Source organism: Aquimarina litoralis, from assembly GCF_039523995.1.
GTDB classification, from domain to species: Bacteria; Bacteroidota; Bacteroidia; order Flavobacteriales; family Flavobacteriaceae; genus Aquimarina; species Aquimarina litoralis.
The window spans coordinates 1-57,671 of sequence record NZ_BAAAGE010000006.1 but is presented as its reverse complement, the minus strand read 5'-3'; the positions used below and the strand labels follow the sequence as shown (position 1 = coordinate 57,671).

The 57,671-nt window shown below is 31.7% G+C and carries 54 protein-coding genes and 1 tRNA gene; 30 read left to right on the top strand and 25 right to left on the bottom strand.

The window, feature by feature from the left end; all coding sequences use genetic code 11:
* Positions 1-346: 346 nt before the first annotated feature.
* Complete coding sequence (locus tag ABD077_RS22410) at positions 347-1,528, top strand: M12 family metallopeptidase (protein WP_343914442.1); 1,182 nt, start codon at positions 347-349, stop codon at positions 1,526-1,528.
* 119 nt (positions 1,529-1,647) lie between these two features.
* On the opposite strand, the gene asnB is transcribed toward ABD077_RS22410, so the two are convergent.
* On the bottom strand, positions 1,648-3,333 hold the full coding sequence (gene asnB / locus ABD077_RS22405; RefSeq protein ID WP_343914441.1) for an asparagine synthase B: 1,686 nt from the start codon (positions 3,331-3,333) through the stop codon (positions 1,648-1,650).
* Positions 3,334-3,591: 258 nt separating this feature from the next.
* Between asnB and ABD077_RS22400 the strand changes: the two genes are divergently transcribed.
* Positions 3,592-4,125, top strand: coding sequence for a DUF2911 domain-containing protein (locus ABD077_RS22400; protein ID WP_299610225.1), 534 nt, complete (start codon positions 3,592-3,594; stop codon positions 4,123-4,125).
* 1,380 nt (positions 4,126-5,505) lie between these two features.
* On the opposite strand, the gene ABD077_RS22395 is transcribed toward ABD077_RS22400, so the two are convergent.
* Positions 5,506-6,135, bottom strand: coding sequence for a 7-carboxy-7-deazaguanine synthase QueE (locus tag ABD077_RS22395; RefSeq protein ID WP_343914440.1), 630 nt, complete (start codon positions 6,133-6,135; stop codon positions 5,506-5,508).
* A 141-nt stretch (positions 6,136-6,276) separates the two neighbouring features.
* Entirely contained in the window at positions 6,277-6,732 is a 456-nt protein-coding gene (locus tag ABD077_RS22390) for a RidA family protein (protein ID WP_343914439.1), read from the bottom strand.
* A gap of 154 nt (positions 6,733-6,886) precedes the next feature.
* Between ABD077_RS22390 and ABD077_RS22385 the strand changes: the two genes are divergently transcribed.
* The 10 genes from ABD077_RS22385 (at position 6,887) to ABD077_RS22340 (ending at position 15,936) form a co-directional block, all read left to right on the top strand.
* Positions 6,887-8,422, top strand: coding sequence for a helicase HerA-like domain-containing protein (locus ABD077_RS22385; RefSeq protein WP_343914438.1), 1,536 nt, complete (start codon positions 6,887-6,889; stop codon positions 8,420-8,422).
* A gap of 45 nt (positions 8,423-8,467) precedes the next feature.
* Positions 8,468-9,034, top strand: a complete 567-nt coding sequence (locus ABD077_RS22380; protein ID WP_343914437.1) for a hypothetical protein — start codon at positions 8,468-8,470, stop codon at positions 9,032-9,034.
* Positions 9,035-9,052: 18 nt separating this feature from the next.
* Entirely contained in the window at positions 9,053-9,421 is a 369-nt protein-coding gene (locus ABD077_RS22375) for a cupin domain-containing protein (protein ID WP_343914559.1), read from the top strand.
* On the top strand, positions 9,418-10,257 hold the full coding sequence (locus ABD077_RS22370; RefSeq protein ID WP_343914436.1) for an alpha/beta hydrolase: 840 nt from the start codon (positions 9,418-9,420) through the stop codon (positions 10,255-10,257). The genes ABD077_RS22375 and ABD077_RS22370 overlap by 4 nt, the downstream gene beginning before the upstream one ends.
* 126 nt (positions 10,258-10,383) lie before the next feature.
* Entirely contained in the window at positions 10,384-11,238 is an 855-nt protein-coding gene (rluF, locus tag ABD077_RS22365) for a 23S rRNA pseudouridine(2604) synthase RluF (RefSeq protein WP_343914435.1), read from the top strand.
* 86 nt (positions 11,239-11,324) lie between these two features.
* Positions 11,325-12,281 (top strand): YybH family protein, encoded by a 957-nt coding sequence (locus tag ABD077_RS22360; protein ID WP_343914434.1) that lies wholly within the window; start codon positions 11,325-11,327, stop codon positions 12,279-12,281.
* Between the two features lie 33 nt (positions 12,282-12,314).
* Positions 12,315-12,740, top strand: a complete 426-nt coding sequence (locus tag ABD077_RS22355) for a VOC family protein (RefSeq protein WP_343914433.1) — start codon at positions 12,315-12,317, stop codon at positions 12,738-12,740.
* A 144-nt stretch (positions 12,741-12,884) separates the two neighbouring features.
* Entirely contained in the window at positions 12,885-13,823 is a 939-nt protein-coding gene (locus ABD077_RS22350; protein ID WP_343914432.1) for a sterol desaturase family protein, read from the top strand.
* 33 nt (positions 13,824-13,856) lie between these two features.
* Positions 13,857-15,221: an aldehyde dehydrogenase family protein gene (locus ABD077_RS22345; protein ID WP_343914431.1), complete on the top strand. Its 1,365-nt coding sequence runs from the start codon at positions 13,857-13,859 to the stop codon at positions 15,219-15,221.
* A gap of 226 nt (positions 15,222-15,447) precedes the next feature.
* On the top strand, positions 15,448-15,936 hold the full coding sequence (locus ABD077_RS22340; protein ID WP_343914430.1) for a hypothetical protein: 489 nt from the start codon (positions 15,448-15,450) through the stop codon (positions 15,934-15,936).
* Between the two features lie 83 nt (positions 15,937-16,019).
* Here the strand turns inward: ABD077_RS22340 and ABD077_RS22335 are convergent, their stop codons facing one another.
* Together ABD077_RS22335 and ABD077_RS22330 are read right to left on the bottom strand one after the other, a co-directional pair.
* A complete protein-coding gene (locus ABD077_RS22335) occupies positions 16,020-17,381 on the bottom strand; it encodes an FAD-dependent oxidoreductase (RefSeq protein WP_343914429.1) in 1,362 nt (453 codons plus the stop codon).
* Positions 17,382-17,530: 149 nt separating this feature from the next.
* Positions 17,531-18,331 carry a class I SAM-dependent methyltransferase gene (locus tag ABD077_RS22330; protein WP_343914428.1) on the bottom strand — a complete coding sequence of 267 codons (801 nt, stop codon included), beginning with the start codon at positions 18,329-18,331 and terminating at the stop codon, positions 17,531-17,533.
* Positions 18,332-18,619: 288 nt separating this feature from the next.
* On the opposite strand from ABD077_RS22330, the gene ABD077_RS22325 reads away from it, so the two are divergent.
* The 5 genes from ABD077_RS22325 (at position 18,620) to ABD077_RS22305 (ending at position 21,866) form a co-directional block, all read left to right on the top strand.
* Positions 18,620-19,087, top strand: coding sequence for a hypothetical protein (locus ABD077_RS22325; protein WP_343914427.1), 468 nt, complete (start codon positions 18,620-18,622; stop codon positions 19,085-19,087).
* Between the two features lie 31 nt (positions 19,088-19,118).
* On the top strand, positions 19,119-19,490 hold the full coding sequence (locus ABD077_RS22320; RefSeq protein WP_343914426.1) for a DoxX family membrane protein: 372 nt from the start codon (positions 19,119-19,121) through the stop codon (positions 19,488-19,490).
* A gap of 460 nt (positions 19,491-19,950) precedes the next feature.
* Positions 19,951-20,499 carry a carboxymuconolactone decarboxylase family protein gene (locus ABD077_RS22315; RefSeq protein ID WP_343914425.1) on the top strand — a complete coding sequence of 183 codons (549 nt, stop codon included), beginning with the start codon at positions 19,951-19,953 and terminating at the stop codon, positions 20,497-20,499.
* Positions 20,500-20,631: 132 nt separating this feature from the next.
* On the top strand, positions 20,632-21,000 hold the full coding sequence (locus ABD077_RS22310) for a cupredoxin domain-containing protein (protein WP_343914424.1): 369 nt from the start codon (positions 20,632-20,634) through the stop codon (positions 20,998-21,000).
* A gap of 152 nt (positions 21,001-21,152) precedes the next feature.
* Positions 21,153-21,866 (top strand): hypothetical protein, encoded by a 714-nt coding sequence (locus ABD077_RS22305; protein ID WP_343914423.1) that lies wholly within the window; start codon positions 21,153-21,155, stop codon positions 21,864-21,866.
* 19 nt (positions 21,867-21,885) lie between these two features.
* Here the strand turns inward: ABD077_RS22305 and ABD077_RS22300 are convergent, their stop codons facing one another.
* Positions 21,886-23,049, bottom strand: a complete 1,164-nt coding sequence (locus ABD077_RS22300) for an MFS transporter (protein WP_343914422.1) — start codon at positions 23,047-23,049, stop codon at positions 21,886-21,888.
* 138 nt (positions 23,050-23,187) lie between these two features.
* Here ABD077_RS22300 and ABD077_RS22295 point away from each other — a divergent pair, with 138 nt between their 5' ends.
* The gene (locus ABD077_RS22295; protein WP_343914421.1) at positions 23,188-24,045 is read left to right on the top strand and encodes an AraC family transcriptional regulator; all 858 of its coding nucleotides are present in this window, start codon (positions 23,188-23,190) and stop codon (positions 24,043-24,045) included.
* Here ABD077_RS22295 and kynU read toward each other — a convergent pair.
* A complete protein-coding gene (kynU, locus tag ABD077_RS22290) occupies positions 24,042-25,328 on the bottom strand; it encodes a kynureninase (RefSeq protein ID WP_343914420.1) in 1,287 nt (428 codons plus the stop codon). The two genes, ABD077_RS22295 and kynU, sit on opposite strands and share 4 nt — an antisense overlap.
* A 204-nt stretch (positions 25,329-25,532) precedes the next feature.
* Between kynU and ABD077_RS22285 the strand changes: the two genes are divergently transcribed.
* Positions 25,533-25,682, top strand: coding sequence for a hypothetical protein (locus ABD077_RS22285; protein WP_343914419.1), 150 nt, complete (start codon positions 25,533-25,535; stop codon positions 25,680-25,682).
* Positions 25,683-25,753: 71 nt separating this feature from the next.
* Here ABD077_RS22285 and ABD077_RS22280 read toward each other — a convergent pair whose 3' ends face one another.
* Both ABD077_RS22280 and ABD077_RS22275 read right to left on the bottom strand, forming a co-directional pair.
* A complete protein-coding gene (locus tag ABD077_RS22280) occupies positions 25,754-26,566 on the bottom strand; it encodes a tetratricopeptide repeat protein (RefSeq protein ID WP_343914418.1) in 813 nt (270 codons plus the stop codon).
* Entirely contained in the window at positions 26,566-27,105 is a 540-nt protein-coding gene (locus ABD077_RS22275) for an RNA polymerase sigma factor (RefSeq protein ID WP_343914417.1), read from the bottom strand. The genes ABD077_RS22280 and ABD077_RS22275 overlap by 1 nt, the downstream gene beginning before the upstream one ends.
* Before the next feature lie 358 nt (positions 27,106-27,463).
* Between ABD077_RS22275 and ABD077_RS22270 the strand changes: the two genes are divergently transcribed.
* From ABD077_RS22270 to ABD077_RS22250, 5 genes are all read left to right on the top strand, one after another.
* Positions 27,464-27,901, top strand: coding sequence for a hypothetical protein (locus tag ABD077_RS22270; RefSeq protein ID WP_343914416.1), 438 nt, complete (start codon positions 27,464-27,466; stop codon positions 27,899-27,901).
* 34 nt (positions 27,902-27,935) lie between these two features.
* Positions 27,936-30,641, top strand: a complete 2,706-nt coding sequence (locus ABD077_RS22265) for a CHAT domain-containing protein (protein WP_343914415.1) — start codon at positions 27,936-27,938, stop codon at positions 30,639-30,641.
* A gap of 124 nt (positions 30,642-30,765) precedes the next feature.
* Positions 30,766-30,996, top strand: a complete 231-nt coding sequence (locus ABD077_RS22260; RefSeq protein WP_343914414.1) for a hypothetical protein — start codon at positions 30,766-30,768, stop codon at positions 30,994-30,996.
* 232 nt (positions 30,997-31,228) lie between these two features.
* On the top strand, positions 31,229-32,440 hold the full coding sequence (locus ABD077_RS22255; protein ID WP_343914413.1) for a hypothetical protein: 1,212 nt from the start codon (positions 31,229-31,231) through the stop codon (positions 32,438-32,440).
* 85 nt (positions 32,441-32,525) lie between these two features.
* Positions 32,526-33,167, top strand: coding sequence for an O-methyltransferase (locus ABD077_RS22250; protein WP_343914412.1), 642 nt, complete (start codon positions 32,526-32,528; stop codon positions 33,165-33,167).
* 67 nt (positions 33,168-33,234) lie between these two features.
* On the opposite strand, the gene ABD077_RS22245 is transcribed toward ABD077_RS22250, so the two are convergent.
* The 6 genes from ABD077_RS22245 to ABD077_RS22220 form a co-directional block, all read right to left on the bottom strand.
* Positions 33,235-34,728 (bottom strand): S8 family peptidase, encoded by a 1,494-nt coding sequence (locus ABD077_RS22245; protein ID WP_343914411.1) that lies wholly within the window; start codon positions 34,726-34,728, stop codon positions 33,235-33,237.
* A 330-nt stretch (positions 34,729-35,058) separates the two neighbouring features.
* Positions 35,059-35,352, bottom strand: coding sequence for a Sec-independent protein translocase subunit TatA/TatB (locus ABD077_RS22240; protein ID WP_299610288.1), 294 nt, complete (start codon positions 35,350-35,352; stop codon positions 35,059-35,061).
* Between the two features lie 90 nt (positions 35,353-35,442).
* Positions 35,443-37,755, bottom strand: a complete 2,313-nt coding sequence (locus tag ABD077_RS22235) for a M1 family metallopeptidase (RefSeq protein ID WP_343914410.1) — start codon at positions 37,753-37,755, stop codon at positions 35,443-35,445.
* 60 nt (positions 37,756-37,815) lie between these two features.
* Complete coding sequence (locus ABD077_RS22230) at positions 37,816-38,322, bottom strand: DUF6702 family protein (protein ID WP_343914409.1); 507 nt, start codon at positions 38,320-38,322, stop codon at positions 37,816-37,818.
* A 77-nt stretch (positions 38,323-38,399) separates the two neighbouring features.
* Entirely contained in the window at positions 38,400-39,161 is a 762-nt protein-coding gene (locus tag ABD077_RS22225) for a peptidase associated/transthyretin-like domain-containing protein (protein ID WP_343914408.1), read from the bottom strand.
* 115 nt (positions 39,162-39,276) lie between these two features.
* Complete coding sequence (locus ABD077_RS22220; RefSeq protein WP_343914407.1) at positions 39,277-40,065, bottom strand: carboxypeptidase-like regulatory domain-containing protein; 789 nt, start codon at positions 40,063-40,065, stop codon at positions 39,277-39,279.
* Between the two features lie 108 nt (positions 40,066-40,173).
* Here ABD077_RS22220 and pepE point away from each other — a divergent pair, with 108 nt between their 5' ends.
* The 3 genes from pepE to ABD077_RS22205 are packed head-to-tail and all read left to right on the top strand — an operon-like array spanning position 40,174 to position 42,282.
* On the top strand, positions 40,174-40,881 hold the full coding sequence (gene pepE / locus ABD077_RS22215) for a dipeptidase PepE (RefSeq protein WP_343914406.1): 708 nt from the start codon (positions 40,174-40,176) through the stop codon (positions 40,879-40,881).
* Positions 40,882-40,889: 8 nt separating this feature from the next.
* Entirely contained in the window at positions 40,890-41,807 is a 918-nt protein-coding gene (locus ABD077_RS22210) for a glutaminase (protein ID WP_343914405.1), read from the top strand.
* A gap of 49 nt (positions 41,808-41,856) precedes the next feature.
* Positions 41,857-42,282: a tetratricopeptide repeat protein gene (locus tag ABD077_RS22205; RefSeq protein ID WP_343914404.1), complete on the top strand. Its 426-nt coding sequence runs from the start codon at positions 41,857-41,859 to the stop codon at positions 42,280-42,282.
* Between the two features lie 21 nt (positions 42,283-42,303).
* Here ABD077_RS22205 and ABD077_RS22200 read toward each other — a convergent pair whose 3' ends face one another.
* The 8 genes from ABD077_RS22200 to ABD077_RS22165 all read right to left on the bottom strand — a co-directional run bounded on the left by ABD077_RS22200 (position 42,304) and on the right by ABD077_RS22165 (position 51,515).
* Positions 42,304-44,538: a tetratricopeptide repeat protein gene (locus ABD077_RS22200; protein ID WP_343914403.1), complete on the bottom strand. Its 2,235-nt coding sequence runs from the start codon at positions 44,536-44,538 to the stop codon at positions 42,304-42,306.
* Between the two features lie 6 nt (positions 44,539-44,544).
* Positions 44,545-45,675: a dTDP-4-amino-4,6-dideoxygalactose transaminase gene (rffA, locus tag ABD077_RS22195; protein ID WP_343914558.1), complete on the bottom strand. Its 1,131-nt coding sequence runs from the start codon at positions 45,673-45,675 to the stop codon at positions 44,545-44,547.
* Between the two features lie 29 nt (positions 45,676-45,704).
* On the bottom strand, positions 45,705-47,444 hold the full coding sequence (locus ABD077_RS22190) for an HTTM domain-containing protein (protein WP_343914402.1): 1,740 nt from the start codon (positions 47,442-47,444) through the stop codon (positions 45,705-45,707).
* A gap of 21 nt (positions 47,445-47,465) precedes the next feature.
* The gene (locus ABD077_RS22185) at positions 47,466-48,125 is read right to left on the bottom strand and encodes an acetyltransferase (RefSeq protein ID WP_343914401.1); all 660 of its coding nucleotides are present in this window, start codon (positions 48,123-48,125) and stop codon (positions 47,466-47,468) included.
* A gap of 77 nt (positions 48,126-48,202) precedes the next feature.
* Positions 48,203-49,117, bottom strand: a complete 915-nt coding sequence (locus tag ABD077_RS22180) for a glycosyltransferase family 2 protein (protein WP_343914400.1) — start codon at positions 49,115-49,117, stop codon at positions 48,203-48,205.
* A complete protein-coding gene (locus ABD077_RS22175) occupies positions 49,114-49,812 on the bottom strand; it encodes a WbqC family protein (protein ID WP_343914399.1) in 699 nt (232 codons plus the stop codon). The genes ABD077_RS22180 and ABD077_RS22175 overlap by 4 nt, the downstream gene beginning before the upstream one ends.
* A 171-nt stretch (positions 49,813-49,983) precedes the next feature.
* Positions 49,984-50,937, bottom strand: coding sequence for a Gfo/Idh/MocA family protein (locus tag ABD077_RS22170; protein ID WP_343914398.1), 954 nt, complete (start codon positions 50,935-50,937; stop codon positions 49,984-49,986).
* Positions 50,938-50,939: 2 nt separating this feature from the next.
* Positions 50,940-51,515: an acyltransferase gene (locus ABD077_RS22165; RefSeq protein ID WP_343914397.1), complete on the bottom strand. Its 576-nt coding sequence runs from the start codon at positions 51,513-51,515 to the stop codon at positions 50,940-50,942.
* A 322-nt stretch (positions 51,516-51,837) separates the two neighbouring features.
* Between ABD077_RS22165 and ABD077_RS22160 the strand changes: the two genes are divergently transcribed.
* Together ABD077_RS22160 and ABD077_RS22155 are read left to right on the top strand one after the other, a co-directional pair.
* Positions 51,838-53,811 (top strand): tetratricopeptide repeat protein, encoded by a 1,974-nt coding sequence (locus ABD077_RS22160; RefSeq protein WP_343914396.1) that lies wholly within the window; start codon positions 51,838-51,840, stop codon positions 53,809-53,811.
* A 10-nt stretch (positions 53,812-53,821) separates the two neighbouring features.
* A complete protein-coding gene (locus ABD077_RS22155; RefSeq protein WP_343914395.1) occupies positions 53,822-54,922 on the top strand; it encodes a glycosyltransferase family 2 protein in 1,101 nt (366 codons plus the stop codon).
* Here ABD077_RS22155 and ABD077_RS22150 read toward each other — a convergent pair whose 3' ends face one another.
* Both ABD077_RS22150 and ABD077_RS22145 read right to left on the bottom strand, forming a co-directional pair.
* Positions 54,923-55,861: a lysylphosphatidylglycerol synthase transmembrane domain-containing protein gene (locus ABD077_RS22150; protein ID WP_343914394.1), complete on the bottom strand. Its 939-nt coding sequence runs from the start codon at positions 55,859-55,861 to the stop codon at positions 54,923-54,925.
* Between the two features lie 176 nt (positions 55,862-56,037).
* A tRNA-Gly gene (locus ABD077_RS22145) sits at positions 56,038-56,110 on the bottom strand.
* A 342-nt stretch (positions 56,111-56,452) separates the two neighbouring features.
* Between ABD077_RS22145 and ABD077_RS22140 the strand changes: the two genes are divergently transcribed.
* Positions 56,453-57,671 (top strand): collagen-like domain-containing protein (locus tag ABD077_RS22140; protein WP_486303263.1); only part of this gene is annotated, 1,219 nt, incomplete at its 3' end.

Below are 57,671 nucleotides of genomic sequence, written 5' to 3'. Positions count from 1 at the left end.
AAAAGCGTTAAAAATAGCCTTAAAATGGATTTAAGATTAAATTAATAATTGATGAATTAACACACCATTCAACACAAAACTCTGTAAATAAACATTTTAATTCCTTCTTACTGTAAAAAAACAACATATCCAAACTTAGAAATATTAAATCTTAAATTGTCGATTTTACAAAAAACAAAGAGAAGATTCTGCAAACCTATACGATTTCTCATTCACTACCTACGAATACTAAAACACACTTCAAATCGACCTTGTTTACTACAATATAAACTCTCTGCAACGTTAAGTGGTATAGCAAAATGCTACAAATAATTTTAAAATAACTACACACTCAACTTTTATTAAAATGAAAACAAAACATTTAATCAACTTAGGAAGAGCTGCTTTTATAGGTCTTGGAATCTTAGCAAGTTCTTGTACAAACGAAAGTTTTGACGAAATCACTAGTAGTCAAGAAACTGAATTAGTAAAAAAATTCTTTAATGATGATGTTGTTATCGTAGAAGATCTAAAAAATGGTACTTTTTTAAGCGGAGATATCATTTATGAAGCCAGGCAATTAACAGATCAAAAAGTCGGCTACAACGCTAATCCAGAACCCAATGAAGATTTGGATGAAAAATTAGGTTTTTACAGAGGTGTACAAAAATGGCCAAACAATACCATTATATATGTTTTAGACAATAGTCTTACCAACAATCAGATACAAGTAACTTTAAACTCGATGAGAGAATGGTCTACAAAAACCAATATTCGATTTAAAGAACGCACCAATGAAAGCTACTATGTTACTATTAGAAATAATGGACAGTCTTGTAACTGTGGAAGCGCTAATTTAGGAGTAAACGGAAATAGAGGAAGAATAAATATTGGCACTGGAACTAGCGAAGTTGTAATGATCCATGAAATCGGTCATACTCTAGGGTACATTCATGAACAAACCAGATCAGACAGAGATAATTATGTAAGAATACTGTTTGAAAATATACAAGATGGAGCTGAAAGTCAATTTAGAAAGAACGAAAACTCCTTGAACCTTGGAGAGTTCGACATCAAATCTACTATGATGTACGGAGCTTACACTTTTAGTAAAAATGGACAGCCAACTATAGTACAATTAGATGGCACTACACACCCAAGAAGACGAGCAGAATTATCTGCTGGAGATATTTCAGGAACAAATGAAGCATACCCTTCTGGTGACGGAGATGGTGGTGATGGCGGCGATGGAGATGGTGATGGAAACGAAAATGACATCTGCGATGGTATAGACGAATGGTCCCCAAATATTAGATATAGCGTTGGAGATAAAGTTACTTACCAAGGTTTCTTATATGAAAGAGATTTTTACTCATGGAATCGATTAGGAGAATGTGGAACTTCTCAACCTGTAGATATTTGTGAAGGCGTGGACCCTTATAGCGGTAATAGAAGCTACTCACCTGGTGACCAAGTTACGTATAACGGTTACTTATATCTATTACAAGATAATAGAAGATGGTCCAACCAAGGTAGATGTGGAAGTTAGTAACTCCAATCCTACACAAAACAAAAACCCCAAGAATGTAATATTCTTGGGGTTTTACATCTCAATTAACTCAACTTTCAGCGACTCAAGCTGAAACTCTTAAATTTCTTGATTATTATTTATTGAACGACTTCATCCATTAGGTAAGCATCGTCGTGCACATTTGCTACTGCTCTTCCACTCGGATCATTCATATTTTTAAAAGCTTCATCCCACTCCAAAGCGATTTTCGTACTGCATGCCACAGAAGGTTCTTGCGGAACACTTAGTGCAGCTGCATCACTTGGAAAATGACCTTCAAAAATAGATCTGTAATAAAACTCCTCTTTATTTTGTGGTGTTTGAATTGGAAATCTAAAATGAGCATTTGCCATTTGTTCATCAGTCACTTCTCTTTCTACCACTTCTTTTAGAGTATCTATCCAACTATATCCTACTCCATCAGAAAATTGTTCTTTCTGTCTCCAAGCTACACTTTCTGGCAAGTAAGATTCGAAAGCCTTACGAATTACCCACTTTTCCATTCGCTCTCCATTAATCATCTTATCTTGTGGATTGATTCTCATCGCTACATCCATAAACTCTTTATCTAAAAACGGCACCCTTCCTTCGATACCCCAAGCTGCTAGCGATTTGTTAGCTCTTAGACAATCATACATATGTAGCTTACTGAGTTTACGTACCGTCTCTTCATGAAATTCCTGAGCATTAGGTGCTTTATGAAAATATAGATATCCACCAAAAATTTCATCTGCACCTTCACCAGAAAGTACCATCTTTACTCCCATCGATTTAATAACTCTAGCCATTAAATACATTGGTGTAGATGCCCTAACGGTAGTAATATCGTAGGTCTCTAGATTGTAGATTACATCTTTGATTGCATCTAAACCTTCCTGAATAGTAAACTTAATCTCGTGATGTATCGTACCAATATGATCAGCCACCTTTTGCGCTGCTGCAAGATCTGGAGAACCTTCCAAACCAACCGAAAAAGAATGCAATTGTGGCCACCAAGCTTCTTTGGTATCACCGGATTCAACCCTCTTTTCTGAATATTTTTTGGCTATAGCCGAAGTAACTGAAGAATCCAACCCTCCTGATAACAACACCCCATAAGGAACATCAGACATTAATTGTCTGTGTACAGCTGCTTCTAAAGCATCCCTGACCTCATCAATACTAGTTTGATTATCCTTTACTGCATCATATTCTGACCAATCACGAACGTACCATTTTGTTAATTCTCCTGTCGCACCATCTAAGTAATGACCCGGTGGAAACAACTCGATTTTGGTACAAACGCCTTCTAAGGCTTTTAGTTCAGAAGCTACATAAAAAGTCCCATTTTGATCCCATCCCATATATAAAGGAATAATACCCATATGATCTCGCGCAATTAAATACGAATCTTTTTCCGCATCATATAACGCAAAAGCAAAGATTCCATTTAAATCATCTAAGAACTCAACACCCTTTTCTTTGTATAAAGCTAATATTACCTCGCAATCGGATTCTGTTTGGAAATTATATGTACCATCAAACTGTTTACGAATTTCACGATGATTATAAATTTCTCCATTTGCTGCAAGAACCAATTCTTTATCTTCACTAAAAAGAGGTTGCTTTCCAGAAACTGGATCCACTATAGCTAATCTTTCATGAGCCAAAATTGCCTTTTGATCAGAGTAGATCCCACTCCAATCTGGTCCTCTATGACGTATTTTTTTAGACATTTCTAATAGCTGTGGTCTTAAAACCTCAGCCTTTTCTTTTAATTCAAAAGCGCAAACTATTCCACACATATCTTTCTTTTTGTATTAATTGAGAAGTCAAAGATGAAATAATAGTTACAATATTTAAACAGAAAAGCCCTTATTAGTTTCAAATAAAAACATAAAAACATGTTTGTTTATCAAAATGAAATATTTTTCCCACTAAAAGCTAATAAAAGTATCAAGTTGTTATTTTCTCTTTTAACAGAACTTTAATGAGGTGATTAACATTTCATATGTATGTTCGCTTCTATCTTTACGACGATTATAAAAATAAAATCACAAATTATGAAAAAATCACTCTTATTTGCTATCCTACTTTTTATAGGAACTGTTACTAGCATGAATGCTCAGAAATTTGCTGGGTTACAAAAAAGTCCAACCGATATTTCTTATGCTAAAACGGATAGAAATGCCAAACCCGACGTTAAAGTTATCTACAGCAGACCTCAGAAGAAAGGAAGAACGATGCTGGGAGAAAAAGTTGCATATGGAAAAGTGTGGAGAACAGGAGCTGATGAAGCTACCGAAATCAAACTTTTCAAGGACATGAAACTAGGAGAAAAAACTGTAAAAGCAGGAACATATTCTTTATTCACTATCCCAGGTGAAAAAGAGTGGACTATTATATTAAACTCTGACTTGGATGTATGGGGAGCTTATTCTTATGATGAAGGCAAAGATGTAGCTAGAATTAAAGTTCCAGCAGGAACAGGAGATGAACTAGAAGCTTTTTCAATAGCGTTTAAAAAAGTAGATAAAGGATATCATATGGTATTAGGATGGGAAACTACAAGAGTAGAAGTTCCTTTTTATAATTAATTCCTCGGATTGGAAATAAAACAAAAACGAGATTAATTATAGCAATTAATCTCGTTTTTATCTTTCCCTAATAATCTCTTATCTTCAATGAATATATACCATAATAAGGATTATAAGTTTAAAAATCTTTTACCGATGTATAGCGTGGCTAGACGCTCCTGGTAATTCTTTAAGGAAGTCCATGACAACCCTAAATGTTAATCTGAATTTAGTGTAAAATAGCCCCATAATATTTCCAATTTATTACGTTACAAGATACTATCTAAAAGGTTCTAAATCAACAATTTTAACAAAAAATGTAAGTACTTTTAGATATTTGGTAAAAAATTACCGATTAACAACGCGTTTTTCCAATTATACAAGTATTTTCTTTCCTACTTAATTTGAAGTTCTAAAGGCATTTATCTTACTTTTCAACAAAGCCTTTTCCCATACACTTACGAATCAATTAAAGAATAATTTCTTTTTACTCAAATAAATTAATGAATTAGAAATTACACCTAGAATACCTCTACCTGTGTATTGCATTGCTGCTTGCTGCTGGCAATTCTTTTAAAAATGTTCTTATTGCACTAAAATCTATTGAAAATATATTGTAAAATTTTGTCATAATAATCTGATTTTTAATTTCTTGTACAAAGATAGCTTGCAAAACTCCCTGGTATGAAAATTTTAACATATCAAAATCTAAGTTTTAGCTATAAACATAATTATCATCGCCAAAAGAACAAAAAGTACAAAAACTCTAAATGTACTTGACGTTTTTACTTACAACAAATAAACAGTCTTCAGGGGGTTATCCCCCTAAAAACCACACCCTAATTAATGCTAACCTACTGAAAAGAAAATATTTAATCACTAAAAAGCGAATTATCCTTGGTGCAAAACAAATACGATATTCACAAAAGCTTAATTTTGCATCTTATAGACATAAAAAAAAAAGATTACAAAATAATGTAATCTTTTACTTATGGTTAAAAACGAAGTATAACTTGTTATTATCTTCTCATTGCATATCGAGAAGCACTAGGTAAATCTCTCATAAAATCTATTACAATTTTAAAATCGAGCCCAAAAATAGAGTATAAGTTTTTCATAAAATATTGTTTTTAAAATACTTATATAAAATTAAGAACTACTTTCAGGAAAATCAAAAAATAAATATGGTATCGCTAAACTTTTAGTTAAAATAATATGTATATAGGTTAAAAAACTGTTACCAAAAGGACAACAAAAAAATAAAAGAAAGTTTTTTCTTACTTTTTCTTACTTTTTTCAATGGGTAAATTCTTACATTTTTACGGAAAAACCTTACTTAATTGAAAATCAAGAAGTTTCAACCCGATAAAAACGTCAAAAACCGTAAAAGTAATAAGTCAATTAAGGAATATTTAGGTATTTATGGGTTTGTAGCGAAACCTTCCATTTAGGATTCTTCATCACATAATCGACTATCATTGGAATTACTTTGTCTCGTACACTCCATTCTGGTTGCAAGTACAACACACATTCTGATGATACCTGCTTGGCTTGTTCTTCTGCAAAGGCAAAATCACTTTTATTGTAAACGATGCATTTTAATTCGTCTGCTTTTGGATAAATATCCTGTGTTGGAAGTTTTACCTTTTTTGGAGAAAGACATATCCAGTCCCAATCGCCAGTAAGTGGATAAGCACCAGAAGTTTCTATATGTGTTTTCGCTCCTTTATCTTTTAAACCTTTTGTAAGCAAAGTCATATCCCAAGTAAGTGGTTCCCCACCAGTAACCACGACAACATCGCTATATTTAACAGCGTTCTCTACAATTACGTCTGTTTCTGTAGGAGGATGTAACTCTGCATTCCAGCTTTCTTTCACATCACACCAATGACATCCTACGTCACAACCACCTATTCGTACAAAATAAGCTGCAGTACCTTTATGATACCCTTCTCCTTGTATGGTATAAAACTCTTCCATTAATGGAAGCATTTTACCCTCATTCACCAATTTTTCCACACTTTTTTGCATAAGGCTGCAAAGGTAGCTAATAAATTATGAATGACACACCCTATCCAACATTCGAATTTAGTGTGTTTTTCTTCATAAAACCTGTTCTTTAATTATGGAATCTGAATTAATACCATTTCTCATATGAAATGATGTAAGTATTTATTCAGATTTTGCAGCAATACATTCAATTTCAATTTTAGCACTTACAGCCAATCCCTTTGCAGCAAATGTAGTTCTTGCTGGCTTCTGCGGAAAATATGTCTTATACACTTCATTAAAAGCACTAAAATCAGCGATATCAGAAAGAATCACTGTGCATTTTACCACATCATTCATCTCCATATCATGATGCGCCAGTACTGCTTTAATATTCTCTAAAGTTTGTTTTGTTTCTGCCTTAATTCCACCACTTACTAATTTTCGAGAAGTATGATCCATTCCAACTTGACCAGAAAGAAAAAATAAATTACCAACTTGTACCGCATCAGAAAATGGCGCATTTGACTTCTTTGGCTCATGAGTTTTATGGAAAATAACGGATGTATTAGAACTTTGGTTTTTACCACAACTAAACATCATCGAAATAAGTATCACAAAAAAATATATCCTTTTCATTGCTTTAAAGATTTGAAATTTTCTAGATAAAGAAAACTATAATTTTCTTCACTTCGTCTTATTCATTTAAAAATTATAAATTTACCTAAACAAAACTACATTCATTTCGATAGAAGAAGTAAGATTCCTATTTTTATCAAAATTTACATCAACTATGAGTACTAATCAAGAATTCCTTGATCATATAACTAAGGGGTATACTACCAAGGGAGATTTTATTGCCTTAGGAGCGGCTATGCATAATGGAGAAACAGTAACGAATGCACATGTTAAAATACCTCTTAAGACGCTAAACCGTCATGGATTAATAGCGGGTGCAACAGGTACTGGTAAAACAAAAACGCTTCAAGTATTAGCAGAAAACCTTAGTGAACAGGGTATTCCAGTTCTTCTAATGGATATAAAAGGAGACCTAAGTGGTTTGGCTGCTGCTAGTCCTGGACATCCTAAAATTGATGAACGCCATGAAAAAATAGGAATCCCATTTGAAGCTAAGGATTTTCCTGTGGAGATTCTTAGTTTATCAGAACAAGATGGAGTTAGACTACGTGCAACGGTTAGTGAATTTGGACCGGTTTTATTTTCTAGAATTCTTGATGTAACAGAAACCCAAGCAGGTATTATCTCGATAATATTTAAATATTGTGATGATAATAAATTACCACTGTTAGATCTGAAAGATTTAAAAAAAGTATTACAATATGCTACTGGAGAAGGAAAAAAGGAATTAGAAAAAGACTACGGAAGAATTTCTACCGCTTCTACAGGTTCTATTCTTCGTAAAATTGTTGCATTAGAACAACAAGGAGCAGATATCTTTTTTGGTGAAAGATCTTTTGAGGTTCAAGATTTATGTAGAGTAGATGACGACGGAAGAGGATTTATAAACATCCTTAGATTAACTGATATACAGGATAGACCAAAACTATTTTCTACATTTATGTTAAGTCTTTTGGCAGAGGTATATAGTACCTTTCCAGAACAAGGTGATAGCGGAAGACCAGAATTAATTATTTTTCTAGACGAAGCTCATCTTATCTTTAAGCAAGCCTCTAATGCCTTAATGGATCAGATAGAAAGTATTGTAAAATTAATTCGATCTAAAGGAGTTGGACTTTATTTTGTTACGCAAAATCCTACTGATGTTCCAGATGGAGTATTAGGACAATTAGGTTTAAAAGTACAACATGCATTAAGAGCTTTTACCGCCAAAGATCGCAAAGCCATAAAACTTACTGCCGAAAATTATCCAATATCCGAATATTATGATACTAAAGAAGTACTTACTTCGTTAGGAATCGGAGAAGCTTTAGTGTCTGCACTGGATGAAAAAGGGAGACCTACTCCACTCGCTGCAACTATGCTTAGAGCACCGATGAGTAGAATGGATATACTTTCAGAAAGTGAATTAAAAGAGTTGCTTAATGCATCTAAACTTTCTAAGAAGTACAATGAAGATATTGATAGAGAAAGTGCCTATGAAATACTTAATGAAAAAATAGAAAAAGCAGAAGCAGAAGAAGCTAAAGCTGCTGCAAAAAAAGAGCGAGAGAAGTTAAAAAGAACTTCCTCTAGTTCGAGATCAAAAAGCAGAAAAGCTAGCACCACTGAAAAAGCAGTTATCAAAGTATTAACAAGTGCAACTTTTATAAGAGGAGCACTTGGAGTTCTTAATAAATTATTACGCTAAACAACACACAAATCATAGTTTAACTTTGGGAATAACTAATACATTATGTTTAAAAAAATTCATTGTATTTTACTAATCAGTTTAAGTTTATTAAGTTGTCAGAAAGATAAAAAACAAGATCCTTTTGAAATATCTTTTAATCGAATCGGAAAATTAACAAATATTACAAAAGTTAGTCAATTGGATTCTATCTACGCCAATGATTCAATTGTTAAAGGATCACAGAGTGGTGGTTTTGTGAATGTTGCTAAAACCATAGAAGTTTATGAAAAAGGAGGAGCTAAGCTTTTATCCTTAGAACCTAGAGAAGAAAATAACCCAGAATCTTCTATAGAAAGTGTTCAAATTATAGACTCTAGATTCAAAACTACTTCAGGGTTATCTACCAAAAGTATTTTCAAAGACATTAAAGATAACTATACAATAAGCAAAATTAATAATACCCTGAGTTCTGCGGTTATTTTTATAGACAGTATACAGGCTTCTATTTCTATAGACAAAAAGGATTTGCCTAGTAGTCTTAAAGCGAATACTGCTGCCAAAATCGAAGCATCACAAATACCAGATACTGCTGCGATCAAATATTTTATTATTAACTGGGAAGAAAAATAAATGCCGAAAGATAGCTTTATGGGTAAAAAATATCAGATTCAAAAATCACCATTTGTCGTTCCTACTACAGATGACAAATTAATCGAAGAACATTTCGGAAGAGCAACAGATGGAAATACTAAAGTCAGTATCGCTCACATGGTAGCACCTCCAGGATGGAGCGAACCTTTTCAAACACCAGAATTTGATGAATACACCTACATTATCAAGGGAAGAAAGCAATTTATTATCGAAGGAGAAAAGGTAGTTTTAGAATCAGGTCAATCTATCAAAATTGAAAAAAATACTAGAATACAATATGCAAATCCTTTTGATGAGCCATGTGAATATATCGCCATTTGCCTTCCTGCCTTTTCAATAGAATCCGTTCATAGAGAGGAATTATGAAGAAAAAACTTAAAAAGTATCTTCCCATATTAATTGGAAAACGACTTTTATTACTTTTCTTTTTTAACAAAAAAAAAGCACTACATAGCGCATATATTCTATTTAGCACACCGCTAAAAGGAAAAATATTACCAGATCAAGAATATTTTTTAGAAGAAGCAGAAGATGAAGTCGTTTCTTTAAATGGGCATTATTTACAAACCTACCGATGGCCAAATATGGGAGAAACTGTATTAATGGTTCACGGATGGGATAGTAACACCCATCGATGGAAAACACTCATAGAAAAACTTCACCAGAAAAATTATAACATCATAGGGTTTGATGCTCCGGCGCACGGAAACTCCTCAGGAAAAACATTAAATGTGCCCTTATACGCAGAATGCCTTCAGAAAATTATCGAATTGTATCGCCCAAATTATGTGATTGGCCATTCTATAGGCGGAATGACTTCAATTTTTCATCAATTCAAATATCCCAATCCGGAGATACAAAAAATAATCGTCTTAGCACCTCCTACAGAATTAGCAGTAATTATGGAAGGTTATCAAAAAACATTAAAGCTGTCTGATAAATTTATGACAGCTTTAAGTCATTATTTTAAAGACAAGTTCGGTTATTATTTCGAAGAGTTTTCAGTTGCTGAGTTTGCTAAAAGCTTAACACATCCTGGCTTGCTTATTCATGATCGATTAGATGATATTGCGCCTTATTCGGGATCTGAAAAGATTCATAAAAATTGGAATAACTCAGAATTCATAACTACCGAAGATTTTGGACATTCTCTCTTTTTTGACGAAGTAGATGATATGATCATTGATTTTTTAAAAAAATAAGCACTTCGTAAAACACTTATTTTTTTGACTAAAATAGATTTAGTTGTAACTACTTATGCATAAAAGCCATTTTCAGATCCCTAGATATCGTAGCTATAAATACTATATTTGCATTTTATTTAAAATATGTCAAATACGAACCTTACCAGACTCAACAAATACTTAAGCGAAGTAGGATACTGCTCGAGAAGAGAAGCAGATAAATTGATTGATCAAGGTCGTGTTACGATAAACAACAAAGTACCAGAAATGGGTACTAAAGTTGCTCCAGAGGATGTAGTAAGAGTGGATGGAGAATTAATAACTAAACCTAAAGAAAAACATGTATATCTTGCTTTTCATAAACCTATAGGAATTGTTTGTACAACTGCACAAAATGAAAAAGATAATATCATTGACTATATCAATTATCCTAAACGAATTTTTCCTATCGGAAGATTGGACAAACCTAGTGAAGGGCTAATACTATTAACTAGTGACGGAGATATTGTAAATAAAATTTTAAGAGCTAGGAATAATCACGAAAAGGAATACATTGTTACTGTAAACAAATTAATTAGTCCTCAATTTATCAAAAGAATGGGTAACGGGATTCCTATTTTAGATACCGTTACACGCAAATGTGAAGTTGAGCAAATTAGCAAATATGATTTTAGAATTATTCTAACACAAGGTTTAAATCGACAAATCCGTAGAATGTGTGAATATTTGGGATACGAAGTAACACGATTAAAACGTATTCGAATAATGAATATTAATCTAGATACTCCTGTTGGAGAATGGAGATATCTTACAGAAGAAGAGTTAAACATTATTAATAAAGATGTTGGAGATTCGAGCAAAACAGAAGAAGCCTCCTTTGTAAAAGAAAAATCGGAAGATAAAGCACCTCATTCTTCTAAACGTTTTAATTCTAAAAACAGTAACACAAGAAATTCTTCACACCACAAAAAAAGGAAGAGAAGCGATAGAAGACGCTAAATGAAGCTTGTTAATTATATCCTAATTGACTATTGCTTTTATATTTTACTAGGTAAATTACAATACTAACCTAATCCTGTAAGAGTATGAGATTGATAGTGCTATTTTTTTGTATGCTCACTTCCGCTGCATCAATGGGCCAAAACGAATATGAACCTTCTGTGTCCTTTCCGTTTGGTAAACCGAATCCTAAAGCTCCAAAAGAAATAAAAGATTTTGACCCCTTAATAGGTATTTGCGATTGTGATTCTCAAACTCAAAATCAAGATCAGACTTGGGCAAAACCCAACAAAATGATTTGGGAATTTAAGTATATTATGAATGGCATGGGAATTCAGGACCAAACTCTTAAAGAAGATGGAAAACATTCTGGAAGTATTCGACAATTCATAGCAGATAGTAGTAGATGGTTTGTACACTATTATTCGAATACATCCCCTACTCCTGTTTTATCAACTTGGGAAGGAAATAAGAAAGATGATAAAATTGTTTTATATAGAGATCAAAAAGCACCAAATGGTATGGAAGGATATTTTAGACTAAGCTTTTATGATATCAGTAAAAATGGATTTAAATGGATCGGAGAATGGGTGGATAAAAGTGAAAAAATTGTCTTTCCCACCTGGAAGATTACATGCATTAAACGAAAAGAAGCTTCAGAAGTGTCTGATCGAAAACAAATTATAGAAATCTCAAAATCGTTTTCTAACCTATATATAAGACAAGATTACGAAGGCATAACTAAAATTTATACTAAAGACGCCAAAATATTTCCTAACAACACTACTATCATTTCAGGATCTGAGGCTATAAAAAAACGATGGGCAAGTTCTTCGGGTTATACACCTGTAACTCATAAAATTATTCCCGAAGAAATAACAATCCTTGGTGATACCGCTCATGATTATGGTTATTACGAAGGTACCAACAAAAATGATGATGGTAAAATGGTAAACTATAAAGGAAAATATGTTGTTGTGTGGAAAAAAATAAAAGGCAACTGGAAAATGTATTTAGATATTTGGAATCGTGTAAAACAATAATTTAAATTTAACCAAAACTAAGCAAACATAATTATGAGCACTTTATCTCCTTTCCATTTGGCCATTCCGGTAGACAATCTAGCAATAGCAAGAGATTTTTATAATAACACACTTAATTTAAACGAGGGACGAAGTAGTGATCATTGGGTAGACTTTGATTTTTTTGGACATCAGTTAGTAATTCATTATAAACCAAAATCAGAACAAGAAAAAGCGCATCATAATAGTGTCGATGGTAAAGAAGTTCCCGTTCCTCATTTTGGAGTAATCTTAAAATGGGATACTTGGCAAGAATTTGCTACTATGCTATCCGAAAAAAAAATACAGTTTGTTATTGAACCCTACATTAGATTTCAAGGAGAAGTTGGAGAGCAGGCAACAATGTTTTTTTATGACCCTTGCGGGAATGCGTTAGAATTTAAATCTTTTAAAGATCCTTCTCAAATTTTCATGAAATAAATCCTTTCACATTCATAAAATTTGCTCTTTTCTAGTAAACAATCGTTAAAAACCCATCTTTTTTAATTTAAAAGGCACGAATGTTAAAGTTTTACTATAAATTCTTATTATCTTCTACCCTGTAAAGAATTGAATTGAAAAAGAATGGATTTTACCAACCCATTAGTCTATGGAGTACCTTGCTTCTTAGGATTAATCTTAGTAGAACTTACATACAGTAAGACAAGTAAACACAAAGAACTTTATGAATGGAAAGATTTAGCTGCGAGTGTTTTTATGGGCGTAGGCTCAGCTATTTTAGGTCCACTAATTAAAACTATAACAATCATCCTCTTTTTTAATTATGCTTATGATCTCTTTAATCCCGAGGTCGATGGCTTAAGAATTAATATTATGGGATGGGAATCTTTTGGATATAGTTGGCCCATATGGCTGTTATGTATGTTGGGAGATGATTTTTCTTATTATTGGTTCCATCGACAAAATCACATGGTGCGATTTTTTTGGGCTGCACATATAGTTCATCATTCTTCTGATAATTTTAACTTGGGTACTGCTGTACGGAATGGATGGTTTACTTTACTATACAAACCTTTATTCTATGTTTGGTTACCGATTATTGGTTTTCCCGTAGAAATGGTTATTGTTTGTTTAGGAATTGAAGCCCTATGGCAATTCCAACTACACTGTGTATTTATTCCTAAAATGGGCTTTATTGAAAAAATTCTGAATACCCATACGATGCATCAAGTACATCACTCTAAAAATATAGAGTATATGGATAAAAATCATGGTGGAATTCTTAACATCTTTGATAAGATTTTTGGTTCTTGGAAAGAACTTGACGAAAATATAAAAGTACAATACGGAGTTACTCATGCTCCTAATTCATATAATCCTTGGGTAATACTTACCCATGAATACAAAGACATTTGGAACGATACCAAAAAATCAAAAAATTGGTATCATAAGTTTATGTATATTTTTGGACCTCCAGGATGGAGTCATGATGGTAGTACTCTTACGGTAAAGGAAATGCAAAAAGAGCTGGAACTTAAAAAACAGATGCAAGCGCAATCGTAATGCTTTTCTAGATATATTTTTATACTTTTAGCTATGAATTATCAAGAAATCATAGACAAGCAAAGAGCATTTTTTGAAACCAATGCTACCAAAAATATCTCGTTTAGAATACAACAACTAAAACACCTTAAAAGTGTTTTACAACAAAATGAAGAGTTATTATATAATGCTATCTATGCAGATTTCAAAAAGTCCAAATACGAAACTTACACGACCGAGCTTGCGATCATGTACCATGAGATTGATCTAGCACTTGTTAAAATCAAAAAATGGTCTAAAAAAAAGAGCGTTTCTACAGGACTTGCTAATCTTCCAGGGAAAACCTACATCATACCTGAACCTTTTGGAAATGTTTTGGTTATGGGTGCTTGGAATTATCCATACCAATTATCAATCGTGCCTGCTATTGCAGCCATTACCGCTGGTTGTACGGTTATTATGAAACCAAGCGAAATACCGGCTAATTCCTCTTCTATTATGGCTAAAATAATTAATGAAAATTTTAGTCCTGAATTCTTTAAAGTGATTGAAGGAGGAGTACCAGAAACTACAGAATTATTAAAAGTAAAATTTGATAAAATATTTTTTACTGGAAGTATTCCTGTTGGAAAGATCATATACCAAGCCGCTGCGAAACACCTTACTCCAGTAACTTTAGAACTTGGAGGAAAAAGTCCAGCAATTATTACTAAAGATGTCAACATCGACATGACTGCCAAACGTTTGGTTTGGGCTAAATTTTTGAATACTGGTCAGACATGTATTGCTCCGGATTATGTGATGGTTGACAAAGCTATACATGATGATTTATTGGTTGCTATACAACGTCATATCGAGAGTGCAGATTACAAAGTTGAGAATCAAAATTATACTCAAATTGTAAATCAAAAAAACTTCGAACGATTACAAAATATGATTGAACCTGAAAAGGTTTATTTTGGAGGACATTGTGATGTTGAAAATCGCACTATATCACCAACAATTATGAAAGGTGTTTCTTTTTCTGATAAAGTAATGCAAGAAGAGATTTTCGGTCCTATCTTACCAGTACTTTCTTTTGATCATCTAGATCAGGCCATTACAGATATCAAAAAATTATCCAAGCCTTTATCTTGCTATGTATTTACAAAAAGTAAAACAATAAAGAATAAAATACTACAGGAAATATCATTTGGAGGAGGCGCGGTAAATGATGCTGTAATGCATTTTATGGAACAAAATTTACCCTTTGGAGGTGTAGGAAATAGTGGCATTGGGAGCTATCATGGTAAAGCTGGTTTTGAAACCTTCTCACATTACAAAAGTATTTTGGAAAAATCCTTTTTAATAGAGCTAAACCTTAAATATTCTCCTTATACCAGCACCAAACTAAAATGGCTAAAAAGGTTGGTTGGATGATCCTCGCGCTTACAAAGATTGCCTGATATTGATGTCAATATCACATCTTAAAAAATTCAAAATAAATCCTACTAAATTAGGGTAGCTGTTAAATCAAAGTTAAAAGCAAAAGAAACCATATTTTGCTATAGTAACAAATAAGATGTTTAGAACACTACTAATTGCTATTAGATAATAACATTGAAAATAGCATAATCATTTTATTCACTTTTAAAACTTTCTAAACATGAAAAAAATTGGAAAACTAATTTTGACACTAGTACTCGTAACTATTTATTCCTGTTCCACAGAAGATGCTAATGATTCTCTTAACCAACAAAATTTAAATCCTGAAATAACCCAAAAGAGTTCTTGTGGATTTGGTCTTTTCCCTAATCAAGAATATGATTGCGGTTTCCAACGAGGCTATAGTGATTGGGTTTATCACTACAATACTACGGTAAGAAATTATAATTATGACCCTTGTGAAGAGATAAGAATAGTTACTCCGAATGGCACAGTAGGAATCGCTGCTGGAAAAACAAATGCTTCTGGGAACATTATTCAGATTACCCAAAACAATAACCAAGGATATTATGATGATTTATTCGATGATCTTTCTACCGATTATCTTAGAGGTAAGGCAGATGGTTATTCTTTTGGAAGAGGTCAAGAGCCATTGTCTTTACCAGGAGATCCAGATTGTACTAACGGACTTGGTGATGGGATTTTTTAAAATTTAGACTTACTAGTGTCCTTAACACTTTCTATAAGGGCACTAGTAATTTCTATCTCTTTTGATTCTTGATAAAACACTGTCTAAAATTGTAGAGAATTACTCATATTTAAAGACGCTATAATTTTCTGTTCTACCTCATCACTATCCCATTTTTCCTCGATATTATCAATTTTCATTACTTCATCCATTATAGCTGCTTGTTGGTCTCCAATCGCAAGAGCTTCAGCATAAGGTCGATTCGTAAAAGTTACTCTAGAATATAAAGGGACCCATTTATCAGGATGGTTTTCAGAAAAACGCTTTTCTATTTTCTTTCGAAGTAAAAAATTGGAATCCGCAGTTTTACTGCTCATTTCCATAAAATTACGATAAGAAAGTTCTGCTATAGCATCTGCACTTGGTTTTCTAACCTTTTGATATTCCTCAAAAATCTCTTGCCAATTTTCTCCATTATGGTCTTCTATAATCTGATCAAGTACAGAAATATCCTCAAAACCAGCGTTTATTCCTTGTCCATAAAATGGGACAATAGCATGTGCTGAATCTCCTACCAAAACAACTTTATCCCAATAGCTCCAAGGATAGCATTTCATCGTAACTAATGCACTCGTAGGATTATTATTAAAATCATTTAAAAGTGTTGGCATAAGATCTATAGTATCCGGAAAGTACTTTTGCCAAAATTTCTTAACCTCTTCATCCGACTTTAAACTCTCAAAAGAATTCTCTCCTTCATGCGGCATAAATAAAGTGCAAGTAAAACTTCCATCTAAATTTGGCAAAGCAATTAACATGAACTTTCCTCTAGGCCAAATATGAAGTGAATTCTTATCTAATTTATGTGTTCCATCCTCATTAGCGGGGATACCTAATTCTTTATATCCTGCATCCAAAAAATCTTGCGAATAATCAAATCTACTTCTTCGCTGCATTTTATGTCGTACTCTAGAAAAAGCACCATCACATCCAAAAATTAAATCATATTGATACTCTTTCCACTCCCCTTTCTCCGTTTCTCCTGTATAAATTTTGGCTTCTGGTAAATTTACATCCCACACTTTTTCATTAAATCTAAAAACAGCGCCAGATTCTTCTGCCAAACTAATCATTTTTCGATTTAATACTCCTCTAGAAATTGAATATATCGCTTCGCCTTCTTTTCCATAATATTGATGATATATAGGCTGTCCATTTACATGCATCGTTCTTTTATCCATTGGAATAGCTAGTTTTCTAATTTCTTCACCAATTCCAACAGTATCCAAAGCTTTCCAACCTCTAACTGACATTGCTAGATTGATTGACCTACCACTAAATTTTACCTGTCTAATATCGGGTCTTCTATCAAAAACAGTTACTTTATGGTTACGCTTTCTTAGATAAATTGCTAATAGTGAACCCGCTAGGCCACTTCCCACGATAGCTATATTTTTTGGTTGCATATATAAAAGTGATTCCAGTTTGCCAAAATATGAAAAGGAACATTATACGATCCGAGTTTTAATGTTCTTGGCAAACTAGCTCTATATACTTCAGAGCTTTTGTTGACACCAAAACCTTCAGCAAATGTAAAAAAATTATCAATGAATTGTTACTTAAATGCTTTAATAGCAAATAGTATTGGGTATAATTTATCCTTAGTTTCGAACATCCCGTCATTATTCTTTATCATATTAGGAAACACATTGTACGGAGATTGATCATATTCTTTTAAGTATTCTATAGTTAATCCTGCTTGGGATAGCGCTGATACTACCTCTCCTAATCCATGGTTCCATCCATATTCTTTGCTGATCATGCTAGAATTCATATCAGCATAAGTCCCTTGATATTCTTCATAGATAGCTTCTTTTTGATGATATCCATATTTCATTCTAGGGACTTCTTCTAGGTAATCAAACATCCAAACTATGGGATGAAACTCTACCATATAAAAAATCCCTCCCGGTTTTAATCTTTCTGCAATCACTTGTCCCCAAGGTTTCAAATCGGGTAACCAACCAATCACACCATAACTCGTAAAAACTATATCAAATTTTTCTTTTACCTGATCAGAAGTATCCAACACATTACAACAATGGAAATTGGCTTTTAACCTTAATTCCTTTGCTAGTTCTTTTGCCAAGTGTATTCCTTTATCAGAAATATCAATTCCTGTACATTCAGCTCCCATCCTACTCCAACTTAGAGTATCTTGTCCAAAATGACATTGTAAGTGTAATAATGATTTTCCCGAAACATCACCCAACGCCTCTAATTCAAATTTTGCAAGAGAACTTCTACCTTCTTTAAAAGATTTTACATCATAAAATTCACTAGCAGCGTGTATAGAAACCTTTGTATCCCAAGTCGATTTATTAGTCGAAAAATACTCTTGAAAACCTTTACTCATTGTATAATCTATTTTTCACAAAACTACATATAAAGTACCTTAACACTTACATTAAATAAATTTATTAGACTTTCCCTAACATATTTTATGAAGTTAAATAACTAATTTTGTGTCAACTTAACATTGAAAGTTATTTGATCATTTTATGAAGTGGTAGAAGGAACATGTAATTTTTTAAATGCAATTGCGACTTATAAGTCATACTTAATTATTCAGATTTTTTTAATCTACATATTTTTTGCCCCGGTATTGTAGTATAATTTAATGATTTACTTAAAACGTGCCACTATGAAAACTTTTTACAATTCATTTTTCACAGCAATTTTCTCATTGATAAGTTTATCTTTTTCTTATTCGCAAGAAGATATGTATAAATCTCAACTGGAGACAGTATACTTACAAAACGCTAAAGAAGTTATCTATAAAAATACTTTTAGTCAATATAATAACGACTTAATTGCTTTAAACGAAATTAAGTTTAAAAAAGAAATAAAAAATTTAAAGGGAAAAAATAGTCTTTTATTTTTTGACTCGAATAAAGAAAAAATTGTGTTAGAAAAAGCTTCTTATCTGAAAATCATACGAAAAGCTGCTAATAGAAGTAAAAACAAAGACTCTTTTGAAGCTTTTTTGCGCAACAATTTACCGCAACTCTCTAATCAATTGTCACAAGATAACAATTTGGAAGAATTGTATTTTATATCTAGAAAGAATACATTTAATGGTAAAATAGACGCGTTACCCAGCGTTCTATAGTAACTAACACAAACTCTGAAAATATTTAACAATGAAAAAGGCCATACCCCTGGTACTAAGAATAATTGTAGCTATTATTCTTATACAAACCCTTAGATTTAAGTTTACTGCGCACCCCGACAGTGTTTATATTTTTTCAAAAGTTGGCTTAGAACCTTACGGAAGAATAGCCACCGGAATTGTAGAATTAATTGCCGGAATCTTATTATTAATTCCTAAAACGGTATGGATAGGTGCTACGATAACACTTGGCGTTATCGGAGGAGCTATTTTTATGCATTTAACAAAATTAGGAATTGAAATAAATAATGATGGTGGTATTCTTTTTATCACCGCATTATTAACTTTTATTCTAAGTGGAATTATCCTTTGGATAAAAAGAAGAGAAGTTAAATTCTTCTAAAACTTATATACTTACTGTAAAAAACCTCCATTTTTTGGAGGTTTTTTTTATTAAGGGAAAAATCTACAAGCGGTCAGGAAAAAATGACATTCTATAGCCCTTATGATTACTTCATCTTTGTACTGTTAATTTAAAACAATACAAAAATGACAGTAGATAATAAATCCATATTCAATTTAATAGAAATTTTTCGTCAAGGAAAAAGAACAATTGTAAACACGTTTAATACAAAAGCTCATTGTGAGCAAAGAAGTCATCATGATTTTTATTGTGATGTAGAAAGACCTTTTATAGCCTCAAAAAAATAGAGGAAGGAAAAATTGACAAGTCATCGGGAAAAACGAACATTCTGATACACATATTTCGATCGGATCTTTGCCTTGTCAAATTAAATAACAATTAAAACTTAAATATAAATCCATTCTGAAGCATTAACTCAGAATATTAAAAAATCACAATCATGGCAACAATTAATGTACCAACAAGAGAAGAAGTAAACAGTACCAACCAAGGTATTTTTGACAATCTTACAAAAGCGTTAGGATTTGTTCCTAATCTATATGCAACATACGCACATAGCGAAACAGCACTAGAAAATTATTTAAATTTCTCTAACGCTAAGACATCATTAAAAGCTAAAGAAAAAGAAGTAGTAAACTTAGCTGTAAGTGAAGTTAACAATTGTATTTATTGTTTATCTGCACACACCGCAATTGGAAAGATGAACGGTTTTACGGATGAGCAAATATTAGAATTAAGAGCTGGACAAGCTTCTTTTGACTCTAAATTAGATGCACTGGCTAAACTAGCTAAGAACATTACAGAAAATAGAGGTCGTGCTGATCAAGAAGTGGTGGAAAATTTCTTTGCGGCTGGATATGACAAAGGAAACTTAATTGACACGATTGTATTGGTAGGTGATAAAACTATCTCAAACTATATTCATAGTACTACTCAGGTTCCTGTTGATTTCCCTGTAGCACAACCATTAGAAACCACTACAGCATAATAACATATCAACCACCAATAAATACTATCAATTAGACAATTCTGAGAAGAAAGAATTTATTGAGAAACTCTTTCTTCTCAGAACAATTAAAAAAAATCATTTTTCAACCTTAATTATTTAAATACTAAAATCATGAAAAAATTAATCACATTATTCACATTCATTTTTGCAATTACTTTAAGTACCAATGCTCAAGATGTTAAAACTGTTTCTTTAGAGCAGACTAAAGGAGAGTTTACTCAAAAACAAGTTACATTATCAGAAGGAAGTTATGTTTTCAATATCTCAAACAACAACTCAGGTACAGATGTTGGGTTTGTTCTAGTACCCGCTGGAAAAGACGCTTCTAATCCTAAAAATCACATTCAGGAAGCTTATGTAACTAAAGTTGTAGCAGAAGGAAAAACTGAGAGTTCAAAAACAGTAACGTTACAAAAAGGAGAATACACTTATTTTTGTCCATTAAATAAAACTCCGCAATATAAACTTATTGTAGAGTAATTATTTTAAAATATTAAACGTTAAAACTCCCTCGAAAAGGGAGTTTTTTGTTTTAAATAATATCCACTAAACTCAGATAAAAACCTAAAACCTTGTTAATAAAATCGATCTCGGCATTGCTTTATATATTTTAGCTTAAAATTTTCATTATAATGAGATATATAGTTGGAATACTTTTATGTTCTTTTATTGTTTTTTCGTGTAAAAAAGATGCTAAAAAACAATACACATATGATAACAATGATGAAGTAAAGGAAGAGAAAACAATTACTAAAATTCCTAGCACTACAGAAGCAATAGCCAAAGCAAATGGTTTTGATCAATGGAAAAAAGTACAAGAAATCAAATTTACCTTTAACATAGATCGCGATAGTAGTCATTATGAACGTTCCTGGAACTGGAAACCGAAAAACAATGAAATCATCCTAACTACTGCAAATGACACCATTGCATATAACCGTACAAATATCGACAGTGTTTCTATTAGAGCCGATCAAGGTTTTATTAATGATAAGTATTGGTTATTAGCACCTTTTAATTTGGTTTGGGATCAAAACAGCTTTACATCCTCACATGAAGTAAAAGCAATAGCTCCTATTAGCAATAAAGAAATGCAGAAACTCACTATCGTTTATAAAAATGAAGGTGGATATACACCTGGAGATGCTTATGATTTTTATTTCGAAGGAGATTTTAAAATAAAAGAATGGGTATTTAGAGAAAAAAACAAACCAGAACCATCCTTGATAACATCATGGGAAGATTATGAAAACTTCAACGGAATACAAATTGCTAAAACCCATCAGAAAAACGAAGGTAATTGGAAACTTTACTTCACAAATATTGAAGTGATTACAGACAAATAATTATTATAACTATTCAAAACTAATTAGGCCCTCTTTTAGAAATAAATAAAGTTACCGTTAAAGCAACTAGTGTAGCTACTAGTAATGCAGTAAAACTGAGTTTCAGGCTTTCAATTTTGGATAAAAATCCAAGGAATGGAGGACTCACCAAAAAGCCAAGATATCCAAATCCTGCTACGAATGATATTCCTTCTGCAGGTGAGACTCCTTTTGTTTTTCCAGCTAATCTAAATAATTCCGGGATAATCACGGAGAATCCCAAACCTATCAGTCCAAAACCAAGTACACTAAGTATTAAAGTACTACTCAGCACAGAAATAAATCCTAAAGCACTAATAGAAGCTCCTCCTATGATAATTGTTAAAGATCCAAAACTTTTACTCACTGCATCTCCAAAAAATCGACCTATCGTCATCATAAGAGAAAAAGCTACAAATCCAAAACCAGAGATTTTCTCAGAAGAAATTTTTACGATATCCTGTATATAGAGTTTACTCCAATGCTCTATCGCACCTTCGCTACCCATTATCAAAAAAGCAATAATAGTTAATCCTAATAAAGGTTTTACAATTTTAAAATTGAAAGACTTTTTAGTGTTTTCTTCCTTTTTTCCTTTAATCATAATATAGGCGCTACAAACCAAAAGATTTGTAATAACAACAAAAGTAGCAGCCAATAACATATGAATACTAGGGACTTCGATCTGGGTTATTAAAAAGCCTCCAATACCAGCCCCGATAACACCTCCTAAACTAAAAAATCCATGCGAAGCAGACATGATATGAACTTCATCTGTCTGTTCTATTTCAGACACCAGAGCATTCATAGAAATATCAGTCAAACAGGCGAATAGTCCTACCAGATATAGAACCGCACATAATAACAAATATGTAGGAGCTAGCAAGGGTATCAAAAAAAGTAAAGAAAAAATAATGATCCCTATAATCGTTGTCTTTCCTACTCCAATTCTCTTTATAATCAATGAAGATAATGGAATCATTGTAAGAGTACCTAATGCAAAACAGAATAGTGCAATTCCTAACTGAGCATCATCAATGTCCAATTTTGCTCTTACCATAGGTATATACAACACCCACGTCCCAGTCATAATATTAAGAGATGCGAAAACCCAGGCCGGACCAAAGTAACGTAGTTTTGTAAGAATAAGATATAAGGAATTCAAAATCTGCTATTTAAACTTTTAAGTATTTCTCAAAATTACTAACAAAATATTAGGTATAAATAATACAATATATTCCAATACTAAAACAATTTATTCTTTCATAGCTTCATATATAGCCTTTTATGGTAATTTTGTTTTATGAAATTATCTTACGAGCAAATTTATGTCGAACAATCCAAATCGTTAAAAATAGAAAGCTATAATAAAGATGCTCTCTGTAATGAAATAAACTGGCATTTACATCCTGAGTATGAAATAGTTTTTATTAAAAATGGAAATGGCATTATCCAAGTAGGATCCAATATCAAAAACTATAAGGATGGACTCTTAATTTTTCTTGGTCCAAATATTCCACATATGCCTTTTGGAAATAAAGATCTAGAGGATAATGTAGAAGTTGTAATTCAATTTAATCAAAATTTCATTCAAGAGAAACTAAAAGCATTTCCTGAATTTTCGAGTATACAGCAGTTTATTCAAAAAACATTTAAAGGATGTATTTTTTCTAAAGAGACTAAGAATAAGCTATCCAATTCATTTCTAAAACTAGCAACTCAAAACGATACCGAGAAACTACTCAATTTTATAAATATCTTATATCAGCTTTCTGTTTCAAAAGATAATACTCCGGTCATCAAATCTGCCCATCTTTTGGAAATTGACAAAACCTCATTACCAAGAATTTCAAAAGTTTTTGAATATATAAATAAGAACTATTCGCAAAAAATACAATCAAAAGCAATTGCCAAAGAATTAGGATTAACCACCAATTCGTTTTGTCGAATGTTTAAAGCAGCTACGAATAAAAGTTTTATTAGCTTTTTAAATGAGTTTAGAATCAAAAAGGCTCAGGAATACTTTGAAAACAAAACTATTTCAATTTCTGAAGTAGCATATCAATGTGGTTTTAACGACCCATCATATTTTTGTAAACAATTCAAAAAATACACCGATACTTCTCCTTCAGATTACATAAATCATTTAGAAAATAACTAGTTTGAATCTTTATTTAAAATTCCTTGTTTAAGAATCTGCCCAAATTCATACATATCCTCATAAGAACAATAAAATGGTGCAGGAGCTAATCTTATCACATTAGGCTCTCTCCAATCTACGATTACCCCATTTTTCATTAAAAAGTCGAATAATTTTCGCCCTTCTCCATGAAGAAAAACAGAAAGTTGTGTCCCTCTTTCGTCCTGCTTTGATGGGGTTATAACTTCAAAAGTACTTTCTACTTCTGCATCGATGGAATTCAACACAAATTCTAAATACGCTACAATTAGGTTTCTCTTTTCTATTAAAACTTCCATACCTACTTCATCAAATAGTTCTAAAGAAGCAAGATAAGGAGCCAATGACAAGATCGGAGCATTACTCAACTGCCAGGCATCTGCATTAGACATTGGTTCGAACTCAGGTTTCATTAAAAACCTAGACTCTTTTTTTGTTCCCCACCAACCTTCAAAACGAGGAATATCTTTTTGGTCATGAAACCTTTCATGCACAAAACATCCTGAAGCATTTCCCGGACCACTATTCATATATTTATAACTACACCAAGAGGCAAAATCAACATCCCAATCATGAAGCTGCAACTCAATATTTCCGGCACCGTGTGCTAGATCCCAACCTACAAAAGCTCCAATATCATGCCCTGCTTTTGTAATGGTTTTCATATCAAAAACTTGTCCTGTATAATAATTGACACCACCCATAAGAATTAGAGCACACTCCTCTCCTACGGACTCGATAGTATTAAGAATGTCTTCTGTTCTAAAATTATGCTCTCCTGGACGCTTTTTTATTTCCACAATGGCTTCATTTGGATCATATCCATGAAATCGTACTTGACTTTGAAGCATATATTGATCACTCGGAAAAGCTTTTTCTTCACATATAATTTTGTATCGTTTTCCTTGTGGGCGATAAAACGAAATCATAAGTAAATGCAGATTCACCGTTAAGGTATTCATTACTGTAATTTCCGAGGGTTTAGCTCCTACAATCTTACTTAATGGTTTTGCCATTCTTTCATGATAATCCCACCAAGGTTTATCTGCATAAAAATGACCTTCTACTGCTAGTTCTGCCCAATCTTTCATCACTTCATCCACATACTTCTTTGTATTTCTAGGTTGAAGCCCTAATGAATTCCCAGTAAAATAAATTACTTGTTTATTATTAACTTTTGGAAAAAGGAAACGGTCTCTATATGATTTCAAAGGATCTTTCTGATCCAATTTCTTAGCAAATTCTCTGCTATTTTCGAATTGCATTCTTGAGTTTTATTCCAAAAATACATATTAGAACTGAAATTAAATAATCTTTTAAAACCTTGTTAAAGTTGTTGGGGAAATTATCACTTATTATTATATTAAAACATATTTAATACTGCCTATCTTACTATACCCTATTATAGACATATAACCTGAGTGTCTTTAAATGTTTGGGAACATAATTATTTCAAATTTATTATCCTTATGAAAGAATTAAAAAAATTAGATGGCGTACAAGAACTTAGTAAAAACGTACAAAAAAATGTAAATGGAGGACATTGTCCCCCTTGCGGACCAGGAGAATGTGGTCAAATTATTTTTCCAGGACCAGATTGGTTCTGTACTCCATGCTAGAATAGTTACTATACATTCATCATGCAAAATGTAAAATGTATAATATCAACAATTGCAGTAGATTCATTATTCTACTGCAATTTTTTTAAAACATTTTTTGCTTCCTTAAAATTATAATTGTCCTTATTCTCTAGAATATTATTTAAAGTTTTTATTGCAGCTTCTTTTTTACCTTGTTTTAAAAAACTTAATGCTTTATACCAATATCCTTTTGATTGATCTACAGCGTTCGAATTTATCAATTGATCAAAATAAAAAATAGCTTCTTCATATTTATCAAGTTCTAATGAAGATACTCCCGCATACAAATATACAGATGGTATTATTGTATCCGAGTTCTTAAGGTAATGATTAAATAGAAGAAAACTCTCTTTATAGTTCTTTTCTTCAAAAAGCTCCTGCCCTTTTGCTAAAAGATCTTCATCACTTCTACTAGTAAGAGATGGCAAATCTTGCCATGTACTATATTTAGCATACAATTCTTGCGGAGATTCTGAGAAATTAATCGAATATAAAATTATAAATAAGGATATCGAAGCAGCAATCAAAATCGGAATAATCCATTTATTCTTTACCAAGAAAGTTTCATTATCCCTATGATAATTAGCTTTTACTTTTTCTATGGTATCTTTTAATTTTATTACTTCTTCACTTCTAAAATAAGAAGCTACCTCTTTTACTTCATCCTTATCTAGAGAATTTATATTTACTCCCCATGAAGATTCGTCCATTTGAGCAAATAATTCTTCGTGTATTGTAAACTCAGCCAGTAAATCTGGATCTTCTTGTAATGATTGTTCAAAGAGTGTTTTTTCCTTGTCAGAAAGTTCATCTCTAAGATATCCATCGATTTGATCGTGATATTTTTCTTGATTATCGTCCATTATGGTATCAGATTTTTAAATCGTTCATCTGATTTTATAATTTTAATAAGCTTTGCTTTACATTTAAAAACACGTTGTCTAGCAACAGTTTCAGAAGCATATGATAATTTTTCAACTATTTCTCCATAGGACACTTTGCTTAAAAATAAAGCTAGTACTTGTCTACAATTATCAGATAATTGTTCTAACTTTTCTTTAAAAAGCTCCCATCTTTCTTGTTCCAATAAAGCATATGCCATATCGGTTTCTTCACTTACTTGTTCCTTGATATTACGATTTGTTACCCGTTTTCTTAAATTTAATTCTCTTCTCCATAAATTTTTACATGCTGTAAACAAATAAGCTTCAAATGTAGAGTTAATTGTTTGCAACTCTCGACAGCGTATTCTGATTGAAATTTGCATTAAAACCTTTTGAAAAATATCTTCTGCATCCGCTATCTGTCCTTTATTATTTAATACAAAACCCAATACTTTAGGAAAAAAAGAAGAATATATCTCTGCAACAACTCTCTCATTTGAGTCTAAAATTCCTTTCATAAAGTATTCATTTTCTGGCATTATTAGTATCGGATAGTATTAATAATTAGATAACAAAAATATCTTTTATGCTATTAATTAATATTGTTCTAAATATAGAACTGAATTATAAAACCAAAGTTACAGTACCAATATAAAATAACCCTATACTTTGTGAGAAAAATAAGAGATCTGTCAATATTGGCAATTTTACAACAAACAGGTTTATCAAGACAAGTGTTTTAAGAATAATTAAAGTTTATAAAAACTATTACCACAAAATGGGTAACAAAATGTCGGATCTAGAACTATCTGAATGAAAACTAAGTTCATCATAGTTTTTATAATTAATATTAATATTTTTAAACAAATTATCATCATGAAAAAAATCACAAGCTTTATTTTAGTCTCACTTTTACTAAGTATCTTTCAAAGCTGTTCCATTGACGAACAAGAAGTTTTAGAAGAAGAACTGAAATTCCATCAAGAAATCAACGGAAAAAATGCCCTTAGTGGTGATGAAGATCAAGTTCTAGGATGTTTGATTGAATATACATTTCACAACTCTAATTTAACTCCTGCTCAAAAAGATGCAATTAGAAATTCATACAATTTTTTCCATTCATATACCATAGATCCAGCAACAGGTGCTGAAATATGGGTTGTTGATTGTTTATTATTTGAAGCTTATAACAATCAAAATCCTAATAGCGACGAATATGGGTCTTATGAATCTCGTGGATGCCCTAGAGGTGGTTGCCCTACTACTCCACCAAAAGATCCAGATCCTATAGAAGATCCTTTTAATAATCAGTAATAAAATGAGTTCTTAATAAATGTTTTATCCAAATATGGCTGAAATCACCATTTTTAAAAGATGTTTTAGTCTATTTTTATTTTTTTGTTACGCACACTTATTTTCACAGCAACCTTCAACTTTCTTTGTTAAAATTCGTAGTGCTCAAAATGCCACGAATAAAGAAAAAATAAATCAAATAGAAACTTTATTAAATGACCATTTAAAAAACAAAGATTCCATACAATATGGTCTTGATTTAACTGCTTTTTCAATTTGGTTATACCGAAACGAATACTACGATTTGGGTAGCTCACAATCTGAAAAAGCGGTTAAATTCTATAAAAAATTAACTCCTCATAATGATCAATTTTACTTATATAATCTTAACCTTTTAGCTAGGTTTTATTCGCTAATTGATAATTATATAGATTCGAATGAAGTTTATCTTGAAGTTTTAAAAAATAAAAACCCAAAAACAGATGTAGGTGAAATTTATTCAAGAATTGCCAATAATCACAATAGCGATGCTAATTTTCATATAGCAACTAATTATTTTCTAAAAGCAATCGAGGAATTTAGAAAAGAAAAACAACATCGTAAGTTATTTGATACTTCAATACAATTATCTACTAATTACCTTGATATACTCGATGATGAAAGTATCGTTAAAGGCATAGAAACCTTAAAAGCATTAGATCGTATAAAAGATAAAATCGACTACAATATATTTGATGAATATCTCATAAATGAACGATTAGGAAATTTATATAACTACGAAACTCTTTTTGATCCTTGTGCCAGTTTACCGTATTATAAAAAAGCACTTTCTATTGCAAAAAAGATAGGTAATAATAGAGAAATATGTCTCATAAACAATAATATTGGTCATGTATACAGATATGTTGACAATGATTCTGCCTTATTTTATTTTAAGAAATCCCTCAGTTATCATCATAAAGACCAAGCACTAAGCGCAGCTGTATTATATAGTTTAGGCCTTTCATATATGGATCAAGAAAAGTACGACCTTGCTTATAATTCATTAAATAGCTCATTAGATAAAATCAAAATTGACAATAAAAAAATAGATACTTCTCAGAAAAGCACTATTAAGTTAAGTGATAAAAATTTAGGTCTAGAGCTCATTAAAAATCTTGCTGTTGTTCAAATTAAAAAATATGAGTCGGAAAATTCTGTTGAACTATTAGATGATGCTTTATTTCTGCTAAAACAGGCAGATGAATTAATAGATCAAATAAAACTGGAGAGCATGCATCAAGAATCGAAATTATTCTGGAGGGGATTGGCATCAGACATCTACATTAATTTGGTTAAAGTTTGTTACCTGCAAAATAATCCAGAATTAGCATATCATTATTTAGAAAAAAATAAAGCGCTATTGTTATTAGAAGATCTTACTAAAGAACGTTCTAAAATATTCTTTAATATTCCTGATAGTGTTATCAAAAAAGAACGAAGTTTTAAACGAAAAATAGCACTAATCAAGAATAAATCATTGTCTGAAACCTATAGCGATAAAGATCGTTCACTAGAACTTTTTGAAATTAAAAATCGGTATACATCATTTATTGATTCGCTCCAAGATAGATTCCCCAAATATTATTATAGTAAAGAAGAAGCTTCGATCCTATCATTCGATAAAACAGTAGACCAAGCCTCTAGGACTAATACCTCCTTTGTTCATTATATTCTGAATGATGAATTAGGATATATACTAGTAATTTCAGAAGATACACAAGAACTTTATGAAATTCATGATATTCCCTTACTACAAAACTATATTGCTAGTTTTCATAAACTATCTTCAACTCCTTTTACTTCTAAAGCAGATAAACAAGAATTTCAGAAGCTAGCCAGAGAATTGTATAAGAAACTTCTTCCTGATACCATCTTTCATGAATCAAAAAGTAAAATTATTATTATTCCTGATGATAGTTTATTAAGCTTCCCTTTTGAAACATTAATGAATAAAGAAGGTAATTATTTAATCGAGGAACATGAAGTCAGTTATGCGTACTCTATTTCTTTTCTAGAACAAAATAAGAGGTTAGAAAGAAGCCCTCAAAAAGAGTTTTTAGGGATGGCACCAATAAATTACAAAAAATTACCAAAACTTCCCAATAGTGCTAAAGAAGTACAAACCATAGCAAAAAAATTTGATAGTGATATCTTAATGAACCATACAGCATCTAAAGAAGATCTTATTAATTCTTTACCAGCATATAAAATTATTCACCTTTCCACACACGCTAATGCTAATGACACCATTGTACCATGGATTGCTACTACTACTAAAAATATTACCTTAAATGATATTTACAGTACTAAAAACAATGCTGAATTGATCACTTTAAGTGCTTGCAACACTGCCAAAGGAAAATTGCAAAAAGGAGAAGGTGTGATGAGTATCGCTCGTGCATTTTTCAATACCGGATCTAATAGTGTAGTATCTACTTTATGGAAAGCTGATGATAAATCAACGGAAAAAATCATAACGAATTTTTACACTCATCTAAAAAATGGTGCTTCTAAATCAGAAGCTTTACGAAATGCAAAATTAGAATATCTTAAAAACCATTCTCTCAGTGAAGCTTCGCCTTATTATTGGTCTTCTCTTGTACTGATCGGAAATCCCGATCCTATGTATCCCTCATTAAATACTTGGTATATACTGCTAGGAATCTTACTTTCTTTTCTTTTATTATCAACACTTTATAAAATATTCTCAAAAAAATAATCTTTTTTGGGTAACAGAAATTTTCTTCCTGAACTACTCTATGAAAACTCATTCGCGAAGAGTAGACAGAAATCTTGAATGTCTATAAATGATCGAGAAATTATAATTCATTAAATCGAATATTATGTTACAAAACATTTTAAAACTAAGTGGAGTAAATAAACTGAATAAACAACAACAAAGAGAGGTAAAAGGCGGATTAGGATTAGGGAGAGACACCTATGATTGTAAATGCGGTACTCAATCTTTTACAGTAAGAGCTAGTTCTATTAGAAGTGCTGAAAGAAAAGCAGACCGTCGATGTTCTGTGGGTACTGCTTCTTCTTGTAATGCTAGGATTATAGCACCCGCATAGAAAAGATAGCTTTCTTAAAAAATAACTATAAACAAGGGTTATACTAGTAAATAGCCCTTGTTTTTAAATATTACCTCCCAAAAACGCTTAAGAGATTTTCGAATTCCTATTTGAATCTTTTCCCATTAAAATTCTTAAAAGATTCTACAATAAACTAGGATATGGGAGAAACTGACAAAATCTTGATTGTCAATAAATGTTCAAGTCTATATAATTTAGATAATTATAAAACATGATTAAAACAATAAAACTTACTAAACTAATTTTAGTACTTGCATTCTTATCACTATGCTTTGCATGTGAACAAGACAGCGATATTGGAAATGAAAAAGAAATTTCTATCTCAGAAGTCAAAAATATTTTTGATCAAAAACAAAGAGAGAGATTAGAAAATAATGGTTCTGCTATAAACATTGACTGGAATAGAGGGGCTTTTAAAAATATCGCAGAAAAGGACGGATTAGTTTTTCCCTTAAAAAATGTATCGAATAAATACATTAGTAACACTGATAATGGGACTAATTTACATTCAATATTAACAAACTCTTATGCTTTAGCTTATAAAGAAAATGGAGATATACAACTTAAATTAATTCAAATTATCCCAACAGAACAAGTGCACCCTCTTACTGGTTATGTAACTGTGGAGGATTGGAACGGTAACAGTAATGGACATATCATTTATAAGGATGGGCAAGTTGATTTAAAACAAAGCTCAGAATTTGCAAAATCTTTAGACTGTACAATTACCTATTACTACGATTGCACCAGAGTAACTGTTGGCGGTGAAGTAGTCAGCGATGAATGTGTATTATCAGGTACAAGTGTAACCTGCGTATCAGATGAAATACCTACTTTCGCTGGAGATGGAGCTATAGGAGGAGGGGGACCTGGTTCTGGATCAACTTCAGGTGAATGTCCTCACCCTTATATAAATGGACTTACCATTCCTTGTGGAGAAATACTATGTGAAGAAGGGTTTGTAAAGGATCAATATGGGAACTGTGTACTAGAAGATAATTCCATAAAGTTGAAGAAAAATCAAAACAGAATTGGAAAAATTTCTTTTAACAACTCTTCAAAAGCAGAAATAGCAGCACATGTCTTAAATTATATCAGGTTCTGTGTTGAAAATAATATTAGCGAAGTAAATCTTGAAAATATTTTTAGTGATTTCCCGATTTACGGAATATTCGAAACATTTCATACAGAAATAATATTTAATGGTGAATTAATTGAGATCTATATAGAAATACCTGTAGATAGAGACTTTACCAAAATTAGACCACATATTGGTAAAATCGGAGACCCTTTTGATGGTGACAGTAAAATTAGTTTTACATACTTTGTAAATAAAGATGTGAATTTTCCACTACCTGCCTTTCTGGTTAGAATACCGTCATATCTTGATGATAATTTTATAGATTATTTACGCGGAAAATAGATAAACATATTAAACAAATAATTCTGAAATACCTTATCATTTTGTATTGATAAGGTATTTTTTTATTATTACAAAAAACAAGCATATGCACTTTATACCAGAAGCACTGGATACATACGTAGTAAATCACACTGAAAAGGAACCAGAGTTATTAGAAAGATTAACTCGTGAGACGTATCAAAAAATACTACAACCACGAATGCTTAGTGGTCCATATCAAGGTAGGGTACTAAGTATGCTTTCTAAATTAATCAGTCCAAAACATGTATTGGAAATCGGAACATATACCGGATATTCTGCATTATGCCTAGCAGAAGGTATGAAAAAAGAGGGTGTTTTACATACGATAGATATTAATGAAGAATTAGAAGATTTTCAACGAAAATACTTCGATCTTTCTCCTTACGGTCATCAAATATATCAGCATATTGGAAATGCTACCGAAATTATTCCGTCTTTGAATATCAAATTCGACTTAGTTTTTATCGATGCAGATAAACCTAATTATCCTAAATACTTCGAGCTAATTATTGATAAAATGAATCCGGGTGGTATTATCTTATCTGATAATGTTCTCTGGAGTGGAAAAGTTATTGAAGAAGTTGCAAAAGATGATCTTTCTACGAACGCATTATTAACATACAATAAATTATTAGTAGAAGACAAAAGAATAGAAACTGTACTGTTGCCTATCAGAGATGGATTAACTATTAGTAGAGTATTATAAAAAAAGTGGAATCTGTTTTACGGATTCCACTTTTTACATGTATTAGTAACTACAATTGCTAATTCATTTATTGTACTGCTTTTAGAGCATCTATATTACCGTATCCAAATTTGCTATTTCTATTCGGATAAAACTCTCCTGCTCGTTTTAATTTATCCAATACTTGTGCTCTGGTCATATTTGGATTACGCGCCCATACCAATGCTGCAATTCCAGCGGTAGCAGCAGTAGCTGCAGATGATCCACCTACATAAGACTGATCGCCGTTATTAAATCCTAAAACCGGTACATTCCTATTAGAATTGCTTGCTCTTTGCATAACAATGGTAAAGTCAATTTTACTTCCATCATGACAGATATTACATCTGTTATATCCATTATCTTTTAAACCTGTTACCGCTACAGTTTCATTCATACTTGCTGGAAAAATGACTCCATACCAATTGGTGAATGTAGTAGAGGTACCTCCTGCGGCAATAATCATTTTACCTTTTCCGTAAGCGTACTTAACAGCATCTTTTACATTTCCAATAGACCAAGGGTATCCTATAGACATGGATATAATTTTTACGTTACCATTATTACCTAATTGCTTTAATGCATTACTTACTCCTTTTCGCTCATGATAATCTTCAAGAACCACATCAGATGTTCCTCTATATGAAATTAAATTACAATTATAAGCAACTCCCATAGGCATGAAATCGTTGTTGCGGGGAGAAGCTATTATTGAAGCCATTTGAGTACCATGCCCACATTTATCATTTGGGCCATCTATATTATTAGACCACCACCAAATAGAATCTATATATGTTCCAATCTTTTGGATACTTCTCCCATTGGAAGCTCCGTCATTAAATCCATTTCCAAGTAGGTTTTGATTAGCAGATACGCCACTATCTATTAATCCTACTGTTATTCCTGCACCGGTACTATAATTCCAAGCTTGTGGTATATTATGAATATTGTAGTTCCAAGGTACTCTAGCATTAGGTGCTATAACACTATAATCAGCACTATTAATAGATTGACCACTTTGTGAACATCCAGCGGATTTTTGTTGTACATCTTCTTGCAAGTAAAAACCATATCCATTAGGTTCTAAATAACGGATGTTATCCATTGCTAAAAGCTCTTCAATAGTTTCTAATTTAGTAATATGAACATCTAACACGTTTAGCTTATCATCTTCAAATACCTGAAAATTAGAACGTGTCACCCCTTCATTACTTTGTACTGTGCTGTAAATATCTTCTATAATATCATTTAGCCTTGAAGATCTTTGCGTACCTTCAATAAAACTTTCTCCTTTTTGACCATAACCAATAGTCAATACTTCTCCTCCATGCATTACTGCGCTATATAACATATGTGCCGAAGCATCTTTTGACCAATCTAAATCTCCTTTTTGTTTAAGCTGAGTTTCGATAAAAGAATTGATTTCATCTATCGACAAAATCTTTTGTGAACTCTGGTTTTCTTCAATTACTTCTGAGGGATCATTTTTAGAACAAGATACGACAAGAAAAAGCCCTAAAAACAGAGGAATAATATTTTTCATTTTAGTATAAGATTAATGAGTTTGTGCGAATTTGAAATTTAAGATCAGTTATTCTTAAAAACATCAAATAATTATCATTTAGTTAATTTCATGACTAATTTATTAAATAAAGTTTAAATATTAATATCTTTTTTTGAAAGAATCTTAAAAAAAATATCGATCCTATGCTTGCATAGGACTATAATTCATCGTTAACCACCAATGTTTACAAGGGTTTTACAGAAAAATACTACAGTGTAAAAAAAGTATAAAAAAAGTTATGTTTTTTTGATAAATTCAAAAAAACGAATGTTCAATTTTAGTAAAATGATAAAATAATAGCTTAAAAGACTAAAGTTTACGCTTTATAGAACCAGTTACATCTTCGATATCCTTCTTTGCTTGAGTGATCTCATTTTTAATATCTGATGTAATGGAATTAGGAAGTTCTGTATCTATTCCGTGCTTTTCAGCACTCTTAGTTATTTCGGATTTGATATCATTAGTAGCATCTTTAACAATGCGCATTCCTTTACCTAAACCACGAGCTATTTCTGGTATCTTATCGGCTCCAAAAACCATAACCAGAATAAACACTATAAATGCTATTTCTGTCCCACTTATAAATAAAGGTAATGCTATCATATCTCTGCAAATATAGCTACAATAATGAATACAAAAAAGCCGTTCGTAGATTCGAACGGCTTTACTAAAACGATTTATAGGTTTTTTAACTTATTGCCCTTTTACTTTAGTTTTAAATTTATCAAACTTACCTAGTTTTTTATTTTTAGGCCAGCTATTATTGGAGGTATCAATATCCGCAGTTTCCTGATTTGGATCTACAACAATTTTAGATATTGCCTTTTCTGAAGCGATAGCTCTTCTAACCGATTTATCATTCTTTCTCCATATCTCAGCAGGATAAGTAATAGTCTCCGAACTCCCATCTTCATATGTATATTCTACTATTAACGGCATTACTAAACCTCCTGGTTTTTCGAAAGTAATTTCGTAGAAATATTTTGGTTCTTTTAGAACTTCTCTTTCCTCTACTGAGAAATTATCGATTAAGTATTCTTTCAATGTTTTTGCGTCATCAATTATATTTCCATTCTTTTTAATAGCTTCGTATTCTTCACTTCCTTCTTCAACCATAAAAACTAATGGTCCGAAATCTTCTATTTTAGCACCTCTTGCAGCGGCAAAGTCTTTAGCTCTTTTGTTTGGTTCTTTAGAAACCACATACTTTTTCACATCCTTAACACCAATATCAGTATAATCCGTTGTATAGAACCAACCTCTCCAAAACCAATCTAAATCTACTGCAGAAGCATCTTCCATTGTTCTAAAGAAATCTTCTGGTGTTGGGTGTTTAAACATCCATCTTTGAGAGTACGTTCTGAAAGAATAATCAAAAAGATCTCTACCCATAACTGTTTCTCTAAGAATATTTAAACCTGTAGCAGGTTTCGCATACGCATTAGCCCCAAACTGATAAATATTATTAGACTGTGACATAATTGGTGAAATAAAACTTTGATCTCCACTCATGTAAGGTACGATCTTAGCTGCAGGACCTCTTCTAGAAGGATAACTTTTTAAAGGCGCAATTGCGTCAGGATACCACTCTCCAAAATCTTGTTCAGCTACGTATTGCACGAACGTATTTAGACCTTCGTCCATCCAAGTCCATTGACGCTCATCACTATTTACGATCATTGGGAAAAAGTTATGTCCTACCTCGTGTATGATTACACTCATCATTCCATACTTAGTACGATCACTAAATTTCCCTTTTTTATCTGGTCGTCCATAATTCCAACAAATCATAGGATATTCCATTCCTTGATTCTTAGCATGAACAGAAATTGCTTTATGATAAGGATAATCAAAAGTCATTCTACTATAAGATTTTAGCGTACTTGCTACTACCTTAGTAGACCAATCTTCCCATAGCGGATTTCCTTCTTTTGGATACATAGAAACGGCCATCACATCTTTACCACCGATCTTAACTGCCATCATATCCCATATAAATCTTCTGGATGTTGCAAACCCGAAATCTCTCACATTCTTTGCACTAAGTTTCCACGTTTTTTTGCTAGTAGAGAATGACTTTTCTTTAGCTTCAGCTTCTTTTTGTGTTACAATAAGAACTGGTTTATCATATGATTTCTTTGCTTGGTTATAACGATTCATCATTTCTTTAGTAAATACTTCTTTTCTATTTACTAAAACTCCTGTACCATCCAAAATGTGGTCCGCAGGTACCGTAATGTTTACATCAAAATCTCCGAAAGGAAGTGCAAATTCTCCTCTACCCCAAAACTGATGATTTTGCCAACCTTCTACATCATTATACACTGCCATTCTTGGATAAAACTGCGCAATTACATATGCTCTATTACCATCCTCAAACTCCTCATATCCCGATCTACCTCTTCCGTTTACATGGTCATTGATATTGTACCACCAGTCTATAGAAAATACAAACTTTCCTCCAGGTGCTAAATCTTTAGGCATTTCCACTCTCATCATAGTGCCATTGATAGTATGCTCTAGAGGTTTCCCTGAAGCATCTTTTACAGCAGTAATATTAAATCCTCCATCAAAAGGTTCTCCAAGATATTTTCCAACAAATCTTTGTGGTGGATCTGCACGATCTACACCTGTAGGTTGAATTAATGGAGTTTTAGATTTTCTGGATCTCATGTTTTGATCCAATTGTACCCATAAAAACTCTAAATTATCAGGTGAGTTATTGGTATAGGTAATGGTTTCTTTACCTGTAAGTTTTTTATTCTTATCATCCAACTCGATATCCATTTTGTAATCCGCTTGTTGTTGGTAATAAGCAGATCCTGGCGCTCCTGAAGCAGTTCTGTACATGTTTGGTGTTGCAAACTCATCGTACATTTGCTTAAATTTATTTTCATTTGTATGCCCAAGTTCACGCGTTTCTTCTGAGCTGCCTTGATTCTGTGCGTACAATCCAAATCCAGATACAAAAAAAGTAGCCGAGAGGATAAAAAGTAATTTTTTCATTAGATGTTATTGTGTTAAGTAATAAACTGCAAAATAATTGTTTTTTAAAAGTTTAATGATTTATTCACTAAACTTTAACATGCCATTATCTCTTTCTTTTTCTAAGATCAAGCTTTTTCGTTTTTTCCCTTTTTTAACATGGATAAGATTTTGTTGTTCTTCGAAGAAATCCATTAAAATAAGATTAGATACCTCTATAGTTTCTAAAGACGAAACATTCTCTACCTCCAGATAACACAATACCAAATCATTATCATACTCTTTACCCAAAAACGTGTAGTAAACTTCTTTTCCATTAACAGTAATTCTTAGTTTCTGTTTTAAATATGTACTTAGGTATTGTTCGACTTTTGTTTCTTTCTCTTTGGAAAGTAATGTTATGTTTTCATCATAACGTTTTCTTAACGCCTCTTCTATATCATCAATAAAAATCCTAGTGATTATCTGAAGTGATTGTTCTTCTTCCTTATATTCGATTTGTGTAACGCTTACATAAAACTTATGCAATACACTAAATGAACTTAGTGTTATCACAAAAACAACAAGTATAAATAATTGCTTCTTCAAAATTTTCTTCTTTAACGGTGGTAAATGTACCATTTTGGTATAAAATATTATACCAAAAATTATTTAATACGAAAATATTAATCAATCCCTTTAAATTCTTTGTATGACTTAGCTTTCTTTTGAAAAAATTCTAGCAGGGATAATCTTTTGGTATTTTCTAATAAATCTTCAAAGTATGCATCTTCAGAACAGTAGTATACAAAATCTGAGATAAGACTGTCAGGCAATCCTAAATCATCGGTGAAAAATTTTGTATCGAATGCTCTTTCTCCTTTTTCGATTAACCTTTCTAAATCTGCTAATTCTTTTAACTTTTTTAATTTCTTTAATCTCCCATTTAAAGAGTTTAGTAATAAGTCAACAGGTCCAGAACTTGCGGTATAAATTCTCCGTACCTCTAAGGTAGGTTGTTTTATATTTCTAACTGGCAATCCTAATATTCGATTATCCAGGTGTGGTTTTAATTGAATCTCTTTTGTGTCTTTTGTAATATCTCCTGAAAGTTTCACGTTACTAACATTCACCTGATCCAACTTTTGTACTAGGGGATACAATATAACTTTGAAAGCTTCATTCTTTAAATCATCTTCAGAAATGACTACGGAAATTACTTTATATTGAACGGAGGAAAAAATAATGGAATCTTGAGCTGACGCAGGTATTTCAAAAAATCCATTTTGATCGTTAGTGGTCCCTATTTTCTTAGTATAGTTTACAATATTGATAGCAAACCCCTGTAATGAATCTGCAACAATTGTCCCTTTTAACCTCGTATTTTGCCCAAAAGAAAAACTATTTATTAGTAAGAAAAGTAAAAGTACTCGTAACGTTTTGATCATATATTGAATTAGTTTATGACCAAACTTGAAATCTTACGAGAATATAATTTTTAAAATTTAGTCAACTAATCCAAAGACTGAAGTGTCCAAAAAATGTTGCGAACTAGTTATAATATCAATTCCTGCTTTTGTACATTTTGCTTTGAGAAACTAAAAATTCAATCAAATTTAGTTCGTTTCCTTCTTCGAGGTAATTCGTATTCAACCCATTCTCCTCTGCAAAGAAAATAAAATCATTGATTTGATCCATTTCTAGCGCTAAGTTGGTTTTAAAAAATTCGTTATCATAAATTTTTCTCACCTGAACATCGATATCATCGGCCACTTTACTATCTTTTTTGACCTTATTCTGAAAGACTTCTTTAAAAAGATTAACAAAATTTAATCCATAAATCATTCGATCCTCTAAGAAAACCTTGTTATCTAGTTCGGATAATTCATCTGGTGTCCAATCAAAATCAGTATCATTAATTCTTGACGAAGTTAGTTGCGCAACTTCATCTACTCCACTTTCGGTTACATCAATCTTCTTAAGATCTAAAGAAACATTACCCAACAAATCATAGGGCTTCACAATTACTTCTTCTAATAAATTAACCGACTCATTTAAAAAAATATTTAAACGCCTGTTATCTAATACTCCTTTATTTATCCATACCACAAATTTCTGATACTGCATGGCTATAACCTCTAACTTATCATTTATCCCAGCACTTATTTTAAAATTACCATCTTTATCGGTAATAGTTCCTTTTTTGGATGTTAGATTATAGACCACAACACCTTCAACATCGTCTCCAATTGGAGCACTTATACGTCCATCAATCATCACTCTTGAAGTAATTTGTGCTATTGAACTATTAACAATTAGGAGTATAAAAAGTAGGGATAATTTCTTTTTCATTGTTGGCGCAGTTAAATTTGTATGTATTCAAGATACTATATTTTTTCAATATCCTAAGAAGATTTCTTTATAAGAAAACGTTAAACTACTTTTACTAAAAATTATTTCATGAGAAACTGTATTATAGCTAGTACATCTACCATTCATGGTAGCGGTCCTTTAGAATATCTATTCGATACATTAGTTGAACTTTATAAAAACGCTGATCAAATATTGTTTATCCCTTATGCACGTCCTGGAGGTATCTCTCATGATGAATATACCATTGGGGTAAATAATATCTTTAAAAAAATCAATAAAAGGGTACTAGGCATACATATGTTTTCATCGGTAGATGAAGCTTTTGCAAATACCCAAGGTATTTATACCGGAGGAGGAAATACTTTCTTACTTGTTGATCAATTATACAGAAATGACGTATTGTCTCCTCTAAAAACTGCTATTGATAATGGGATCCCATATTTAGGGACAAGTGCAGGAAGTAATATTTGCGGACTTACCATGCAAACTACAAATGATATGCCTATTGTTCATCCTGAAAGTTATAAGACATTAGGAATACTCCCTTTTAACATCAACGCTCATTATTTAGATCCTGATCCGACCTCAACACACAAAGGAGAAACCAGAGAAACCAGAATCAAAGAGTTTCATCATTTGAATCCTCAACCTGTAGTAGGACTTAGAGAAGGAAGTTGGTTAAAAGTTAATGGAGATCAAATCACTCTTAAAGGTAAACTATCTGCTAGAGTTTTTGAACAAAATAAAACTCCTTATGAAATAGATTTTGACAGTTCTTTTTCTGACCTAAACTAAGAATTTGTATGGAGTATCAAAGTATTTTAAATAGCATAGAAAAGGAAGCTTCTTATAAGGAATCTAGCGGAAATGTTGCTTCTTATATCCCTGAATTAGCTAAAATTGACCCTAATAAATTTGGTATGCATCTATATTGCATCAATTCTGGCCACTATGGTTTTGGAGATCAACAGGAACGTTTTTCTATTCAAAGTATCTCAAAAGTATTTTCATTAACACTAGCGATGTCTTTATTAAATGATGATGAATTATTTAAACGCGTAGATGTAGAGCCTTCGGGAGACCCTTTCAATTCTTTAGTACAGTTAGAATATGAAAATGGAATTCCAAGAAACCCATTAATAAATGCAGGTGCATTGGTTATTGCGGATATACTAATTTCTACTTTAGACAATCCGGAAGAAAAATTTTTAAATCTCATCCGTACTATTTCAGATAATAGTGAAATTAACATCAATCCTAAAGTCTTCCAGTCGGAAAAAAAATTTAGCCATAGAAATGCCGCTTTATTAAATCTTATGAAATCATTCGGAAATATCAAGAATCCGATTGAAGCCGTTCTTGATCTTTATACTTTCCAATGCGCTATTGAGATGTCTTGTAAAGAATTAGCCACCGCTTTTATGATCTACGCTAATTCTGGAAAAACCTTGTTCGATGACACACAAATGATTTCGGAACGGAAAGTAAAAAGAATTAATGCAATCATGCAGACTTGTGGCTTTTATGATGAAGCAGGAGAATTTAGTTTTAGAGTAGGTTTACCAGGTAAAAGTGGCGTTGGTGGTGGCATAGCGGCTATTCATCCAGGTCAGTATGCGGTGACTACTTGGAGCCCTAGATTAAATCCTAAAGGAAACTCCGAGTTAGGCATGTTTGCGCTGGAAAGATTAACCACACTTACTGGGTTTTCTATATTTTAAAGGGTATTTTAGTAATGTTAAAAGATTTAAAAAAGACTAGAACTCCCATATGAATATCAAAAAGAAGAATAAAAAACTATTTATTGCACTTGAATTTCTTGTTTTTTTAATTATTCCAATCATTGTTTTTGTCGTAATCACTTCTAAAAACAGAAAAAAAATTATTAATAATTCCGCTGTTGTGCAGATAGAAAAAAAACTATCTCCCGAAGAATTGCTAAAACAGAATGCTTTAATTGAAACAGGAATTAAACTAATTAATACGAAAAAGTACAAAGAAAGCATTGAAATTAACTTGAAAGCACTAAAAATAGGCAATAGCAAGTTTGCTCATAATAATTTATGTTTTGCTTATGGAAAAATTGGAAAGTTTGAAAAAGGAATTGAACATTGCGAAAACGCTATTTTATTAGATCAGAACTTCCAACTAGCCAAGAATAATTTAAAATTAATTAAAAGTTGGATACCTAAATAAAATTATCATAAGACAAAATCTTTATTTCTTATTGACCAAAGCTTTCTTTGCCCTTTGAAGATTGTTTTTTGCTAATTTGAAATCTGGTGCTATTTTGACAGCTTTCTCACAAGCTTTTATCGCATTTTCATAATCCTCCAAATTATTATATGATGAACATATATTATTATATGCGGTTACATTATCTGGATCTATTTTTAATAATTTTTCACAGGTTATAATACAATCTTTAAAAAAGCCCAATCTGTAGTAGTTATAACCTAATGTGAGATAATCATTCACTGACATAACTTCATTCTGTAGATTTGATATTCCATTATTAGCTACTGCCATATTATTTTTTGCCAAAACAAAATCTGGACGTAGATTAATTGCCTTTTCACAAGCTATTTTTGCTTTATCATACATCTTTAATCGGTTATATGCTGAACAAATATTATTGTAGGCAAGGCTATTATTTGGATTCATACGCAATGAGTTTTTAAATGCTTCAATGCTCTGAATATATTCTTGTTTTTCAAAATATGTTAGACCTAATTCTAAATACCCATTTACAGAAGGAGCAACTGCTAACTCATTTTGAAGCTTCAACAAATAACTTTCAGGTGTATAATCGTTTTTTACTATATAACATAAAGTAATTCCATCAATTTTAACCTCGTGAACTGTATTTTCAGGGGACCAATTAACGTTAAGGTGATCTTTTTTGTATTTTCCTTCCGCTAACATTATAATCGAATAATCCCATTTAGAAGATGCTCTTCTAGATAACGCATATTGCAAATTTGGAGTTTGATCTATATAATATTTTATTTTGGTTTGACTTCCGTAATACAAACGTATTCTTGGTGGGTTATTAGGATCTCCTACATTCTCTTCGAGCCAATCTAATGATGTTTTTACAGCAACTCCATAATAATCTATCTCATAATTCCCATATGCACCAGATACACCACCAATGAGCGGGCTAAAATATAACGCCTGCAATGGGTGATATTGTACCATAAACTTGAGAGGTTGCAACATCAGAAGTATCATGATCCCAAAAACCAGTTTTTTGATGTTCTTTCTTGGTACAATTATCCATAATTTATACCAACTCAATGCACTTATAACTACCATTGGTAATACTGTAAACATAAATTGCCTAGAACCATCATGACTATTGGGTTTTGCTACTGCTATCAAAAACATTGGAAATAACGTAGTAAATAATACTAAGGAAACATAAAGTATATTCTGTTTTGAGCTTTTATAATACAGTATCGGAATGAAGAAAAAACCTAAAAAAACATGTAATGGCATCATGATGATGAAAAGGTTTTTTATCGCATAATACCAAGGCATATCAAAACTACTTTTCCAAATCCCCTCAAATAATTGTAAATTTTCAAACCCTCGAAAATCTTTTGCTGCAATAAATACTTTTATTGGATTTGTTAAAGGATTCATTTGAGCATATGGCCAGAGCAAACTAATACTTAAATATGCTACAAAACAGATCGTAACTACTTTAGTAAATAGTAAACCTGTTTGTTTGACATTTACCTTCTTAAATCCTTTTTGATAATTTTCCAGAAACCACCAACTGAAGACTGCAAGCAAAAGATATCCAAAAACAAGAAATCCTATCAACCTGATATTAACCAGAAGTGACATATTTATTATCAAAAATAGTACTCTTTTTATTGTAATTACTGGGAGTTCTTTTACCAATTTTACGATATGGAATATAGAAAACAAATAAAATGCTGCCGCTGGAATATCTTTTGGGTTATTCATGGAGTACCCAAAAGTTAAAGGGACCAATACAACAAAAATTAATGTTAATAGACCTGCTTTCCATCCTGCTATTTCTTTAGCAAGAAGTCCACAAAACACAAAGAGTAAAAAACCAAAAATGGCATTTAGAAAATTCTTAAACACATATTTATCACCCAGAAAATCAAAATATTGATATAAAAAACTAGATAACAAATCAAAAAAACCTCCAAAGCCATTCATCCCTCGATGTTCATAATCCACATTTTTCCCTACGTCTAATAAGGTTCCATCTTCATGCAACGGACTTAATGAAGCCGTCTCATCAATACCTTTGAAATAATCCAATATTCGCTCACCATGCTCCAAATGAATCCGAGCGTCTTCCAATGGACCATAATCAAAACTTAGTACCGACATTACTATTCCAATAATAACTGCTACTGAAATAAAAATCAAACGATCTGTAATCTTTGGAAATCTTATCATTTTCATAAGATCTTATCTTTTATTGAAAAAATCATTTATCAGACTAATTATTTTTCTTTGATCTTCCATATCCAATTCATAGTACAATGGTAATCGCAACAAACAATTAGCAAAATTGTCACTATTTTTCAATATTTTGGGTTTATTTTCTCTTTGGTAAAAAGGGCTTTTATGCAATGATAAATAATGAAAAACACACTGAATTCCATAATCTTTTAGAAATGAAATTAACTGACTTCTTTGCTCAATAGAATCGCATATCAAATAAAATAAATGTCCATTCGTAGTGGCGTACTCAGGTATATAAGGCAATTTAAGCAACCCGTCTAACGCTAATTGCTGAAAACCATCTTTATAACCATTCCAAAGATGCTTTCTTCTGGATTGAATCTTTTCCAAGTTTTCTAGTTGTGCATATAAAAAAGCAGCTGTAACATCTGAAGGTAAAAAAGAAGAGCCTATATCTACCCAAGAATACTTATCTACTTCGCCTCTAAAAAATGCCGAACGATTTGTACCTTTTTCCCAAATAATTTCCGCTCTTTTTTCAAAAAAATCATCATTAACTACCAGCATTCCCCCTTCTCCAGCAATAATATTTTTAGTCTCATGAAAAGAAAATGCAGCTAGGTGCCCTATACTTCCAAGAGGTTTATTTTTATAATATGAGTCAATAGCTTGAGCTGCATCTTCGATCACAAACAAGTCATATTTATTCGCAATTCCCATAATTTTATCCATATCACAAGCTACACCAGCATAGTGAACTACTATAATTGCCTTTGTCTGATTAGTTATAAGCCCCTCTAATGTATCGGCATTGATATTAGGATTGTTATGATAACTATCTGCAAAAACTACTTTTGCGCCTCTTAACACAAACGCATTTGCTGTAGATACGAAAGTATAAGATGGCATAATAACTTCATCCCCAGGTTGAATATTAACAAGTATAGCTGCCATCTCCAAAGCATCCGTACATGATGAAGTTAACAGACAATTTTTAAAGCCTACATTTTGAACAAAATACTCATGACACTTTTTGGTATAATAACCGTTACCTGAGATTTTGCCTCTTGCGACTGCATCTTTAATATAATACAATTCATCGCCTGTCATATAGGGTTTATTAAAAGGAATCATCATTCGTGTTCGCAACTTTTAAGTTTTTATTACTCATCCCATTTTATGTTAGGTCTTTTCTTTTCCCATGTTAAAACCCCAACTTTTTCCCAAGGAATTTCCATGTTTTTATGCAATAAATCCCTTTCCCATTTAAAAGAAACTTTTATCTTTTTCTTTACGATATCAAACTCCTGTTTATCAGAAAGATTTATTTCATTTTTATGAGCCCAGAAAGATGAATACTCTATAAGTCCTTTACGCAAATAATAATGTGTCTTAGAAACGTACGGCCTATTTACTCGCCATATCCAGTAGGCATAAGTACCTCCAGCCATATAACTATCTAGTAATCCTTGCTCATCCAATATTGGAAGCAATTTATCCTTATATTTTATTGAATAAACTTGATTATACCCTTTAAAATGTGCATCTGAAAAAACTCCATGAAATGTAACTCCCAAATAGTGATAGCCAAAGTGCTTAATTGAATTTGAAAAGGTACTGTTTGTTTTAAAAAAACCTAAGTTTAAGTTTATTTGTAAAAAACCATACAATATTACAATAAAAAGCAAACCGTAATCTCTTAACCGAATTATTTTGGTTTGTACATGACTTTCATTAAATGGCGTTATTTCGATATCTTTTGTATTCTTTAACAAAGAAAAAGCTTCATTTCCTCCATAAAAAAATCTTATTATTCTTATAACTACATAGCTCAATGGTGCTAATCTTACAATCTTATTTAAGGCATCATCATTTGGTAAGTAATTATTCTTATCAAGTATAAAAACTATGGATTTTGAATTTTCTTCGTTAAAGATTTCCAAACTTTTCGAAGTTGATTTCTTGATAAACTTAATACTATGAAAAATATCAAAGAATTTAATTAGAACTACTATCTTATGTATATCCAATACATTTTCATCATAATACAAAACTATCTTTTTAGGTCTATTAGTAAGCTTTTTAGTAATTTTTTCCCAAATTGAAACAGGGACTAACAATAAGTAGAGAATAATATACCCAATTGCAAAGTAAGGTATTGGATATATTAGGAAAATTCCTAAATGAAGACCAACTCCAATAACTATCAATAAATATCTGAATCTTTTATTCCAAAAAAGAAAGATAAAAACAAACTCAAATATCATGGTTAGATTTGATAGAAACTTAATCAACCACTCTTGATTCAAAAGCCATTGAGCATCCGTCATAGTTATTTGTGGAAGAGAAGAAGGCAACCATATTCCCAATCCATTTAGCCACATTGGTGATTTCATTTTATACACTACAGCAGCATCGAAATACACCAAACCAACTGCTACAAATACTGGAACTAAATAATTAATTTTAGAAACCTTTTCGATCTTATAAAGAACACCCTTGTTTAAATACTCAATCTTTTTTCGTAGCAAATCCAATGATAATTCTTTTTGGATTGGCAAAAATATTAACAGCAAATTGATCCCGATATAGGCATAAATCATGTGGTATTCATAGTCTTTCATAGTTGATATAAAAACCACTGTAAAAACATAATTAATTATGGTCGCTACTCTAGTATATAAACCTATACATAAAAGAAAAACGAAGACCATCCACATGAGGAGAAGTAACGTCACATCGGGAAAATGTGTGTCTAAAAAAGGAATTTTATCAAAGTATAATTGCCTATAATTAAATACCCATATTAATTCAAATAGAAAATTAAGGGCATAAGCAATTCTAAAAACTGCTAATCCCTTTGCTGAAATTTTTTTAAAAAGTATTTTTTTTATCAAATTCAATTATTGTTATTTTACCAAAATTCACACATTGGTATTCGCACTGTCATAATTATAAATTGTAGTCCCATTAGCTGAGTACACACCATTTTTAATTGTATTTTTTTTTATAACAGCTCCACAACCAATAATACATTTTTCTTCAATTATTATATGATCTCTAATTGTAGCATTTATACCAATGAAACAATTATTTTTCACTTTTACTTTTCCAGAAATAGTTGCTGATGGTGCAAGAAAACAATGTTTTCCGATATTAGAATGATGGGCAACAATACTACCTGACCACATTACTGTATTTTCTCCAATTATTGTTTCAGGTTCAACAATGCAACCATCAAAAATAAAACAACCTTCTCCAATGTTCTTGTGATCCCAAATATGTGCTCTAGGGCTAATATAGGTGACTATTTTATAACCTTGCTCTTTTGCATTTAAATATAATCTTTCTCTAACACTACTAAGTTTATTTGGTCCAATTGCAATTAATAATTCCGTAGTTTTAGGAGGGTAACTATGTAATAAATCTTCAAAATTGATCACGGGTAGTCCACAAAATTCTTTTTCAGTGTTATAGTCTTTTTCTACAGAAAAAGCGACAACATCATTTTTAAGATCTCGTCTAATATATTGTATCGCAATTTCCGCTAGGTTACCTGTTCCAATAATAACAATAGATTTCATTTTACAAATCAATTAGAAAACATTATATAGAGTCCATAATCTCTTTCAATTTCAGGCAATAATATCAGATCAAAAAGTCAATCGTGAATTTTTGATATTACTGTTAAAGGTCTTTGCTTGACCTCATTAAAGATTTTAGATAAATAAATCCCTAATATACCAATACTAATTATAATCAAACCACTCAAAAACCATATAGAAACAATCAAAGAAGGCCATCCTTCTAAATAATCCTTATAAAAAACAGCACGTATTACAAAATATACTAAAGAAACGAAAGAAGTAACACTAACGATCAATCCTAAATAAAAAACATAGATTAACAATCTATTAGAAGTAGCGGTAATTGCATTCACTAAAAGACTCATCTTTTTCCTAAAAGTATATGTAGTATCTGGCCTTGAACCCTTTGCAACAGGAACCGATATCTGATTATATCCTACCATCGCAAAAACACCTCCTAAAAATAGTTCTTTCTCGTTATATTTTTTTAATGAATCAACATATGCCCTAGTCATCAAGCGAGCCATTAATATATTTTCTTCTATAGGTATTTCGGACATCAAATTGAACATTTTATAAAAAAACTTTCCAGTTATTTTTTCGAAATACTTTCCTTTTCTTTTTTCCTGTACACCATAAACAACAGCTACGTTTTTATCCATGAGTATAGAGTAAAAATCTAACAATAACTCTGGAGGTTCTTCTAAATCAATATCCAAAAGAAATATAAAATCTCCAGAAGCATATGTTAAACCAGTCATCACTGCTTTATGATGCCCAAAGTTCCTTGAGAGTTCTATGAGTTTTACCTTGTCGTCTGCTTCTCTCACATCCAATACTTCCAAATTAGAATTATCAGGTGATCCATCATTAACAAAAATCAATTCATAATCTGTTGTAATTTCCTGAACTACTTGTGTAATTCTTTGATAAAATTCTTTTACAAATCTTTCAGATTTATATAAAGTTGTAACTACAGATAATTTCATGAATCAAATGTTTTAAGAAATCTTTTGGCTTGATCTCCTTCATTAAAAATTAAATCAAGTATACTTACAGAATGCTCAAAAGGCTCCCACATCTGATTATACTGTTTATACCCTGTATAATCCATCCATTCTATCTTAATAGATCTTTGTTCAAATAGTGACTGATTTATATAAGCTTTTGCCGCAGGTCCTGAAATATATGTATTGGCTTCCAATTTCTCACAAGCATCTATTAATCTTCCATTAGCATCTCCCCTAAGAGAAAGTGTTCTACTATTAACAATTGATGTTTGCACACCCAAAATATCACAAATTTCAACAATAAACCTGTGATTAATTTCACTTAAAAATGGTGTATCTATGCTTAAATATAATTCCGCAAATCTTTCTTTATATTTTTTAAAGAAGGGTGATTTCCCATATACTGCTTGTAAGGTGTTCCAATGTTTTTTATTCCATTTAGAAAGAAAAACTTTGGTTTCATCTATAGTTTGCTGAAGACTATTTTGTTTAACTGAAATGGTAATCCATTCCAAACCATTTTTAGTTTTTAGAAGATTTCGATTTCGCCAATCATTTTTGGTATATTGAACTTCATCATATATAACAAAAACATCAACCATATTAATCATATCAAAATATCCTTTCCAAGGTATATAGTTTGACTGTGATATGGCTATTTTTCTTGAGATCATTCTTTTCTATAAAAGAAGACATGTATATTTTCCTGGTCAAAGGATTTTTAATATAAATCAGGGCAAAACATATCAATTCCGGATCTATGAAAATAATAAAATTGTGTTAAAAGACCCAAAAAAACTCAAACAACTGAGCAAGAAACATATAACTATTTCATTTCTAGAAAATTAAGAAAATTTCTTCACAAAAGGGTGATAATCTTCTTTTAATGGAGAAATCTCAGCATTCCTGATATCATGAACAATTTGTATAGAAGGTTTTGCTTCTAATAACCCAAATCCTTCAGCTTTTAGAATGCTTTGATAACTTTTGGTATGTAATTCTGTAAATCCAGTACTAAACTCAATCTCCTCATTATCTAAAGTAATAGATCTATAGGTACGCTTACCTTCCGCTTTTATATGCTCAGGAATATTATCATAATTAATTGACAAAAACCATCTTACCCTTGCCTTTTCGAATTCTAAAAAACCTGATGCGCTATCATCGGTTAGTAAATGAACCTTATTCCCCTTAACTTCGCCAAATACCCAAGATAACATATCATAAAAATGAACTCCAATATTCGTTGCGATTCCACCAGATTTAGAAACATCCCCTTTCCATGATGCATGATACCAGTTACCTCTAGAAGTTAGATATGTTAAATCAAAATCATATATTTTATCCTTAGGCCCGTTTTCTACCTTCTCCTTTAAGGCTATTATACTAGGATGTAATCGCAACTGAAGAATTGTATTTACATTACCCTCAGATTCATTTTCGATTTCGACTAAAGTATCTATATTCCATGGGTTTAAGACTAAAGGTTTTTCGCATATTGCGCTCGCTCCTCTTCTTAATGCCATTCTAATATGAGAATCATGCAAATAGTTTGGAGTACAAATACTTACATAATCCAACTGTATATTCTTTCTTCTTTTTAATTTTTCGATATGTCGATCAAAACGCTCAAACTCCACAAAGAAATGAGAATCAGGAAAATAACTATCAATAATACCTACACTATCGAACTTATCTAATGCAGCTATTAAATTATTGTCAGTATCTTTTATTGCCTTTAGATGTCTAGGAGCAATATACCCTCCCACACCCATTATTGCAAAATTTTTATTGCTCATAATTAAATTTTAAATACAGTTTCATTAACAAGTTTATACACCTCTCTACTTTCCGAACAAATAGCTTTATTTCCATCCTTAAAATCCAACTTACAACCATACTCACTCATCCATCCGATTTGTCTTGCCGGATTCCCTACCATAAGAGCATAAGCTTTAACTTCTTTAGTTATAACGGATCCTGCTCCAATAAAAGCATACTTGCCGATATCATTTCCACATACAATAGTAGCATTTGCTCCAATGGTTACTCCCACTCCTAGATGGGTTTTTAGGTATTCTCCTCTTCTATTTACAGCGCTTCTTGGATTAATAACATTGGTAAAAACGCAAGAAGGACCTAAAAAAACATAATCATCACACGTAACTCCAGTATACACAGAAACATTATTCTGAATTTTCACATAATTACCTATTACAACCTCAGGAGAAATGACAACATTTTGACCAATGTTACAATTACTCCCAATTTTGGAACCAGTCATAATATGAGAAAAATGCCATATTTTAGTACCATTACCAATTATACATCCATTATCAATAATGGCAGTTTCGTCAGCAAAATAGTTTCCATCCATCTGTTAAGTTTATTAATTAAAAAAAGGGTTTCTTTTAACGCTAAATATAAAGTAAATCATTTGAATATCTTTTCTAATAAAAAAACACTACCATGCTTTATTAACATTTTGTAATTGATTGAACTGATAATTAAATAATTGTACCACGTGATTATTTAAAACAAAAAAATTATCGCCATCTTCATTAAAAAAGATAGAAAAACAATTATATTTAAACTCATTAACATTTATAACACCAGTTAAGATTAACGAATTATTGTACCTTATAATATTTCGGAAAAGTTAAAAGTCCACCTTATCCTTTATAAAGTCTCAAAGTAAAATGTTTAAAAATTCTACCTCTAAAAAATTTGAAATCAGAATTTTAACAATAATTCTTATCTCTACTTTTTTACTATATCTTAATCATTTCAACAATCCTTTTATCTTTGATGACACCCATACAATAGAAAGTAATAACTCAATCAGAACTCTGAATAATTGGACCACTTTTTTCACAGATGCTGATACTTTTAGTTCTTTACCAGCTAATAGAGCTTATAGACCAATGATTACATTGATGAATGCGATTGATTATAATATTGCAGGAGAATTAGACCCTAGTTATTTTCATTACCATATCTTTTTTTGGTTTCTAGTATTAATTGTTTTTGTTTTTGTTTTATGTAAACATATATACAAAATATCTCTAAAAAAAGATAAGTATGCAGGCATAGTTGCACTTTTTTCTATAGCTTGGTTTGCATTCCACACTGGCAATGCAGAAACCATTAATTACATATGCGCACGTTCCGACTCATTTTCTACACTTTGCATTGTAGCTTCTCTTCTACTATATATCAATCCTTTTAGTCGAAAATGGCATTTATACATTATCACTATGATTATTGGAATTTGGACGAAACAAACTGGAGTAATGTTCTTTCCTATTTTAGTTACATACATTATCCTTTTTGAAGAACATACCTTCTTAACCGATTTTAGAACAGAAACAAGAACTAAAACAATAAGCATTCTGAAAAAAGTACTACCTACAGGAATTATTGCTTCTTTTTTGTTTATTTTAAACCAATATTACTTAACCCCAGAATCCACAGACTCTACTAATTTCTCAGTTACAAGGTTCGAATATATAAGTACTCAGTGGTATGTAATCAAACATTATTTGAGCAACTTCTTTCTGCCTATAAATCTTAGTGCTGACCCGGATATTGCTATAATCAAACCTTGGTATAATTTTAAAATACTTTCAGGTTTAATCATTATTATAGTTTTGTTTTATTTAATGATAAAAACATCCTTAAAAAAAGAACTTAGACCTATTGCTTTTGGGATAGCTTGGTTTTTTATTGCTCTATTACCAACCACATTAAACCCCCTTTTTCAAATAGCAAATGATCATAGAATGTTTTTCCCATTTATTGGACTCTTTATTGCTGTTCCTTACAGTGTTTTGATCTTAGTTAAAAATCAGAAAGTTTTCGAACAAAAAAAGCTTTTATATCTTATTCCGGTAACCCTATTTATTCTTGCAGGGAATGCTTACGGAACTGTACAAAGAAATAAAGTCTGGAATTCTCATGAATCCCTTTGGTTGGATGTGACTATTAAAAGTCCAAAAAATGGCAGAGGCCAAATGAATTATGGATTAACTCAAATGGAGAAAGGCAACTATGATATCGCTCTAGAATATTTTGAAAAAGCAAATTCGTTGAGTCCAAATTACTACATTTTACATACAAATCTTGCCATTCTCTACTCCGCAAAAAAAGATTTTCAGAAAGCAGAAAGTTATTTCGATTCAGCAATAAAGTTAAATACGAACTCACCTTCTCCTCATTATTTTTTTGCACAATACCTTTCTGATCAAAAAAGATATTTAGAAGCAAAAAAACAGGTAGAAATTGCACTTCAAAAAAGCCCAAATCATATCCAATCAAAAAATCTGTTAGATAAAATTTCTAAAAATTCGATAAAAACAAATGAAGAACTCCATTCATTACAGACACAAGTAGAAAACTCTGAAGACCCAACAAAACTTTTAAATATTAGCCTAAAATATTATCAGATCCAAGAGTATAAATTAGTTATTTCTACCTGCAAAAAAATACTAAAAATTGATCCTAAAAACGCCTATGCTTACAATAACATTTGCTCAGCTTACAATCAATTAAAAAAATGGGAACTAGGAGCTAAAGCTTGTAAAAAAGCCATTGAAATAATGCCTAATTATGAATTAGCAAAAAACAATCTTAAATGGGCTCTAAATAACTTAGAAAAGGCAAATAAAGAATAAAAACAATATAATGCTTAACAATAAAACAATCGCTGTAGTAATACCCTGTTATAACGAATCACAACAAATTATGATGGTTCTGAATAGCATGCCTTCATTTGTAGATCGGATAATTGTGGTCGATGATGCATCCACAGACAATACGATTGATACAGTAATCGAAAATTTAAGTGATAATACATCTCCTCTAAAGTTAACCTCAAACTTAGATAATGATATTATTCCAAATATTTACAATAGAGCTGATATTGAAGTAAGGCAAAAAAGTATCGATGAAAGACAAAAATTTATTCCTTCTGAGATTGTTAACAACAATACTGGTAACGAGAAAATCATCGTAATAAAACACCTAGAAAATGGAGGTGTTGGCGCTGCGATAGCTACAGGATATAAATGGTGTAAAGATCATGACATTGATTGCACTGCTGTCATGGCTGGTGATGGGCAAATGGATCCTGCTGAATTAGAATCAATCTGTAAACCCGTTGTTGAAGAAGATATTGATTATGTAAAAGGAAATAGACTAATTCATAAGAGTGCTTGGGTTATTATTCCAAGAGTACGCTTTTTAGGAAATTCGATCTTAAGTATTCTAACTAAAATCGCTTCTGGTTACTGGGGAGTATCAGATACCCAAAGTGGATACACAGCAATTTCAAACAATGCACTTAATTCTGTTCCTTTATACGACATTTATAAAAGATATGGAATGCCAAATGACCTATTAGTAAAGTTAAATATTGCTTTTTGCACAATAAGAGAGGTCAAAATCAAACCTATTTATGGAGTTGGAGAAAAATCTAAACTGAATATTATTAAAGTATCTTTACCTATTCTTTTTTTATTAATACGATGTTTTTTCAAACGATTACAGACAAAATATTTGTATCGCAGTTTTCATCCTCTATATCTACTTTATTGGATTTCTTTCATTATTGGTATCATTAATAGTTATTTCTTTTATCAGTTGATCTCTAACTTTTTTGATCCCAACACTAAAACTCCAACGGATTACTTAATAATATTTATTTTCCTTACCATATCTGGTTTTCAATCGCTACTATTTGCTATGTGGATGGATATTCAAGACAATGAAAGGCTTTCTAAATAACTAACTTTTATCTGAAATTCTAAGTTGTTTAAGTTGTATAGGAGATAAATAAAACCAAATTGCTCCAGGAATAAAAGATAGCAACTGTAGTAAAAATATTATTAATGATAATGCAACCGCATCTTCTGCCGGAAGATGATATAATTGAAAAATGAGAACAAGAGAAGTTTCGCGTACTCCAATACCTAAAATTGTAATTGGAAGTAAACTTAGTACACCCAAAATAAAAGTTCCTAAAAACAGACCTAAATGATCAATATTGATCCCCATAGCCCAAGCTACATAATTAAAAACACCATAGATTAAAGACATACTAACCACGGTAAGAACAAAACTTAAAAAGCCTTTTACAAATCCCAAATCATGTGAAATAAAAGCGTCCCACCAAGGTCTTATCGTATTCTTTATCTTTCTTTGATATCTAAAAATAATAAAACTGGAAATAACACCTAACAAAAGCCAGAAAAGAATACCTCCATATTCTTTGGGTAAAACCAAAATTTGAAAAACAATTTGATAATAAATAAGAGCCAAAAAACTAAAAAACAATAAACAAAGTAAATCAAACAATCTATCCATAATAAGACTAGACCATCCCACCTTTTGATTCGGCAAATCATCTTTAATATAAAGTAATCTTGCAAAATCCCCTAATTTCCCTGGAGTAATATTTCCTAAAAAGACTCCAATAAAAAATACCTTAAACGCCTTAAGCATTCCTATTTTAATATTATAAGAATTAGATACTATTTTCCATCTTACACTTTTGATAAAAAAAGCAATCCAAAAAATGGTCAAAGCAACAATAACATGCAAAAAAGAAATTTTATTCACAGACTCTAATGTTGCTTTCCAACCAACCTTATAAATCAGAAAGGCTAATAAAAAGAAACCTAAGAACTTAAACCAAAAACTAATATTTAAAATACTTTTTTTCATCAAAAAACAGATATAAGGTAATATAAGAATGAACTTTGATTTATAACTAGAACTCGGTCCATTTCTCTCATAGATAAGATCGTTTTCTTAATTTACTATAAAAATGCTCAGGTAATTTAAATTTTAAACAAAGTAGTTAGTAAAAACAAAAAAACCTATCATAAAGATAGGTTTTGAGCGGGAGACCGGGTTCGAACCGGCGACATTCAGCTTGGAAGGCTGACGCTCTACCAACTGAGCTACTCCCGCTTTCGTGCGACAAATGTATTAGAATTCTTTAAAAATAAAAACTAAAAATAAATATTTTTAAAAATTGAAATATTCTCTCCTTATCAACGACTAAAAAAGATACTATTATTACTGATTAACAATTACTTGTAAAAAATTAAATTTGCTACAAAAAAGCATTTTATCGTAAAAAAATGCATTTTATCGAATAAAAAGTGTATTTTTGTAGTTAAGAAAATATTAATATATTAGCTTCTAACTATTTTAGTAAAGTTAAATAGCTGATTTTAAAAACGTTAAATTACGTGATAACCCCAACTAAAAAAGGGTAAAACCTTTTTTAAAAGAAACTTCCTACAGCCTATGAAGGTAAAATTACTTATTCTTATATGTATATTTTCATCATTAGCCCAAGTTTACTCTCAGGTAAAAGTTGGAGATAACCCTAATCAAATAGATGCTGCATCTATCTTGGAATTAGAAAGCGTAGATAAAGCTTTTGTTTTAACAAGAATCAATACCGCTCAAATGAATTCAATCACTCCATTAAATGGAGCATTGATTTATAATACAGACGATAATTGTATTTTTCAGTATAACGACAATAGCTGGACGAGTTTATGCAGTGGAAATGATGATCAAGTTTTAACATTTGATCCTATAACTAATATTCTAACATTAGAAAATGGCGGATCAGTTGATCTTACTTCACTAATTAATGATCCAGATTCTGACCCGACGAATGAAATTCAAATTTTAAGCAAAACAGGTAATACTATTACTTTATCTAACGGTGGTGGAACTATAAACGAAACAATTTCTACTCTTATTGATAATGGTGATGGAACATTCACTTATACAGCAGAAGATGGGACAATTACCAATATCGGTACTATAGGCGCTCAGGGACCAACAGGAGCGCAAGGACCACAAGGTGATCAAGGTGTAACAGGTGCACAAGGACCGCAAGGTGACCAAGGTGTAACAGGTGCACAGGGACCGCAAGGTGACCAAGGTGTAACGGGTGCACAAGGACCGCAAGGTGACCAAGGCGTAACAGGTGCACAAGGACCGCAAGGTATTCAAGGTGTAACGGGTGCACAAGGACCACAAGGTGATCAAGGACCTACCGGTGCACAAGGACCGCAAGGTGATCAAGGTGTAACAGGTGCACAAGGACCACAAGGTGATCAAGGTGTAACGGGAGCACAAGGACCGCAAGGTGACCAAGGTGTAACAGGTGCACAAGGACCGCAAGGTATTCAAGGTGTAACAGGTGCACAAGGACCACAAGGTGACCAAGGTGTAACGGGAGCGCAAGGACCACAAGGTATTCAAGGTGTAACGGGAGCACAAGGACCACAAGGTGACCAAGGTGTAACCGGTGCACAAGGACCACAAGGACCACAAGGTATTCAAGGTGTAACAGGTGCACAAGGACCACAAGGTGACCAAGGTGCACAAGGACCGCAAGGTGACCAAGGTGTAACAGGAGCACAAGGACCGCAAGGTATTCAAGGTGTAACAGGTGCTCAAGGACCGCAAGGTGACCAAGGTGTAACGGGTGCACAAGGACCACAAG

What these genes read in the sequence shown, in the direction of transcription:
- ABD077_RS22360 (WP_343914434.1), top strand. Translation starts at nt 11,325, where the DNA reads ATGAGATTGATAGTGCTATTTTTTTGTATGCTCACTTCCGCTGCATCA.
- ABD077_RS22355 (WP_343914433.1), top strand. Translation starts at nt 12,315, where the DNA reads ATGAGCACTTTATCTCCTTTCCATTTGGCCATTCCGGTAGACAATCTA.
- rluF (WP_343914435.1), top strand. Translation starts at nt 10,384, where the DNA reads ATGTCAAATACGAACCTTACCAGACTCAACAAATACTTAAGCGAAGTA.
- ABD077_RS22280 (WP_343914418.1), bottom strand. Translation starts at nt 26,566, where the DNA reads ATGGACGATAATCAAGAAAAATATCACGATCAAATCGATGGATATCTT.
- ABD077_RS22325 (WP_343914427.1), top strand. Translation starts at nt 18,620, where the DNA reads ATGAAAACTTTTTACAATTCATTTTTCACAGCAATTTTCTCATTGATA.
- ABD077_RS22165 (WP_343914397.1), bottom strand. Translation starts at nt 51,515, where the DNA reads ATGGATGGAAACTATTTTGCTGACGAAACTGCCATTATTGATAATGGA.
- ABD077_RS22150 (WP_343914394.1), bottom strand. Translation starts at nt 55,861, where the DNA reads ATGAAAAAAAGTATTTTAAATATTAGTTTTTGGTTTAAGTTCTTAGGT.
- ABD077_RS22370 (WP_343914436.1), top strand. Translation starts at nt 9,418, where the DNA reads ATGAAGAAAAAACTTAAAAAGTATCTTCCCATATTAATTGGAAAACGA.
- ABD077_RS22310 (WP_343914424.1), top strand. Translation starts at nt 20,632, where the DNA reads ATGAAAAAATTAATCACATTATTCACATTCATTTTTGCAATTACTTTA.
- ABD077_RS22185 (WP_343914401.1), bottom strand. Translation starts at nt 48,125, where the DNA reads ATGAAATCTATTGTTATTATTGGAACAGGTAACCTAGCGGAAATTGCG.
- ABD077_RS22335 (WP_343914429.1), bottom strand. Translation starts at nt 17,381, where the DNA reads ATGCAACCAAAAAATATAGCTATCGTGGGAAGTGGCCTAGCGGGTTCA.
- ABD077_RS22210 (WP_343914405.1), top strand. Translation starts at nt 40,890, where the DNA reads ATGGAGTATCAAAGTATTTTAAATAGCATAGAAAAGGAAGCTTCTTAT.
- ABD077_RS22410 (WP_343914442.1), top strand. Translation starts at nt 347, where the DNA reads ATGAAAACAAAACATTTAATCAACTTAGGAAGAGCTGCTTTTATAGGT.
- ABD077_RS22375 (WP_343914559.1), top strand. Translation starts at nt 9,053, where the DNA reads ATGGGTAAAAAATATCAGATTCAAAAATCACCATTTGTCGTTCCTACT.
- asnB (WP_343914441.1), bottom strand. Translation starts at nt 3,333, where the DNA reads ATGTGTGGAATAGTTTGCGCTTTTGAATTAAAAGAAAAGGCTGAGGTT.
- ABD077_RS22305 (WP_343914423.1), top strand. Translation starts at nt 21,153, where the DNA reads ATGAGATATATAGTTGGAATACTTTTATGTTCTTTTATTGTTTTTTCG.
- ABD077_RS22265 (WP_343914415.1), top strand. Translation starts at nt 27,936, where the DNA reads ATGGCTGAAATCACCATTTTTAAAAGATGTTTTAGTCTATTTTTATTT.
- ABD077_RS22380 (WP_343914437.1), top strand. Translation starts at nt 8,468, where the DNA reads ATGTTTAAAAAAATTCATTGTATTTTACTAATCAGTTTAAGTTTATTA.
- ABD077_RS22175 (WP_343914399.1), bottom strand. Translation starts at nt 49,812, where the DNA reads ATGATCTCAAGAAAAATAGCCATATCACAGTCAAACTATATACCTTGG.
- ABD077_RS22240 (WP_299610288.1), bottom strand. Translation starts at nt 35,352, where the DNA reads ATGATAGCATTACCTTTATTTATAAGTGGGACAGAAATAGCATTTATA.
- ABD077_RS22250 (WP_343914412.1), top strand. Translation starts at nt 32,526, where the DNA reads ATGCACTTTATACCAGAAGCACTGGATACATACGTAGTAAATCACACT.
- ABD077_RS22395 (WP_343914440.1), bottom strand. Translation starts at nt 6,135, where the DNA reads ATGCAAAAAAGTGTGGAAAAATTGGTGAATGAGGGTAAAATGCTTCCA.
- ABD077_RS22180 (WP_343914400.1), bottom strand. Translation starts at nt 49,117, where the DNA reads ATGAAATTATCTGTAGTTACAACTTTATATAAATCTGAAAGATTTGTA.
- ABD077_RS22245 (WP_343914411.1), bottom strand. Translation starts at nt 34,728, where the DNA reads ATGAAAAATATTATTCCTCTGTTTTTAGGGCTTTTTCTTGTCGTATCT.
- ABD077_RS22385 (WP_343914438.1), top strand. Translation starts at nt 6,887, where the DNA reads ATGAGTACTAATCAAGAATTCCTTGATCATATAACTAAGGGGTATACT.
- ABD077_RS22285 (WP_343914419.1), top strand. Translation starts at nt 25,533, where the DNA reads ATGAAAGAATTAAAAAAATTAGATGGCGTACAAGAACTTAGTAAAAAC.
- ABD077_RS22350 (WP_343914432.1), top strand. Translation starts at nt 12,885, where the DNA reads ATGGATTTTACCAACCCATTAGTCTATGGAGTACCTTGCTTCTTAGGA.
- ABD077_RS22275 (WP_343914417.1), bottom strand. Translation starts at nt 27,105, where the DNA reads ATGAAAGGAATTTTAGACTCAAATGAGAGAGTTGTTGCAGAGATATAT.
- ABD077_RS22220 (WP_343914407.1), bottom strand. Translation starts at nt 40,065, where the DNA reads ATGAAAAAGAAATTATCCCTACTTTTTATACTCCTAATTGTTAATAGT.
- ABD077_RS22330 (WP_343914428.1), bottom strand. Translation starts at nt 18,331, where the DNA reads ATGAGTAAAGGTTTTCAAGAGTATTTTTCGACTAATAAATCGACTTGG.
- rffA (WP_343914558.1), bottom strand. Translation starts at nt 45,675, where the DNA reads ATGATTCCTTTTAATAAACCCTATATGACAGGCGATGAATTGTATTAT.
- ABD077_RS22225 (WP_343914408.1), bottom strand. Translation starts at nt 39,161, where the DNA reads ATGATCAAAACGTTACGAGTACTTTTACTTTTCTTACTAATAAATAGT.
- ABD077_RS22315 (WP_343914425.1), top strand. Translation starts at nt 19,951, where the DNA reads ATGGCAACAATTAATGTACCAACAAGAGAAGAAGTAAACAGTACCAAC.
- ABD077_RS22320 (WP_343914426.1), top strand. Translation starts at nt 19,119, where the DNA reads ATGAAAAAGGCCATACCCCTGGTACTAAGAATAATTGTAGCTATTATT.
- ABD077_RS22235 (WP_343914410.1), bottom strand. Translation starts at nt 37,755, where the DNA reads ATGAAAAAATTACTTTTTATCCTCTCGGCTACTTTTTTTGTATCTGGA.
- ABD077_RS22345 (WP_343914431.1), top strand. Translation starts at nt 13,857, where the DNA reads ATGAATTATCAAGAAATCATAGACAAGCAAAGAGCATTTTTTGAAACC.
- ABD077_RS22255 (WP_343914413.1), top strand. Translation starts at nt 31,229, where the DNA reads ATGATTAAAACAATAAAACTTACTAAACTAATTTTAGTACTTGCATTC.
- ABD077_RS22170 (WP_343914398.1), bottom strand. Translation starts at nt 50,937, where the DNA reads ATGAGCAATAAAAATTTTGCAATAATGGGTGTGGGAGGGTATATTGCT.
- ABD077_RS22200 (WP_343914403.1), bottom strand. Translation starts at nt 44,538, where the DNA reads ATGAAAATGATAAGATTTCCAAAGATTACAGATCGTTTGATTTTTATT.
- pepE (WP_343914406.1), top strand. Translation starts at nt 40,174, where the DNA reads ATGAGAAACTGTATTATAGCTAGTACATCTACCATTCATGGTAGCGGT.
- ABD077_RS22390 (WP_343914439.1), bottom strand. Translation starts at nt 6,732, where the DNA reads ATGAAAAGGATATATTTTTTTGTGATACTTATTTCGATGATGTTTAGT.
- kynU (WP_343914420.1), bottom strand. Translation starts at nt 25,328, where the DNA reads ATGCAATTCGAAAATAGCAGAGAATTTGCTAAGAAATTGGATCAGAAA.
- ABD077_RS22270 (WP_343914416.1), top strand. Translation starts at nt 27,464, where the DNA reads ATGAAAAAAATCACAAGCTTTATTTTAGTCTCACTTTTACTAAGTATC.
- ABD077_RS22205 (WP_343914404.1), top strand. Translation starts at nt 41,857, where the DNA reads ATGAATATCAAAAAGAAGAATAAAAAACTATTTATTGCACTTGAATTT.
- ABD077_RS22155 (WP_343914395.1), top strand. Translation starts at nt 53,822, where the DNA reads ATGCTTAACAATAAAACAATCGCTGTAGTAATACCCTGTTATAACGAA.
- ABD077_RS22400 (WP_299610225.1), top strand. Translation starts at nt 3,592, where the DNA reads ATGAAAAAATCACTCTTATTTGCTATCCTACTTTTTATAGGAACTGTT.
- ABD077_RS22295 (WP_343914421.1), top strand. Translation starts at nt 23,188, where the DNA reads ATGAAATTATCTTACGAGCAAATTTATGTCGAACAATCCAAATCGTTA.
- ABD077_RS22260 (WP_343914414.1), top strand. Translation starts at nt 30,766, where the DNA reads ATGTTACAAAACATTTTAAAACTAAGTGGAGTAAATAAACTGAATAAA.
- ABD077_RS22160 (WP_343914396.1), top strand. Translation starts at nt 51,838, where the DNA reads ATGTTTAAAAATTCTACCTCTAAAAAATTTGAAATCAGAATTTTAACA.
- ABD077_RS22340 (WP_343914430.1), top strand. Translation starts at nt 15,448, where the DNA reads ATGAAAAAAATTGGAAAACTAATTTTGACACTAGTACTCGTAACTATT.